Raw genomic sequence first — 46,636 nt, forward strand, 5'->3', positions numbered from 1 at the left:
GAGCAGGTGCTCGGCGGCGGAGCCGTCAACGAGGTCGTACGGGTGGGGACGACCGTGCGACGTACGCCCCATGAACGGTCCGCGTACGTGCGGGAGTTGCTCACGCACTTCGAGCGCCGGGGCTGGGAAGGGGCTCCGACGTACATCGGGTACGACAAGCAGGACCGTGAGGTGTTCGGATACCTGGAGGGGCGCGCGGCCGTCACCCCTCGCGAGCGGGCCGCCGCACGCACGGACGCGGGGCTCGTGCGGGTGGCCCAACTCGTCCGCGCCTTCCACGACCTGACACACGGCACGCCGCTGGCCGGCGACCAGGACGTCGTGTGCCACAACGATCTCGCGCCGAGGAACACCGTCTTCGCGATCGACGGCGCCGACTGGTGGGCGACCGCCTTCGTCGACTGGGACCTGGCCGCACCCGGCGAGCGCGTCCACGACCTCGCCCATGTCTGCTGGCAGTACCTCGACCTGGGGCCGGGCGTCACCGACGTGCTCGAGACGGCCCGGCGGATCGCGCTCGTCCGCGACGCCTACGGGCCGCTCGTCGCGGGCGCGGAGATCGTCGACGTGATCCTTTGGTGGCAGGACCGGTGCCTGGGCGGTATCGAGGCCGGTGCCGTTCGCGGTGAGCCGGCCATGGTGCGGTTGCGGGAACGCGGCGCCGCGGACGAGGTGCGCGGCGCCTACGCCTGGGTGGCGGCACACCGGGCCGAGTTGGAGATCTTCCTGCGCTGACGCTTGTGTGCTCGCACGCGTGGGCGGGTACGGCGTCCGGTCACCCTGCCGCGTCGACCGAGGACGTCAGCCGGCCGTCCGGCTGGAGGGCGACGCGCAGCCCGTTCTGCTCGCCCTGCGCGGCGCGGCCGTCGGCGACGAGGGTGTCGAGCCGTACGCCGTCCGCGAGGAGGTCGGCCTCGTAGTGGTCGGCGGCCAGGCGGTAGAGCTTCGCCGTGGTCCGCCCGTCGGCGAGAGTCGGTGTGCCGACCAGGACGCGGTTGACGACGGCCTCGGGCCGCGGCTTGGCCTCCTCGACCCAGGAGGTGACCTTGCCGTCCGGGTGGAGGGTGATGTGCAGCCGGTTGTTCTGGGCGTGCGCGGCCATGCCCTGGGTGTACAGGGCCCCGTACTGCCCGGCCTCGGCCCAGATCTCCGCCTCGTAGCGGTCCTTGCCGGCCCGGTAGACCTTCGCCCGGCTGACGTCGTCCGCGAGCTTCACCGTCCGCACATGGACGCGCTCGGCCTTGGACTGCCGGCCCTTCCCCTCCGCGGAAGTGCCGGTCGTGCCGGCGGAGGCGTCCACGGCGAAGGCGCCGGTGGCCGAGGCGCCGAGCGCGGCGGTGACAACGGCGGCTACGAGGGCGGTGCGCAGGGGGCGGGGGGCACGCATCAGTGAGTCGTTCCTTCGGTGGGATTCGTTCCGACGACTTCGAAGCTACGGACCGACCGTCAAGGGTTCCCGTACGTCATGTAACAGTCGTTCGGCGTATGTGACGCGAAAGGGAAAAACTGCCCCGATTGACATGCAGGTGTTTACCTGCATAACTTTGAGTGTGCGATCGGAGAGTGGTCCGGGGATGGACAAGGTCTTCAAGGCGCTGGCCGACGAGACACGAAGGCGGCTGCTGGACCGGCTGCGCGAGGACAACGGGCAGACGCTGGGAGAGCTGTGCGCCGGTATCGGCATGGCGCGCCAGTCGGTGACCCAGCACCTGGCCGTCCTGGAGGCCGCCAACCTGGTCGGCACGGTGCGGCGGGGGCGGGAAAAGCTGCACTACCTCAATCCGGTCCCGCTCCACGAGATCCAGGAGCGGTGGATCGACAAGTTCGAGAGCCCCCGCCTGCGGGTGCTCGGGGCTGTGAAACGACGAGCCGAGGAAGCCATGACCGACAAGCCCACCTTTGTGTACGTCACCTACATCGAGAGCACGCCCGAGAAGGTCTGGGACGCGCTCACCGACGCCGACCTGACCGCCGCCTACTGGGGACACAGCAACGTCTCGGACTGGCGGACCGGATCTGACTGGGCCCATGTCCGTACGGACGGTTCGGGCGTCGCCGACGTCGTCGGCACCGTCGTGGCGAGCGAGCGGCCCAACCGTCTGGTCACCACCTGGGCGGCGCCGGACGAGGAGGGGCAGGAGGACAAGTACTCCAGGGTCACCTTCGACATCCAGCGGCACGCCGACATCGTCCGGCTCACCGTGACCCACGAGGACCTGCCGGACGAGAGTGCCCGCGCCGATGTGTCGTCCGGTTGGCCGGCCGTGCTGTCCAACCTCAAGTCGCTGCTGGAGACCGGCCATGTCCTGCCGCAGGAGCCGTGGCTGATGCCGACGCGCTAGGTGTATTGACCCGCGGCGTTGTTCACACGGGTGATGGGTGGCTTGCCGCCGAGTGCGGTGTGGCAGCGGTGGTGGTTGTAGGTGTGCAGGAAGTCTGTCAGGGCTTCGGTGCGTTCGGTGTTGCTGGTGTAGGGCCGGTGGTAGGCCCATTCGTCGAGCAGGGTGCAGTGGAAGCGTTCGACCTTGCCGTTGGTCTGTGGCCGCCAGGGACGCGTCCAGCGCGGGCTGATGCCCAGGTCGTGGCAGGTCTGGCGCCAGGTGTTCTTGGTGTAGGCCCAGGCATTGTCGGTCAGGACCCGCTCGACGGTGACGCCGCGTGCCGCGAACCAGGCGACCGCTCGCTGGAGGAAACGGGCGCAGGTGGCGGCCTTCTCGTCGGGCAGGTCTTCGGTGTAGGCCAGGCGGGAGTGGTCGTCCAGGGCGGTGTGGAGGTAGGCGTATCCGGTGCCGGTCTTGTTGCGGCGGCCGTCGGCGCGGCCGAGGACCTTGTGGCCGCCGCCGTCGGGGATGCGGCCGAGCTTCTTGACGTCGATGTGGACCAGTTCGCCGAGCCGGCTGCGTTCGTAGCGGCGGACGGGTTCGCCGGTGGCCCGGTCGGTGGCGGCCAGGACGGGCAGGCCGTGCCGGACGAGGATGCGGTGGGCGGTGGAGGCGGCGATGCCGCATCGGGCGGCCAGCCGGACGGGGCCGATGTGGTGCTCGCGCCTGAGCCGGACGACCTGTCGTTCCACCGCGGCCGGCGCCTTGCATGGGCTGTGATGAGGGCGGCTGGAGCGGTCGTGCAGGCCCGCTGCTCCGTGCCGGCAGTAGCGGCCTGCCCAGTGGGCCGCAGTGGTGTGGCTGACCTGGAAGCGTTCCGCAGCCCGGCGCAGCGCCAGCCGTCCTCGACGACACACCAGGCCAGACGCAGCCTGCCGGTCGGAGTCAGCGGGGCGTTACGGTGGGACAACGAGGGCCTCCTGGCGATCGGTTGTAGATCTCGCAAGCCACACCGAACCCAGAGGCCCTCGCCCCGTTCAAGGACCACTCAAGGCGTGTCGCCCGTCACCAACGTCCCCGGACAGCACACCTAGTCGGTCGCCGGGGTCAGGGCGGCAGAGGGCCGGCCCGCGGGTGCGGACCGGCCGACGGTCTCCTCTCGGGTGTGCCGCTACGGCCTCGGGGCGCTCTTCGCCGCCGTACCGGCGCACAGCAGCCCCAGGCACACGGCCAGCGCGCCGATGATGATGTTGTTCACGATGACGCCCGCGTCCGGGCTGTCCCCGACGATCCACGGCGCGATGATCATCCAGACACCCATCGCGCAGAAGGCCCAGCTCAGGCCGTACATGCGGTCCGGAGCCCGGGTGAATCCGAGGGCCAGCAGGCCGATCGCGATGCCCACGATCAGGTTGTGGGTCACGAGGGCGGGCTGGCTCGTCGTGTAGTGGAGTATCCAGGGGGATACGGCGCAGTACAGACCGAGCAGGAACACCGGTCCGTCCACAAGCGCCACATCACGACCGCCGAGCATGCGGGCGTAGCGATCCCGCATTTCTGGTGCATCGGGGTGGCTGGTTATGTCACCCCGGGTGGGCGAGACGTTGGCCATGACTCGTCTCCTTTGACTCGCAGGCCTGACCGCGTCTGGTGCGGTGTGCGGTAAGCGCCGCCTAGCCCCATTCTGCGCTTATTTTCTCTTTATGTGTAGAGCTGGGGCAGCTGTGCGCCTGGTGGCGAAACCCGGTCGGTGTTCCTGGAAACACCAGGTCAGCGGCCGGTTGAAGGGGACTCAGGTGGCGCAATGATTCAGCAACACCACTGAGCGTCGCCCGTCGGTATGGTCACCGCATGCCAGCCGAACGAACCCGCGAACACACCGCCCCGCTCGCCGCGGCCCGCCGACGGCGGCTGCGTGCCGACCGGGCGCGGCAGCTCGCGGACCTGCTGCGGCACCTCGTGCTGACCGGGGGGTTTCCCGGGGGCGCCCTGCCCCACGAGGACGTCCTCGCGGCCGAGTACGCGGTGTCACGCAACACCGTCCGGCACGCACTCGACCTGCTGCGCGCCGAGCAGCTCGTCGAGCGGCTGCCCGGCGTCGGCACCGTCGTCGTCGCCGAGAAGTACTCGCACGGGCTCGACCGGCTGATGGGACTCGCGGAAACCCTGCGGGAACACGGCCGGGTCACCAACGAGGTACGCACCATGGGGCCGGTCGCCGCGCCCGCACCCGTGGCCGAGCGACTGCGGCTGCCCACCGGCACCGACGTCCTCTACGTCGAGCGCCTGCGCAAGCTGAACGGGCTGCCGCTCTCCCTCGACCTCACCTATCTGCCGCTGGACATCGGCAGTGAGCTTATCGGCGCCGACCTGGAGAACACCGACGTCTTCCGGCTGCTGGAGCAGATCACCGGGCAGCCGCTCGGACACGCGGAGATCACCCTGGAGGCCGTCAACGCCGACGCGCACTCCGCCACCGTGCTCCAGGCGCCGCGCGGCACCGCCGTGCTGATGCTGGAGCGCCTCACCCACCTGTGCGACGGCAGGCCCGTGGACCTGGAGTTCATCCGGTTCCGTGGGGACCGGATCGCGATGAGCGGGCTGCTGCGCCGCTCCGTATGAGCGCTTCGCATCGCCGCTCGCCCTGACAACGCCCGCGATCCGCGCAGCGTTTCCCTCACCCCGAGCAGTACCTCACTGGAGACAGCCATGCCCTTGGTGCCCCAGCGGGCCGACGTGCCCGTGACCGTCGACGAGTCGAAGTGCATCGACGGCTGCACACTCTGTGTCGACATGTGTCCGCTGGACTCCCTGGCGATCAACCCCGACAGCGGCAAGGCGTACATGCACGTCGACGAGTGCTGGTACTGCGGCCCCTGCGCCGCCCGCTGCCCCACCGGGGCCGTCACGGTCAACATGCCCTACCTGCTGCGGTGAAAGGCCCACTCCCGATGACACGCGAACGCACGACGTCCGCCGCCCTGCTCGCGGCAGCCCTCCTCGGCGCCCTCGTCACCGGCTGCGGCGGCGACACGTCGGCCGGCGACGCCACCCACGTCACCGTGACCGTCGGCTACCAGTCCAAGACCATCAACACCGTCACCGCCGGCACCCTGCTGCGCTCCCTCGGCTACTTCGAGCGCGAACTCGCCGCGCAGGGCGAACGGGACGGCATCTCCTACCAGGTCGAGTGGCAGGACTACGCCACGGGCGCGCCCATCACCGCGCAGATGACCGCCGGGAAGATCGACATCGGGTCGATGGGCGACTTCCCGCTGCTCATCAACGCCGCCCGCGGCAAGCAGCTGAACCGCCCCACCCGGCTCGTCTCGGTCACCGGCTACAACCTGCGCGGCGCCCTCAACACCGTGGTGACCGCCCCGCGGTCGAAGCTGGCCTCGCTGCAGGACCTGAAGGGCAAGAAGGTCTCCACCAGCGTCGGTTCGGCCGCCGACGGAACCCTCGTACGGGCGCTGCGGCAGGCCGGGCTCGACCCGGAGAAGGACATCCGCAAGCTCAACCAGCAGCCGGCCGTGGGTGCTTCGGCACTCCAGGCGGGCAGCGTGGACGCCCTGTCGCAGTTCGTGGCCTGGCCCGGACTGCTCGCCTTCCAGGGCAAGGCCAAGGCCCTCTACGACGGGGCGGAACTCGACCTGCCCACCTTCCACGGAGTCACGGTCCGCCAGGACTTCGCCGAGCAGCGGCCGAAGGTCCTCGACGCCTTCCTCACCGCGCAGACCGAGGCGACGCGCTATCTGAACGACCACCCCGTGCAGGCCGCCGAGAAGGTCGCCGAGGCCACCGGCCTGCCCCCGGAGGCCGTCTACCTCTACAACGGCAGCGGCGGCATCGCCACCTTCGATCCCGCCCTCAAGCCACAGCTCGTCGCCGCGCTGAAGAAGGACGTACCGGTGCTGCGCTCGGCGAAGCTCGTCGGCGACGTGGACGTCGACTCCTTCGTCGACGACGGCCCGATCAAGAGGGTGTACGGCAAGGAGTACGCCGAGCGGCTCGCCGCCACCCCCGAGCCCTCGCGCGCCGAGGTGTGGCTCAAGGGCGAGGAGCGCACCCGCCCCTTCGACTCGCCCACCGCACTGCTGAAGTTCGTCACCGGTCACCAGGGCGAGGTACGCGCCGCCTATGTGCCGGACGCCGGCAACGGCACCCGCTGGTACGCGGACCGGTCCGTCTGGGTCCAGGACGGCGAGGAGTTGCTGCCCTTCGTCACGCCCTCCGCCGCTCGCGCGTACACCCAGGCGCACCCCGGCGCCCGCACCGTCTCCTACGCCACCGCGCTGGAGCAGGCGTCATGACCGCGATGACCGCCCCGCCGAAGAAGGCGTCCGCGGGGCCGCCACCCGCCGCGGGCCCGCGCACCGCAAGGTTCCGGCCGGTGGTACGCGTCCTGTCGCTGCTCGCCGCGCTCGCGCTGTGGCAGCTGCTGACCACGCTCGACGTCCAACTGTGGCTGCGCTTCGACCAGTTCCCGTCCGTCACCGACGTGGCCCGCGAGTTCGGGCAGCGGCTCGGCGACGGCGCGTACTGGCAGGACGTGAGCGACAGTCTGCGCAGGATCGTGACCGGCTTCCTGCTCGCGGCGGCGCTCGGTGTCGCCGCGGGCGTCGCCGTCGGACGCTCCCGCTGGACCGCGGACCTGGTCGGCCCGGTCCTGGAGGTGCTGCGGCCCGTCCCCGCCATCGCACTCGTCCCCGTGGCGATCCTGCTCTTCCCCAGCAACGAACAGGGCATCGTCTTCATCACCTTCACCGCCGCCTTCTTCCCGGTGCTGGTCGCCACCCGGCACGCGGTGCGCGCACTGGCCCCGGTGTGGGAGGAAGCGGTGCTCACCATGGGCGGCGGACGGTGGCGGGTGCTCGTCTCCGTGGTGCTGCCGGGCGCGCTGCCAGGGATCTTCGGCGGGCTGTCGGTCGGGATCGGCGTCTCGTGGATCTGTGTGATCTCGGCGGAGATGATCTCCGGCGAGTACGGCATCGGCTACCGCACCTGGCAGGACTACACCGTCATCGACTACCCGGGTGTCTTCACCGGCATCGTCAGCATCGGCCTGCTGGGCTGGCTGACCTCCACGCTGGTGGAGGTCATCGGACGCAGGCTGACGCACTGGCTGCCGCGGCGCGAGGGGAGTGCCACATCATGAGCACGCAGACACCTGTCGCGACGACCGACGCCCGGACCGGTGCCGCCGCCTCCGGCGCCCGGATCGGCCTCACCGACGCGGAACTCGGACGGCCGGGTGCCGCCGTGCTCCACGGGGTGGACCTCGAAGCGGCCCCCGGCGAGATCCTCACCGTCGTCGGCCCGTCCGGGTGCGGCAAGTCCACCCTGCTGCGGACGCTGGCCGGGCTGCTGCCCGCGCTCGCCGGACAGGTCACCCAGGACGGGCGTCCCGTCACGGGCCCCGGCGCGGACCGGGCCCTCGTCTTCCAGGAGGACGCGCTGCTGCCCTGGCGCACGGCACGCGCGAACGTCGAACTGCCGCTGGTCATCCGAGGGCTGGGCCGCGCCGAGCGCAGGGCCCGGGCGGAGGAGTGGCTGGACCGGGTCGGCCTGGCCGGCCTGGAGCGCCGGCTGCCGCACCGCCTCTCCGGAGGTCAACGGCAACGGGTCCAGCTCGCCCGCGCCCTCGCCGGACAGCCGCGCGCCGTCCTCATGGACGAACCGTTCGGCGCCCTGGACGCCCAGACCCGGGCCGGCATGCAGCAGTTGCTCGTGGACGTGCTGCGGGGCACGGGCGCCACCGTCGTCTTCGTCACCCACGACGTGGACGAGGCGGTGTTCCTCGGCGACCGGGTGGCACTGCTGGCCGACGGCGGGCTCACCGGGATCCGGCAGGTGCCACGGCCCCGCGACCGCACTGCCCACGACGACCCCGCGACGACGGCCCTGCGCCGTCAGGTTCTGGATTCCCTCGGCACCAAGGCGCTCTGACGACATGTCAGTCCGCCCCGATTGGTCATCGCTGAAGAGCTCGGGCGCTCGGATCTGTCGGCGACTGCGGGGCGGTGGGGGCCGTTCGCGCGGTTCCCCGCGTCCCTGAGTCGGCCTCGCGGCCGCCGACCCAGGGGCGGTGGGGACCGCGCGAACGGCCACACACGGCCCGCACCTCTCCGCCACGCCCCAGCCCGCGCCCCCCGCAAGCTCCGAAAGGCCACCCACCATGACTCCCGCGACCCTGACTCAGATACCCGCCCTCGACTCTGCCGAGGAGCTGACCTGCGACGTCCTCGTGATCGGAGGCGGCACCGCCGGCACCATGGCCGCGCTGACCGCCGCCGGGCGCGGTGCGTCCGTGCTGCTGTTGGAGAAGGCGCACGTACGGCACTCCGGAGCACTCGCCATGGGCATGGACGGGGTCAACAACGCCGTCATCCCCGGCCGGGCCGAGCCGGACGACTACGTCGCCGAGATCACCCGCGCAAACGACGGCATCGTCGACCAGTCGACGGTCCGTCAGACGGCCACCCGGGGGTTCGAGATGGTGCGGCGCCTGGAGTCGTACGGGGTGAAGTTCGAGAAGGACGAGCACGGTGAGTACGCCGTCCGCCAGGTGCACCGCTCGGGCTCGTACGTGCTGCCGATGCCCGAGGGCAAGGACGTCAAGAAGGTCCTCTACCGGCAGCTGCGCAGGCGGGAGAACCGCGAGCGGATCCGCATCGAGAACCGGCTGATGCCGGTGCGCGTGCTGACCGCCGACGGCAAGGCGGTCGGCGCCGCGGCCTTCAACACCCGCACCGGAGACTTCGTGACCGTGCGCGCGGGGGCCGTGATCCTCGCGACGGGGGCCTGCGGACGTCTCGGACTGCCCGCGAGCGGCTATCTGTACGGCACGTACGAGAACCCGACCAACGCGGGCGACGGCTATGCGATGGCGTACCACGCGGGCGCCGAGCTCACCGGCATCGAGTGCTTCCAGATCAACCCGCTCATCAAGGACTACAACGGCCCGGCCTGCGCCTATGTCGCGAACCCCTTCGGCGGTTACCAGGTCAACCGGCACGGGCAGCGGTTCGTCGACTCCGACTACTGGTCCGGGCAGATGATGGCGGAGTTCGCCGCCGAGGTCGCCTCCGACCGAGGTCCGGTCTACCTCAAGCTCAGCCACCTGCCCGAGGAGTCGATATCGGCCCTGGAGTCCATCCTGCACTCCACCGAGCGCCCCACCCGCGGCACCTTCCACTCCGGACGCGGCCATGACTACCGCACCCACGACATCGAGATGCACATCTCCGAGATCGGTCTGTGCGGCGGTCACTCCGCCTCGGGGGTACGGGTCGACGACCACGCCCGCACCACCGTGCCCCGGCTGTACGCGGCCGGCGACCTGGCCTGCGTCCCGCACAACTACATGATCGGGGCGTTCGTCTTCGGCGACCTGGCGGGCGAGGACGCCGCCCAGTACACGGCGTACCAGGGCGAGCTGCCGCGCGAACAGCTCGCCGAGGCCCACGAGTTGATCTACCGCCCGCTGCGCAACCCCGACGGACCCGCCCAGCCGCAGGTGGAGTACAAGCTGCGCCGCTTCGTCAACGACTACGTCGCCCCGCCCAAGAGCGGCGCCCGGCTCTCCCTGGCGCTGGAGCACTTCGAGCGGATGCGGGACGAGATCGCCGAGATGGGCGCGCGCACACCGCACGAGCTGATGCGCTGCGCCGAGGTCTCGTTCATCCGGGACTGCGCGGAGATGGCGGCCCGGTCCTCCCTCGCCCGCACCGAGTCCCGCTGGGGCCTCTACCACGAGCGCCTGGACCACCCCCAGCGCGACGACTCGGACTGGCTGCACCACCTGGACCTGCGCAAGCGCCCGTCCGGCGCGATGGAGTTCACTGCACGTCCCGTCGCCCCCTACCTCGTGCCCGTGCCGGAGTTCACCCCCGTCGGCGGCCCCTCGCGCCACCTCGGCGAGGTGGATCCGCTGCCGACGGCCACGGCGGGGCGCCGGGAGGCACCGCCGGCGGCGGCAGGCGCGGAACCGGGCGGGGCCGCCCCGACCGCCGGTGCGACGCACGACGCCTCGGAGTCCAGCCGGGAACGGCTCCTGGAACTGGTCGCGCTCACCGAGGAGCAGCCCGAACTACAGGCGCTGGAGCCCTACTTGAAGGACCCGGACGCCGTCGTACGTCTGGAGGCCGTCAGGGTGCTGACCGAGACGGCCCCACCCGGGGCCGGCCCGGCCCTGGCCACCGCCCTGGCCGACGGCGACGGACACGTACGGGCCGCTGCCGCCTCCTCGCTGCGCGAGCTGGCCGAAGTCCTCCCGGCGGAGCGGGAGTTGCGTGACACGCTGGTAGCCGCCCTGACGGTCGCGGACCCGACCGCCCGCAGCACCGCCCTGGACCTGCTGCGCGCCTTGCGCCTCGGCGACGCCGCCCTGTACGCCGGGCACCTGGCCGCGCCGGACATCGACGTCCGCCTGGCCGCCGTACGTGCCCTGGTCTCGGTGGACGCGGTCGACGCCCTGTCGGCGGCGGCCGCGGACACGGCGCGTGAGGTACGGGTGGCCGTGACGCGCGGGTTCGCGGCCCTGGCCCCGCACATCGACCTGGCACGGTCCCTGGCGCAGGGCGAGGGCGCGTCGGTCGCCCTGTCCGGCCTGATCCTTGATGCCGACGTCCTGGTACGCGCGGCGGCCCTGGAGGCCCTGGGCGTCCTCGGCGTCCCGGCCCCACTCCTCGCCACCGTCACGGCGGCACTCACCGACCCGGCCTGGCAGGTCCGCGCGGGGGCCGCGACCGCCCTCGGCGGCGCCGCGCCGGAGCACGGGGTCCCCGCTCTCGCCGAGTTGCTGGAGGACCCGAACGCCGATGTGCGCAAGGCCGCCGTACTCGCTCTGCTGCGCCATGCCGCACACGACGACGCCCGCACGGCGCTGTCGAGCGCGGTCGACGACGCGGACGCGGACGTCCGGGCGTACGCCGGCCGGGCGGCGCGATGAGCGGAAGCCGCGGAAGCCTCCTCGGCCCCAACACTCTCAAGCCAACTTGGAGTTCGGTTGGTCTGCACCATTGACTGGTACAGACCAAAGCGGTTGAGTATGTCTTCACACCCCCCACCACGGCCGCCCCCACGCCGTGGCCGACCCGGTCGGCGCGTGCGCACAAGGCTCTGCTTCGCCCTGCCCTTGGCCGGGTGCGGCCGTGCTCCGCAAAGGAGTTGACCCTGTGTCGAAGCGCCGCATAGCCGCTCTGATGTCCTCCCTCGCCCTGGCCGGCGCCGCGCTGCTGCTCCAGCCGGCCCCCAGCGCGTCCGCCGCCGGGTTCGTCGTCAGCGAGTCGCAGTTCAACCAGATGTTCCCGAACCGGAACCCCTTCTACACGTACAGCGGCCTCACCGCCGCCCTCAGCGCCTACCCCGGCTTCGCCAACACCGGCAGCGACACGGTGAAGAAGCAGGAGGCGGCCGCCTTCCTCGCCAACGTCAACCACGAGACCGGCGGCCTGGTCCACATCGTCGAGCAGAACACCGCCAACTACCCCCACTACTGCGACCGCAGCCAGCCCTACGGCTGCCCCGCAGGCCAGGACGCCTACTACGGACGCGGCCCCATCCAGCTCAGCTGGAACTTCAACTACAAGGCGGCGGGCGACGCCCTCGGCATCGACCTGCTGGGCAACCCCTGGCGGGTGCAGAACGAGTCGGCCGTCGCCTGGAAGACCGGCCTGTGGTACTGGAACACCCAGAGCGGCCCCGGCACCATGACCCCCCACAACGCCATGGTCAACCAGGCCGGCTTCGGCCAGACCATCCGCTCCATCAACGGCTCCCTGGAATGCGACGGCAAGAACCCGGCGCAGGTGCAGAGCCGCGTCAGCGCCTACCAGCGCTTCACACAGATCCTCGGCGTCTCCCCGGGCGGCAACCTGTACTGCTGACGCCACGCCGGTGTCCGAGGCGTGTGCGACACTCCGCCGATGACCTCCGAAACGATCACCGCGAAGGCCTCGGGCACCTTCACCCTCGGCGACCTGCCCGTGAGCCGCCTCGGCTTCGGCGCGATGCGGCTCACGGGCAGCGCCGCCTTCCACCACGGCACGCCGAGCGACCGGGACCGTTCGATCGCCGTCCTGCGCAAGGCGGTCGATGTGGGCGTCGACCACATCGACACGGCCGCCTTCTACTTCTCCGCCCTGCGTTCCGCCAACGAACTCATCAACACCGCGTTGGCGCCGTACCCCGACGGCCTGGTCATCGCCACCAAGGTCGGCCCCCACCGCGAGTACGACGGCGACTGGGGCACCTCGGCCCGCCCCGACCAACTCCGCGGCCACGTCGAGGAGAACCTGCGCCAGCTCGGCCGCGACCATCTGGACCTCGTGTACCTGCGCCGCATGGGCCAGGACTCGATCGCCGAGCACTTCGGCGCGCTGGCCGAGCTCCGTGCGGCGGGACTCGTCCGCCACCTCGGCATCTCCGGCGTGGAGCCACGTCACCTCGCCGAGGCGCAGGCCATCGCGCCCGTGGCGAGCGTGCAGAACCGGTACGCGCTCGACCGGCCAGACCCCCAGGCCGACGAAATCCTGCGCCGGTGCGGCGAACAGCGGATCGCCTTCGTGCCGTTCTACGCCGTCGCCGGCGACACCGGCGAGCGGGGCGCCACCACCGCCCACGACGACGAGGTCCTGGCCGTTGCCCGGGCGCACGGCGCGAGCCCCGCCCAGGTGCGCATCGCCTGGACCCTGCACCAGGGCCCGCACGTCCTCGCCATCCCCGGCACCGGCAACCCCGACCACCTGGCCGAGAACGTCGCCGCGGGTGCGCTCCGCCTGACCAACGACGAGCTGGTCCGGCTCGACTCGGCGCGACAGCACACCGGTTGAGCCGAACCCATCACCTCGCCGGCCTCGCTCAGCCCGTGTACCCCGTCACCGGATAGTGGTCGGAGAGGTTCGTGTACGTGTAGTCCGTCCCCCAGCTGGACACCGTCCAGGGCGCGCTCTGCTCCTTGACGACCTCGTTCTTCCAGACCGTTGGGCGCACGTGACCCGCGCGGTGCAGGACGTGGTCCAGGTCCTCGCGCGGGTCGTCGGGGTAGCGGTCGAGGGCGATGGAGTTCTCCCGCGTGTCGAACGAGTACGCGTGCCCGGTCCGGGCGTCGGCCCCCACCAGCCCGCCGTCGGCGAGCATCGAGGCGTACTCGGACGTGCGCGAGTCGACGTTCATGTCACCGGCGACCAGGACCTGTTCGCCCGCCGGGATGTTCTTGGCGTCCAGGAAGGCGTCGATCGCACTGAACTGCCGACTGCGCATCGCGGCCGCCTCGCCGGCGGCACAGCCCGGGTCGGTCGACTGCGCGTGCGTGCCGACGACGTGCACCTTCGTGCCGTTGACGTTCAACACCACGTACGCGAAGCCCTTGTTGGACCACCAGTCCGCCCCGCACGCGTCCTTGTAGACCCACTGCTCCTTGCGCAGCACCGGCCACTTGCTGAGCACCACGACCCCGCCGTCCTCGGGCGTCGTCGCCGAGTACGCGCCGCCGGTCGCGTCCCAGCCGCTCCTGCTCCGCCCCACCACCGGCGTCTGGTACGGGTACTCGCTCGCCACCGAGGTCTTCAGCGCGTCCGACGACGCGTTGTCGAACGCCTCCTGCACCACCACGACGTCGTTCCCGCGGAAGAAGGACGCCTTCGCGATCTCCGCGGCCCGGTGGTCCTGGCCCCAGTTCGGGTACAAGGTCCTGCTGAAAAGGAAGACGTTGTACGACAGCACCCGCAGCGGTGGCACCTGCTCAGGGGTCGAGGCGGCCGAGGCAGCGGGCGCCGCGCCCACGAGCCCGGTGGCGGCGAGGGTGAGGGCGAGCACGGCTGCGCCCGGGGTGCGGCGCGGTGGGAAGAGCGTCACTGGATCTCCCTGAGGGTGAGGGGGCTGAGTGGCGCCGCACATCAAACCACCGGCGATTACTCCCAGGTAACTCCCGTGCGTGAAAACAATGTCGGCCGGCGGTACGCCCGGCTTCGGGCCCCGGCTCAGACCACCCACACCCCGTCCCGCAGGAGATACCGGCCGCGCATCTCGTGCTCGCCGTTTCGCGCCTGCACCGCGCGCGGACGCACCCGGAAGAACACGTACGGCCCCGCGTCCGCCCGGGGATCCCAGCCCGTCTTCGCGAGAAACGCCCCGGCCGCCGCGCCCGGCACCTCCTCGGCGGCGTACATCTCCACGTCGCCGTCGACGAGGACGACGTCCAGCGTGTCCCCGAGCGCCAGCCGGGCCCGTCGGCCGTCGCGCAGGTTGCGCCCGGTCGGGGTGGTCGGCCGGGTCGCGAGCCACAGGGACTCGCCGTGCCACACGAACCAGAGCGGGACCAGGCACGGCACCCCGTCCGCGTCGGCCGTGGCCACCCAGACGTCCATCTCCTCCTCCAGACGGACCAGGAGGTCGCGCTTGCGCCGCTCGGGGGTACGGGCCGGTTCGGTGATCTTCATGGGCCGGACGGTAGCGGGGGAGGGGGGCGGTGCGGATCGGGCGCGGGGCCCGTCGGGTTTCGGACCTCGGACCTAGGGCCCTTCTGATGGATCTCCGCGGCGTCACGGAGATCCATCAGAAGGGCCCTAGGTCGCGGGGCGCGGTCGGGTGCCGTTCCGCCGACGACTGGCGTCCGCGAGGTTTTACGTATAACCTCTCCCGTCAATCGCACCTCCCGGAAGGCCCCGATGAGACGCATCGCCCTGGTCACCCTCGTCGTCGACGACTACGACGAGGCGATCCGCTTCTACACCGAGGCCCTCGGATTCCGGCTCGTCGAGGACGCCCCGCGTCCGGACGGCTCCCGCTGGGTCGTCGTAGCGGCCGACGAGCAGGGCACCGCGCTGCTGCTGGCCCGGGCCAAGGGGGACGAGCAGCGTGCCCGGGTCGGCGACCAGACCGGCGGGCGCGTCGGGTTCTTCCTGCACACCGACGACTTCGCCCGCGACCACGCCCGGATGCTCGCCGCGGGCGTGACCTTCCTGGAGGAGCCCCGGCACGAGCCGTACGGCTCGGTCGCCGTCTTCCAGGACCTGTACGGCAACCGCTGGGACCTGCTCCAGCCCGCCGGCTGACCCTCCGCCTCCCGCCCCTCCGAACCACCCCGCCCCAGGCTCGAAGAAAGACCTCGCCATGACTGCTATGCGCGTAGACGCCGATGTGATCCGCCGCCTCCCCAAGGCCGTCCTGCACGACCACCTCGACGGCGGCCTGCGCCCCGCCACCGTGGTCGAGCTCGCGGCCGAGGTCGGCCACACCCTGCCCACCACCGACCCGGACGAGCTCGCCGCCTGGTACTTCGAGGCCGCGAACTCCGGTGACCTGGTCCGCTACATCGCCACCTTCGAGCACACCCTCGCCGTGATGCAGACCCGCGAGGGCCTGCTGCGCACGGCCGAGGAGTACGTCCTCGACCTGGCCGCCGACGGTGTCGTCTACGGCGAGGTGCGGTACGCCCCCGAGCTGAACACCAACGGAGGGCTGAGCCTCGCCGAGGTCGTCGAGACGGTCCAGGAGGGTCTCGCGGCCGGTATGGCGAAGGCCGCGGCCGCCGGTACCCCGGTGCGCGTCGGCACCCTGCTGTGCGGGATGCGGATGTTCGACCGGGTGCGTGAGGCAGCCGACCTCGCCGTGGCCTTCCGGGACGCCGGTGTCGTCGGCTTCGACATAGCCGGTGCCGAGGCCGGCTTCCCCGCCGCCGACCACCTGGCGGCCTTCGAGCACCTGCGTCGCGAGAGCGTGCCGTTCACCATCCACGCCGGTGAGGCCGACGGCCTGTCCAGCATCCACCAGGCGCTGCAGATCTGCGGCGCCCAGCGCATCGGCCACGGCGTGCGCCTCACTGACGACATCGTGGACGGCAAGCTCGGCCGCCTCGCGGGCTGGGTGCGGGACCGCCGTGTCGCGCTGGAGATGTGCCCGACGTCCAACCTCCAGACCGGCGCCGCCACCTCCATCGCCGAGCACCCGATCACCGCGCTGAAGGACCTCGGCTTCCGCGTCACCCTCAACACCGACAACCGTCTGGTGTCGGGGACGACGATGACCCGCGAGATGTCGCTGCTGGTCGAGGAGGCCGGCTGGACGGTCGAGGACCTGCGCACCGTCACCGTGAACGCCCTGAAGAGCGCGTTCATCCCGTTCGACGAGCGCAAGGCCCTCATCGAGGACGTCGTCCTCCCGGGCTACGCGCTCTGAAGCAGCCCGCGCACATAGGCGGCCTGTCCGACGTGCTGGAGATCGTCGGACAGGACGCTGACCAGTCGTACGCCCAGGGTGACCGGTGGATCCCAGCGGTCGTCGACGACGCGCTCCAGATCCTTGGCGGCCACCTCGCGCAGCGCCCCCAGGGTCTGGGCGTGCACGGCGTCGTAGTAGCCGGTCAGCAGGTCGCCGGAGTCGACCCGCACCTTGGCGACCTTCGCGGCGGTGTGGCCGTAGCCGGTGTCGTGCCGGGGCAGGTCCAGGCCGAACGTCTTCTGGAAGTCCTGGGTCAGCCAGACCTGGTCGAGGTCGAAGGCGTCGGCGATGTGGTCGTCCTGGACGCGGGTGAGGTGCCAGACCAGCCAGGCGACGGAGTTGGCGTCGGCGGCGGGCCGGGCGTGCAGGGCGTCGGGGTCGAGGCCCTCGACAGCGGCGTGGACTTCTTCCTGGATGCGGTTGTACCCGTCGATGAGGATGTCCTTGGCATGCATGGCTCCACCATCGCGCAAAGCCGTCCGTCACGCGCCCCTGGGTCGTCCGGCATGTGTTTCCGCGGGGCCTGGGCGGCCTGCCGCGGACGTGTTCGCGGGTGGCGCGGACTTGGTCGACCGCCCGCCCGGCCACGCGTCGGCGGGGGCCGTCCGCCGACGCCCCCATGAGCCGTCCGTCACGCGTCGCCCTCCGTCTCCAGCAGCGCCATCAGCGCCCGGGCCGCCGGGCTCGTGGCCTGCGGGGGCGGCAGCAGGGCTACCGTCTCGTAGACGGACTCGCCGGTGTCCTTCACCGGCAGCGCGGTCAGTGAGCCGCGCTTGTGCCGGAAGTGGCGCGGTACGACGGCGATGCCGAGGTCCTCGTCGACCAGGTCCAGGAGGCTGTGCACGTCGTTGACCTCGAGGGCCACCGTCCGCCGTACGCCCGCCGCCGCGAACACGGCGTCGGTGGTGCGGCGCGGCCCCCAGTCCGGGTGGAAGTCGACGAAGACCTCGCCGCCCAGGTCCTCCGGGGTGACGGCGGCGCCGGCCTCCGCGAGCCGGTGGCTGGGGTGGCACAGGACGGTCATCGGTTCGCCGGTGAGGGGTACGACCCGCAGCTGGTCGGTGTCCTCCTGGGCCGCCCGCACGGCGAAGGCCAGATCGAGGCGCCCGGCCGCGACCTCCTCGGCGAGCGCGCCCGAGCCCGCCTGGCGCAGGCAGATCTCCACGTCCGGATGCTGCCGCCGGAAGGCCGCGAGCAGCCCGGCCACATGCACCCCGGCGATGCACTGCTCGGACCCGAGTGCCAGCATCCCGCGCAGCACGCCCTGCACCGCGGCCACCGCCTCGTGGGCGGCCCGCACCTGCGCCAGGATCCGCTCCGCCTCGCACAGCAGCGCCCGCCCGGCCGGGGTGAGGGTCACCCTGCGGGTCGTCCGCACGAACAGCGGGGTCTGCAACTCCCGTTCAAGGGCCCGGATCGAGGCCGACAGGCCCGACTGGGACACCATGAGCCGCTCGGCCGCCCGGGTGAAGTGCTGGTCCTCGGCGACCGCCACGAAATGCTGGAGATGGCGCAGTTCCATGATTGAGCAGCGTAGCCGCTGAATCCCATCTGATTTACCTGTTGGACCACTGCCCGCAGGTCGCGACAGCATAGACGGCGACTGGAACACCGGCTCCTCGGAGCCGTCCTTTAGTGTGCCAACCCCTCTGGAGTCGCGTTGTACACCGCACACCCCGACCGCTACGCGGGCATGCCCTACCGGCGCACCGGACGCAGCGGCCTCAAGCTTCCCGCGCTGTCCCTCGGCCTGTGGCACAACTTCGGCCCGGCGGACCGCTCGGTCGAGCACCAGCGGGCCATCCTGCGCCGCGCCTTCGACCTGGGCGTCACCCACTTCGACCTGGCCAACAACTACGGTCCGCCGCCCGGCGCCGCCGAGTCGGCGTTCGGCGAGGCGCTGAAGGCGGACTTCGCGCCGTACCGCGACGAGATGATCATCTCGACCAAGGCCGGCTATCTGATGTGGCCCGGCCCGTACGGCGAGTGGGGCTCCCGCAAGTACCTGCTGTCCTCCCTCGACCAGAGCCTGAAGCGGATGGGCCTGGACTACGTCGACATCTTCTACTCGCACCGCCCCGACCCGGACACTCCGCTGGAGGAGACGATGGGCGCCCTGCACTCCGCGGTGCAGCAGGGCAAGGCGCTGTACGTCGGCATCTCCAACTACTCGGCCGAGCAGACCCGCGAGGCCGCCCGCATCCTGGGCGAGCTGGGCACCCCGCTGCTCATCCACCAGCCCGCGTACTCGATGCTGAACCGCCGTCCCGAGGAGGAAGGACTGCTCGACGCCCTGGACGAGCTCCAGGTCGGCTCGATCGTCTTCTCCCCGCTGGCGCAGGGCCAGCTGACCTCGCGCTATCTCGACGGCATCCCGAAGGACTCGCGGGCCGCGAGCGGCAGCCCGTTCCTGAACGCCGACGCGATCACCGAGGAGCTGCTGGGCAAGCTGCGCGCCCTGAACGAGATCGCGGGGTCCCGCGGTCAGACGCTGGCCCAGCTGGCCCTGGCCTGGGTGCTGCGCGGCGGCCGGGTGACCTCGGCGCTCGTCGGCGCGAGCAGCGCGCAGCAGATCGAGGACAGCGTCGCCGCCACCCGCAACCTGGACTTCGACGCGGAGGAACTGGCCCGGATCGACGAGATCCTCAAGGGCTGAGCCGCTCCGTCAGGCGCACGGTCACCGAGTCGCCCTGCTGCTTCCCGATGGCCTTGCGCAGCTCGGCCTTCACGGGAAGCTTGTGGGTGCCGTCCCCGAGGGCCATGAACGAACTCTGGAACGGATGTCCGTCGACCGTGCCCCGGACCTTGACCAGTCCACGGGTGCCGAAGAAGTCGACGGACTCCGGCCAGACGACGTAGGTCCAGCCGCCGTCGCTGGGACTCTTGAGCAGGACGGCGGTGAATTCCGCGTCCACGGGCGTGTTCGTGGTCATGGTGTGCTCCGTTCGCGGCGGTCCTCGGCGGCCCGCACTGGTCCTGGTCTTCACCGGTCGGACCGCCGCGGCGTACGGAACTCATCGCTCACGCCTCGGCGGGCACCCGGTCCAGGAACCCCAGGACGGTCATGATCCGTCCCTCGGCGTCCAGCGTGATCACGTCGGACCCCGCCACCGGCGCCGCGCCGTCGGCCTCCCGCACCAGCTCCCAGGAGAAGCGCGCCGTGTCGTGGTGGCCGTCCACCGATCCGGTCCGCCGGAAGACGAACCCGGGGAATTGCGCCTGCGCCGCCGCGACGACGGCCACGATCCCTTCGTGGCCGCGGACGTCGGCTGGGGGTCCCCCCTCTGGGGGAGGGTCGGTGTAGCCGCCGTGCGGCGCCCACGCGGTGGCGACGGCGTGGGCCAGCGCGCCGGGCTCGCGGGCGTTCCAGGCCTCGAAGTAGCGGGCGACGGCGATGTCGTAGCGGTCGGGGGACGCGGGCATGGGGGATCAGCCTCCAACGAGGTCGTCACTGCTGGTCGGAACCGGGATCCCGCCTCGCGGCGACCCGGTACCGCAACGATGCCCGCCCGCCGCGGAAAGCTCGATTACCCCCGAGGTAATGCCCGGTCACGAACCCGCTTGACGTGTACCCGCCGTATTTCGGCCAGCACCGGATGTGAATATGCCAGGAGAGTGGCCGGAAAGTCGTGGTGACAGTGTTTCAGTAGTGAACATACTCACTACGAGGGTGCCTCACATGGGGCGACGGCGCCCTTACGCACCGCTCATGAGCCGCAGGGAAAGCGAGGTCCGCCGACAGGCGAACACGGCAACACGGGGGAGGTCACGTGCACGACGAGTTCCTGTGCCATGTCACCGCGTACGGCGTCTGCGACGGCCGACGCATCGGAGTACCCCTGGGCACGTACCGGGCGCCCACCCTGGCCCTCGCCCTGTGGTGGTTACGGGACCGGGCCTCCTGGATCGCCGAGCGATTAGACCCGCGACCGGACGCCGAGCACTTCCCGCCGAGTGCGCTCGTCCCGGTCGCCGACAATGTGCCCGACGTACCGGCCGTGCTCCGGACCTGGTGCGGTGACCTCGGCCAACAGGAGCTGGTGGCCGACGAGTTGGCGGCCGGGCGGCTGGTGCGGATCGCCGTGAGCGACGAGACCACCGAGTACGAACTGCTCGCCGAGTCGGTGGACGCCCTGCGGATGCAGCGGACCATCCCCGCCCTGGTCGTCCCCGTCGGCTAGCCCCGAGGGGCGGAACCAGCGCAAGCAGGCGCATATCCGAACAGATCGATAGAATCATGGCATGGCGGAGCGACCGGCCGCACCGACCGCGCCTGTACTCGTCCTGGAGACCGAGTCGGGATCCACCGTGATGACCCCGGGCCGCGACTACCACGTCGGACGCGACCCCCTCAGCGACATCGTCATCGACGACGCCCGCGTCTCCTGGCACCACGCGGTGCTGCGCCCCGACGCCGACCACTGGACCCTCGCCGACGAGAACAGCACCAACGGCACCTACACCGAGGGCCACCGCATCCGCGAGTGGGACGTCGGCCCCGGCACCGTCATCCGCTTCGGCAACCCGTCCGACGGCCCCCGCGCTGTCCTGCTCGACCGCACCCCTCCGGTCGGCTCGGCGGACCGCCCCTCGGCCGTCTCCATGCCGAGCCTCACGGGCACCTTCCGCCGGCCCACCACCGTCCGGCCGCTGCCCGCCCGCGCCGTCCGCATCGGCCGCGCCGCCGACAACGACCTGGTCATCGACGACCTGATCGTCTCCCGCCGCCACGCCGAACTGCGCGCACTGCCCGACGGCACGTACGAGATCGTCGACCTGGGCAGCCACAACGGCACCTACCTCAACGGCAGTTCCGTCACCACCGCCCCGGTCGGTGTCGGAGACATCGTCGGCATCGGCCACTCCGCGTTCTGCCTGGTCGGGGAGGAACTCCAGGAGTACGTCGACACCGGCGAGGTCTCCCTGGAGGTGCAGGACCTGGCGGTCGCCGTCGACCACGGCCGCAAGCTCCTCCTCGACAACGTCTCCTTCCCGGTGGGGGAGAAGTGCCTGCTCGCCGTCGTGGGCCCGAGCGGCGCCGGAAAGTCCACCCTGCTCAACGCCCTCACCGGCCTGCGCCCCGCCGACCACGGCACCGTCCTCTACGACGGCCGTGACCTCTACCACGACTACGCCGAGCTCCGTCAGCGCATCGGCCTGGTCCCGCAGGACGACATCCTGCACGCCCAGCTCACCGTCCGCAGCGCCCTGTCCTACGCCGCCGAGCTGCGCTTCCCCCAGGACACCGCCAAGGCCGAGCGCCTGGCCCGGGTCGACGAGGTCCTAGGGGAGCTGGGTCTGGAGCAGCGCGCCGACCAGCCCGTGCACAGCCTGTCGGGAGGCCAGCGCAAACGCGTCAGCGTCGCCCTGGAGCTGCTGACCAAGCCGTCGCTGCTGTTCCTCGACGAACCGACCTCCGGCCTCGACCCCGGCATGGACCGCTCGGTGATGCACATGCTCCGCGGCCTTGCCGACGACGGCCGCACCGTCATCGTCGTCACCCACAGCGTGCTCAGCCTCGACACCTGCGACCGGCTCCTCGTCCTCGCCCCCGGCGGACGGATCGCCTACTACGGCCCGCCCGAGGAGACCCTGCTCTTCTTCGGCTTCGAGCACTGGCCGGAGGCCTTCGAGGCCTTCGAACGCGACCAGGAACGGGACTGGGCGGGCGACTACCGCGCCTCGATCTACCACCGGCAGTACATCGCCGACGCCACCGCGCAGCCCCGGCAGCCCCGCACCGGCCCGGTGCTCATCACCCGGCCGCCCCGGCCGCGCAGCCGGCGCGCCCAGCTCGGCACCCTGATCCGGCGCTACGCCTCGGCGCTCGGCGCCGACCGCACCTTCCTCGCCATCATGATCGCCCTGCCCTTCGTGATGGGGGCCATGACCCGCGCCCTGGCGGGCGGCAGCCTGACCCGGGACAAGGCGACGAGCGCGCTGTTGATCCTGTGCGTCGGCGGCGTGCTCACCGGCGCCGCGAACGCCGTACGCGAACTCGTCAAGGAACGGGTCATCTACCAGCGCGAGCGCGCCGTCGGCCTGCCCAGATCGGCGTACCTGTTGTCCAAGGTGGTGGTCCTCGGGACGATCACCGTGCTCCAGGCCGTCGTGCTGACCCTGGTCGCGCTCCTCGGCGTCGACCTCCACGCGCCCGGCGGCGAAGGCGTGCTGATGCCGCCCCTTGTCGAGATCACCGTCGCCGTCGCCCTGCTGTCCTTCACGGCGATGATGCTCGGCCTGGTCGTCTCCGCGCTGGTGCGCAAGGAGGAGGTGACCATGCCGCTGCTGGTGCTGCTCGCCATCGTCCAGGTCGTCTTCTGCGGCGCCCTGCTGAAGCTCGACGGCGTCCCCGGCCTGGAGCAGCTGTCCTGGGTGGTGCCCTCCCGGTGGGCGTTCGGCGCGATGGCCGGCACCGTCGACCTGGCCCGGATCACGCCCGGTGACCTGACCGGCGATCCGCTGTTCGAGCACTCGGCGGGGGTGTGGCTGCTCAACGTCGGCATGCTCGTCGTGCTCTCGCTCCTCTTCGGCTACCTCGTCTCCCGGCTGCTGCGCCGGCGCGAACCCGTCGTGATGCGGAAGTAGGCGCGGAGATGACTTCCCCCGGCTTCCGGCCCACCCACGTCGTCCCCCAGCGCGGCCTGCCCGCCTGGGAGGAGCCCGACCCCGCCCGGCCCACCGTGCCCCTGGACGCGTTCCTGCCGGTCCAGCTCGTCGAGCGGCGCGGCGACTGGAGTCATGTCCTGTGCGCCAACGGCTGGTCGGCCTGGGTCGACGGCCGCTTCCTGGTCGCAGTCCCCCAGGACCCGCCCACCGCCGACGGCGGCCCGGTCACCCGTACGGCCGATCCGCGCCCGCTGCTCACCCGCGTCGAGCGGGCCCTGGCCGACTACCGGTCCGCGGTGGAGGACCTGGCGTCCGGCGGCCTGGACGGCGAGTCGTTCCACGCCCGTACGTCGGGGCTGCGGATCGGGGCGGTCGTCGACGGGGAGTCCATGTGGCTGTACGACGCCGAGCAGGCGCGGTGGGAGTACGTGGAGGGCGCCCGGCTGACCACCTACGCCACGGACGACGGCCCCCGCGCCGCCGCCGCCGACCCCGGCCATGCCCCGACCAGGGTCGTGACACCCGATGGCCCGTGACACCAGCCTCTTCTCCGGCCGGCCCTCCGAGCTGATCGGCCGCCAGGTCGCGGGCTACCGCATCGAGCGCGAGATCGGCCGGGGCGGCATGGCGGTGGTCTACCGCGCGAAGGACCTGCGCCTGGAACGCACGGTCGCGCTGAAGCTCCTCGCGCCCGAACTCGCCCGCAACGACACCTTCCGCCGCCGCTTCACCCATGAGTCCAGGGCGGCCGCAGCGATCGACCATCCGCACATCGTGCCCGTCTTCGAGGCCGGTGAGACGGACGGCGTGCTGTACATCGCGATGCGCTACGTCTCCGGCAGCGACCTGCGTCATCTGCTCGACAGCCAGGGTCCGCTGACGCCCGCGACCGCCCTGCGGATCGCCGCGCAGGTCGCCTCGGCCCTCGACGCGGCGCACGAGAACGGCCTGGTCCACCGGGATGTGAAACCCGGCAACATCCTCGTCGCCCGCGGCACCGACAGCGAGCACCCCGAGCACGCCTACCTCACCGACTTCGGCCTGACGAAGAAGTCCCTGTCCCTGACCGGGTTCACCACCGTCGGCCAGTTCGTCGGCACCCTCGACTACGTGGCCCCCGAGCAGATCTCGGGCAAGCCGGTCGACGCGCGCTGCGACGTCTACGGTTTCGCCTGCGTGGTCTACGAGTGCCTGACGGGCCACCCGCCGTTCCGCCGCGACGAGGACATGGCCCTGCTCTGGGCCCACCAGTACGACGACCCGCCACCCGTCACCGAGGCACGCCCCGAACTCGCCCCACCCGTCGACGCCGTCTTCGCCGACGCCCTGGCCAAGAGCCCCGACGACCGGCACGACTCCTGCCTCGCCTTCGTCACCGACCTGCGCGCCGCGGTCACCGGCGGCCCCACGGGCGGCCGCCCCGCGACCGCGGTGGACCACAAGGTCGTACAAGCCCCCGAAGCCCCCGAAGCGCCCGAGAAGAGCCCCCCGAAGCCACCACCACGCTGGGCGGAACCCGTGTTTCGGCGATGACGGCCGAGCCCCTCAGCCTTCCCCGCGCGCCGCGACCTCGCCCCGATGCCGCAGCGGCCGGGCCAGCAGCGCGCCGAGGAAGCCCGTGACCAGCCCCCACAGCAGGGCCAGGCCGATGGCGGACCAGATCTGGGGTGTCAGGAGGAGTTCGCCGGACAGGTCGCCGCCCAGTTCGCCGATGCCGAGCACCGAGAGGCCGTAGTGGGCGGAGGTGCGGACCAGGAGGCAGATCGCCAGGACCGTGAGGGCCAGGGCCACCGCCATGTGCACGGCGTGCTGCCAGGGGCGGATCCGGGCCGGCGAGCGGCGCGCCATGACGAAGGCGGCGGCCAGCAGCAGGACCGCGTCGACGGCGACCAGCAGCCACACCCGGGCGTCGTGCTCGGAGAGGGTGCCCAGGTTCAGCTCGGAGACCTCGCCGCCGCGCAGCACCTCGTCGAGCACATGCGGCATGGGCAGCCCGAACGGCCCGTCCACCCTGCCGTCCCAGGTCGCGCCGAGCCCGATCGTCAGGGCGAGCCACACCAGGTTCGGCAGCCCCAGCAGCATCGCCGCGAACGTCTCGGCCGGATGCCCCCGGGTCGCCGCGACGACCACGCCGATGACCCCACCGAGGGCGACGTACGTGAGCAGCACCGCCACCATGGCGTACGCGGCCGGCCGCACCGACTCCTGGAAGCGCAGCAGCCGGCCCGGCAGCGGGGCCCCGCGCGAGACCAGCAGGGCCAGGAACAGCACGCCCAGCAGCCACAGCAGGCCGAACAGGACGCTCGACACGACGTCCGTGGTGAAGCCGACCTCAGGGGAGATGCCGAACAGGTCGCCGATGTCGGCGAGCACGTCCTGCCCGAGCTCGTCGAGGGAGAGGGAGAAGCTCTGGCGGGCGGCGAAGGACAGCCCCAGCAGCGCGGCCAGCCACAGCACGGCGATCCTGGCGGCCCACCCGGCCAGCTCCCCGGCGCCCGCGACCGCCCGGTGCCGCAGCGGCCGCAGGAAACCGGCAGCCAGGACGAGCGCGCCGGTGAGCGTGACGGACAGCGGGATCACGGTCAGCCCGACGTCGGGATCGGCCAGCACCCCGGCGTCCCCGGACAGCTCGATCGTGCCGCCCACCGCCGTGACCACGGTCGCCGCGACGACCCGGGGGAAGGCGTTGTCGGGGAGGTCGGCCGCGCCCGCCGCCCACAGCCCCAGCGCGGCGACCGCTCCCATCGCGACCAGCCCGGCCAGCACCGTGACGAGGGCCCGCACCCAGCCATGGGCGGCCACGGCCGGACGGGAAGGGGGCAGCTCGCTCACCCTGACCACGCTAAGCAGCGCCCCAGCCGCGCGCCCGCCGAGAGGTCCGTCCGCGTCGGCTTGCGTACGGACGGCCACCGGAGCACAGAATGGGAGAGCTGCCAAAAGGTGACAGAAGTAGCAGAAGCGGCAAGACGAAAGTGGCAGAAGGCATAGGCGTCGCAGGAATTCCGCGCCGGGCATCCCGCACGAATCCTGCGTCGGGAAGAAGGCCTCGTGAGCGTCGAACCTCCGTCGTCCGGCCGTCCCTCAGGACCGCCCTCGGGCCCCCTGTCGGGCCCCTCCCAGCCGCCCTCGGGCCCGCCCGCGCCGCCCCCGTCCGGCAGCGGCGCGGGCGCGCCGAGCCCCGAACCCCACCAGCCCTGGTGGAAGTCCGTACCCCGTATCGCCATCCTCTCCACCGTGGTCGTGGCCGCCGTGGTCCTGGCCGTCGTCCTCTCCCGCGGCGACGGCAGCACCGGCGACAGCGCACAGGGAGAGGTCTTCCTCCAGGCCGCGGGCAGCACCGGCCCCGACCCGTTCACCGAGTCCACGGCCGAGGACAGCTCCGCCCCGCCCGTCACCCCGTCCCCGGCCACCGAGTCGGCCCCCTCGAACGCGGTGATCGGCGTCGACGGCGGCGCACCCGGCCTCTACGGCGGCACCCGCAATGTGGCCAGCTGCGACGTGGAGAAGCAGATCAAGTACCTCCAGCAGGCCCCGGAGAAGAACAGGGCCTTCGCCTCGGTCGCCGGCGTCGAGGACTCCGACGTGCCCTCCTATCTGCGCTCGCTCACCCCCGTTCAGCTCCGCATGGACACCCGCGTCACCAACCACGGCTACCGCGACGGCGCCGCCGACCCCTACCAGGCCGTCCTCCAGACCGGCACCGCGGTCCTCGTGGACGACCACGGCGTGCCCCGCGTGCGCTGTGCCTGCGGCAACCCGCTGACCGAGCCGGTCGCCCGGCAGGGCACCCTCAAGCAGAAGGGCGACTCCTGGCCGGCGTACCGCCCCTCGAACGTCGTGGTGGTCACCCCGGCGACGAAGGTCGTCAAGGAGTTCGTCATCTACGACCACGACCACGACGAGTGGGTCGCCCGCCACCGCGGTGACGACGCCCACAAGGACAAGAAGACCAAGCGTCCCGTGAAGCCCTCCCCGTCGGTGAGCGTGTCGAAGCCCACCTCGCCGAGTTCCCCCGCGTCGATCACCCCGACGACACCGTCGAAGGACGAGACGTCGAAGGACGAGACGACCAAGGACGAGACGACCAAGGACGAGACCACGAAGGACGAGACGACCAAGGACGAGACCACGAAGGACGAGACGACCAAGGACGAGACCACGAAGGACGAACCCACGTCCGAAGAGCCGACGACGGAGCCCGAGTCGCCCGAGACCACCACGTCGTCCCAGGAGCCCCCGGACGAGGAGATGACCACGGAGTCACAGTCGACGTCCGGCAGCATGCCGGAGTCCTCCCCGCCGCTGTGACGTACGGCGCCACCTGCACGGTGACTGCGCGGCTCCGCTCTGGGTACGAGGACTGGTGCAGCAGTGTCCGGCCAGTCCGGCTTCCGAGAGAGAAACGCATGATCGAGCACGTGGACGGGGCAGTGATTCCGACTGGTTTCGACGTGCCCGTGGAACCGCTACGGCGGGCGGCGCACTACAGCGGCGAACCGGGATGCATCGCCGAGGCACGGTCCTTCGCCGCGCTCTTCCTCGGCCGGCTCAGGACCGAGTGGTGCGCCACGATCGCACAGCCCGCCGAGGACAAGGTGCTCCTCGTGGTCAGCGAGTTGGTCACCAACGCCGACCGACACAGCAACGGCCCGTACATCCTGGACCTGGAGGGCACCGACGACGCGGTGACGGTCTGCGTGTACGACAGCAGCTCCGCACTGCCCCGCCGCTACCCGAGGGATCCCGAACGCGTCGGCCGGCACGGCCTGGAGATAGTCCACGCGCTCGCCGCCGAGGTCGCCGTCGAGCGCGTGCCGGTCGGCAAGCTGGTGCGCGCGGTGCTGGCGCTGACCGACGCGTGACGGGCGGGGCGGGAACCGTGATTTCCCCGAGGGCGGAACGCCGATCCCTTCCCCTCGCGTCCCCCGCTCATAGGCTGGGCAGGTGAGCAATCAAGCGCCGAACGAAGCCCGCGTCATCCCGTTGCGCCCACCGGCCGCCCGCCCACCGGCCGCCCACGCGCCGATCACCCCCGTGGCCCCGCCCGCGCCGCCCGCCGCCGCACCGTCGGACCGCGCGGCCAGAGAACCCCTGTGGCGCGACCTCGTCGGCGACGTCCTGCGCCGTGAGCGGCTCGCCCAGGAACGCACCCTCAAGGACGTGGCCGACGCCGCCCGGATCTCCATGCCGTATCTCTCGGAGGTCGAGCGCGGCCGCAAGGAGGCCTCCTCGGAGGTCCTCGCGGCCGCCGCCCACGCCCTCGGACTCGGCCTCGGCGACCTGCTGTCGCTTGCGCAGGGCGAGTTGGTCCGGCTCGCCGGGCGCCAGGTGCCGGGCATCAGCCGCGCCGGCCGCGCCAGGACCGGTTCGTCGTACGACGGGATGTGCCTGGCGGCGTGAGGCCGCGCCGGTGCCTCAGACCCGCGCGAGGCGCCGGCTCACCACCTCGTCGGCCAGACCGTACGCCACCGCCTCCTGGGCGGTGAACACCTTGTCGCGGTCCATGTCCGCGCGCAGCGTCGCGATGTCGTGCCGCGTGTGCCGGGCCAGCACCTCCTCGACCTGGGAGCGGATCCGGACCATCTCCTTGGCCTGGAGGGCGAGATCGGAGACCGTGCCCTGGCGCCCGCCGCTGGCCGGCTGACCGAGCAGCACGCGCGCGTGCTCCAGCACGAACCGTCGCCCCGGATCCCCTCCGGCCAGCAGGACCGCCGCCGTGGACGCCGCCTGGCCCACGCAGAACGTGGAGATCGGCGCCTGCACGTACGTCATGGTGTCGTAGATCGCCATGAGCGAAGTGAACGAGCCGCCGGGGGAGTTGATGTAGATCGCGACCTCGCTCTCCGGCGACGCCGACTCCAGATGGAGCAGTTGCGCGATGACGACGTTGGCGACACCGTCGTCGATCTCCGTGCCGAGGAAGATGATCCGCTCCGACAGCAGCCGGCTGAACACGTCGTAGGACCGCTCGCCCTGCGGGGTGCGCTCGACGACGTTCGGAATCGTGTAGGTCCCCATGTCACAGCCCCATCCGTCGTCGGGAGGAAGCCGGGCGGACGTCCGCGAGGGACTCCACCACCCGGTCCACCATGCCGTACTCCCTGGCCTCCTCGGCCGTGAACCAGCGGTCGCGGTCCCCGTCCCGGGAGATGGTCTCCGGACTCTGGCCGGTGTGCTCCGCGGTGATCCGCTCGATGGTCCGCTTGGTGAACTCCAGGTTGTCCGCCTGGATCTCGATGTCCGCGGTCGTGCCGCCGATGCCCGCCGACGGCTGGTGCATCATGATCCGCGCGTTCGGCAGCGCGTACCGCTTGCCCTCGGCGCCGACGCTCAGCAGGAACTGCCCCATGCTCGCCGCGAAGCCCATGGCGAGCGTCGAGACGTCGTTCGGGATCAGCCGCATCGTGTCGTAGATGGCGAGCCCCGCGTGCACCGAGCCACCGGGGCTGTTGATGTACAGGGCGATGTCGGTGCGCGGGTCCTCCGCGGACAGGATCAGCAACTGGGCGCAGACCCGGTTCGCGGAGACCTCGTCGACCTGCGTGCCCAGCAGGACGATGCGCTGGGCCAGCAACTGGGACGCGAGCTGGTCGTCGAAGCGGGTGGGCGCGGTGTCGCCCTCCTCCGCACGCGGAGCGAGCGTGGTCGGTGGTGTCATCGGTTCTCCTCGTCGTGGCGGGGTTGCCGTCGACTCCACTCTTGACCGCGGACGCCGCCGAAAGGCTGTTTCTCTGCCCGTGGCAGATTCGCCATGGGCAGAGCGATGAGTTCCGGCGCGAGGATCGGTCGACAGAGGTGACAGCGTCCCGCTCGCCCAGGAGGTACTCATGGCATCCGACGGTTTCACCACGTGTCTCTGGTTCGACGGCCAGGCGGAGGAGGCCGCGCATTTCTACGTCTCGATCTTCAAGAACTCCAGCGTCGGCAAGGTGGCGCGCTACCCCGAGGGCGCCATGCAGCCCGCCGGCAGCGTGATGACCGTCGAGTTCACCGCCAACGGCCACCGGTTCCTCGGACTCAACGGCGGCCCCCAGTTCAAGTTCACCGAGGCGACCTCCTTCATGATCTTCTGCGAGAACCAGGAGGAGATCGACTACTACTGGGCCAAGCTCACCGAGAACGGCGGCGAGCCCGGCCCGTGCGGCTGGCTCAAGGACCGGTTCGGCGTCTCCTGGCAGGTCGTCCCCGACCGGCTCGACGCGATGGTCACCGACCCGGACCCGGAGAAGGCGGCCCGGGTGACCAAGGCGTTCATGGCGATGCACAAGTTCGACATCGCCGCCCTGGACAAGGCCTACGCGGGCGAGTGACCCGTGCCCTACGGGTTCCCGCGGATCGCTCGGGTGATCTCCAGGGCGATCCGCAGGATCCCGGGGGAGCGGACCGGGCAGGGCTTCGGCGTGGACGTCGTGGGCGCCAGACAGAAGTGCAGGTAGTCGTCGTCGCGGTGCAGGGCGGTACGGTCGCGGCCCGGCTGGGTGCAGTACCCGTCGTGGGCGCGCTCGTACGCCGTGCACGGCAGGTCCCGCACCCAGGAGTAGCGCGCCCCGGCCGCACTCACCGCCCGGCCCGCGTCGGCGACCAGGTCGCCCGAGGCGGCGGCCCGCTTCTCGTAGAGCGCGTTCACGCGCCGCACCCGGTCGGGAGTGATCGGGTCCGGGCCCTGGAGCACCCAGACGATCCGGGTGTCACCGGCCGCGGCGATCTGGTCGGCGAGCCGCTCCATGTCCGCCGCGTACCGCGCGAAGTACTTCTCGGGCGAGGCGTCGTGGGTGATCCCGTCCATGCACGGCGTGTAGCCCCACGCGTTGCCCCAGAACTGGAGCACCACGAAGTCCGGCCGCAGCCGGCGCACCAGGGTGGCCGCCTTGTCAGCGACCGGCACGAGGGACCGCTCGCCCGTGCCCTCCAGGTAGTCGCACAGGGTGGTGCCCGAGTACGGGGCGCTGGTGTACGTCGCCCGCAGGTCGCGGCGCAGCTCCTGGCCGAGCACCTTCTGCGCCTCCATGGCGAGCGAGTCGCCCAGGTACAGCACGCTGGGCGCCTTCGCGGGGGCGCTCGTACGGGCGCCCGTCCCCGGTGAGGCCGGCGCCCGCTGGTGTGTGGTGGCCCCCGCCCGCGGCACCTCCGGGGGCGGCGCGGCCTCAGGCCCCGACGCCGGGTCCCCGCACGCGCCGAGCAGGACGGCGGCCAGCAGCGCTCCCACTCCCACGATCCACGGCCTGCGCATACGGCGACTCCCGCCCCGGGCACCGGAAAACGGTTCCCCAGGCAAGCACAGCCGCGACCGAGGGGGAAGACCCGCGTCGGCCACACAAGACCGCGGCCGACGCGGGCCCGTCCGTCGCTCAGACGCGGTCCGCCGCGATCAGCAGATACTGGAAGCTGCCGTTGCGGTACGCGTTCAGGAACGTCTCCTCGATGCCCGTCACCAGGTGGTCGGCCTCGCTGCGCAACTCCCAGTAGGGGATGGTCGCTTCGGTGAGGTCCTCCACATGGACCGGGACGAGCCGGTTGCGGGCCATGGCGCGGAAGTACTCCGAGCGCGGGTGGATGTCGCAGATGTAGTGCGCGTTGATGAGGGACACCTCGCGGGAGGCCTGCCCGTAGGTGTCGTTGTAGCAGCCGGTGATCGTCACATAGCGGCCGCCGCGGCGCAGCAGCCGGGCGTGCTCGGCGAACAGCAGGTCGAGCTCGACGTACATCGTCGACTCGTTGTTCCAGGACGCCGCGTACGCTCCGGTCTGCAGCCCGGTGTCCAGCATGTTGCGATGGTGGTAGCGCACGCGGCCGTCGATGCCCCGCTTGCGGGCCTGCGCGTTGGCGAACGCGGCCTGCTTCTCCGAGATGGTCACGCCGTCGGCGTGGCAGCCGTACCGCAGATGGGCCGTGACGCTGCCGCCGCCGCGCCCGCAGCCGGCGTCGAAGACGCGGTCGGCGGGGGAGAGCGGGCCGAGATGGTCGGCGAGGAGCTCGGCCTGGGCGTGCTCCAGCCGGTGCAGTTCGGTGGTGATGCGCTCCCGCCGCAGCTCGGGGTCGGGTTCGTCGAGCACGGTCCGGTCGGCGGCGCCGATGCCGTAGTGATGGTGGTAGAGATCGTCGAGCTTGCCGAGTTCGAGGTTGACCGGGTTCTCCTCGGCGTTCCAGTAGTCCGCGACACGGGTCTGGTACGTCGACTGGGTCGGCACCTGGACCGCCTTGGTGCCGGCTTCGGGGGCGATGGTCAACTGGGACTCCTCGTTCTGGTACGTGTGACGCTCTGTCATTCGATCGCGCTTTACCAGTAGTTGGGCAGGTGGTAGCGGTGGCTGTTGGTGGCGTGCCACTCGTGGTTGCCGGCCACCCAGTCGGACAGGCCACGGACATAGCGCTCGACGAGCGGTGAGGTGGCCGACAGCACGGCCGACTCCTCCTCGAACGCCTCCATGATCCGGTTGTGGATCTCGACGGCCCTCAGATACGCCGCCTTGAGACCGCAGCGCTCGTTGCGGGCGATGACCTGCGGCAGGTTCAGATGGTCGGGGTCGCTCGCGAGTTCCTTGGTGAAGGAGTAGAGGTCGTTGACGATCGTGGTGGCGTTGCAGGCGAGCGCCGTGACCCGCTGGATCTCGGGCCGGGCGTACACCGGCTCGGGCAGCTCGTAGCCGTCCACGGCGTCCACGATCGACAGACAGGGCCGGAAGTTGTTGAACTGCCGCATCACCAGGTACTCCCAGACCCGCGGGAGATACCGGGTCTCCATCCAGGCGGCCTCCGCGAGATAGCCCAGATGCAGCCGGGCGATGTCGTGGACGAAACGGTCGGTCTGGCTGGGCGTGGCGAAGGCCGCGTAGTCCTGGAGGGCGAAGTGGTACGAACGCAGCGGCCCGTCGGCCCGTACGCCCTCCCGCCACTCCTCCTCCAGCTCGGGGATCCCGTGGAACGGGTCGAGCGCCGACTGGGCCAGGATCAGCGGACCCCCGAGGCCTCGCCGCGAACCGCCGCGCCCCTCGTCCTCCTCGCAGTAGCAGGAGTCGACGACGTTCTCGGCGAGCAGCAACTCGCCGGCGACCGTCAGCCGCTCCAGATCCAGTGCCTGAGGATGCTGCAGCACCACGGCCCGCCCGAACTGGAACCCCGAGAAGTCGCCCTGCCACGCCTCGGGGAACAGATCGAGGCGCCGGGCCCAGTCCTCCAGCCTGCGGTCGATCTCCGCGGCCTTCTCGGGGTCGGCGGGCGCGACCTGCCGGTACCGCAGGCCGGGGATCGCCCCGCCGCGCCGCGGGGTACGGAGCGTGCTCGCGATGTTCGGCGGTCCCGGCATGCTGAAGCCGGCGGAGGACGTGCTCATCGGGTGCTCCACGCGGTCACTCGGCCGTCCGGCCGATCTGGGCGTTCTCCAGGATCCCGACCGCGTCGGGGACGAGGATCGCCATCGAGTAGTAGGCGGTGACGAGGTAGCGGATGATCGAGTTGGTGTCGATGCCCATGAACCGCACGTTCAGGCCCGGCTGGTACTCCTCCGGGATCCCCGTCTGGTACAGCCCGATGGCGCCCTGGTCGCCCTCGCCGGTGCGCAGCGCGATGATGCTGCTGGTGTGCTGCGGACTGATCGGGATCTTGTTGCACGGGAAGATCGGGACACCGCGCCAGGCGGGGATCTCGTGCCCGTCGACGTTCGCGGTGCCGGGCACCAGACCGCGCCGGTTGCACTGCCGGAAGAACGCCGCGATGGCTTTCGGATGGGCGATGAACAGCTTGGTCTTGCGGCGCATGGAGAGCAGTTCGTCCATGTCGTCCGGGGTCGGCGGCCCCGTGAAGGTCGGGATGCGCTGCCCGTAGTCGGCGTTGTGCAGCAGCCCGAACTCCCGGTTGTTGACCAGTTCCCACTCCTGGCGTTCGCGGATCTCCTCGACGATCAGACGGAGCTGTTGCTCGGTCTGGTTCATCGGGTCGTTGAAGAGGTCCGCGACCCTGGTGTGGACCCGCAGCACGGTCTGGGTGAGGGACAACTCGTACTCGCGCGGCGCGAGTTCGTAGTCGACGTAGCCCCCGTTGATGGTCGGCTCACCGACATGGCCCGCCTGGACCGGGACGTCGGCCTCGCCCTTGCGGTTCATGGGCAGGCTCTGGCGTTCGGCGTAAGCCTCCAGGTGCGCCGCCAGGGACGGCACCCGGTCGGTGAACTCCGTGACCACGGCCCAGGGGAGGGCCAGAAGCACGCCCGCCGTCTCGGCCCGCACCGAGCTGAGCCACAGCGGGTCCCGCTGGCCGATGCCCTCGTCGCCGAGCTGGTCGCCGTCGGTGACGACCCCGAGGATCTCCTCCTCGCCGTACTTGCCCGAGGCGAAGCGCGTGAACCGGCCGTGGACGACGAGGTAGGCCTCCGTGACCGGCTGCCCGGCCTCGACGAGGATCTGGCCGGCCCGGACCTCGCGCACCCGGAACCGGGTCGCGATCTCCTTCAGGACGTCGATGTCGGAGTAGCCGCGCAGCACCGGCAGCTCGGTGAGCGTCTGCGGGATGACCTTGATGTCGTAGGCGCCGTTCTGTTCGAACTGCACCCGGCCACGGCCCACGCGCAGCTGGAGGCGCCGGTTGACCCGGTAGGTGCCGCCCTTGACGTCCACCCACGGCAGCATCTTGAGCAGCCACCGCGAGGAGATGGCCTGCATCTGCGGTTCGGACTTGGTGGTCGTCGTGAGCTGGCGTGCCGCGTGGGTGCTGAGACTGGTGAGTTGTCCGTCGGCTGAAGGGGCCGGGTCCTCGGCTGCGGGTCCGGTGACGCTCTCGGGTACGGACACGTATCTCTCCCTGGAGGGTGATCAGGAGTGAGCAGAGTGATCGGTGACGACGAGTGGACTGGCGGGTGATGACGACGACCTCTGGGCGCGTGACGAGATGTGCCTCGTGGCACGGGTGAGCCGTACGCGCCGCAGGGACAAGCCAAACAGCGCAGGTGGTGGGCCCGGTACGGCGCGAAGGGGGCGGTTTGATCACCTGGGTGGTGCAAACACTCCCTGGAGGCAGAGGGCACACGCGCCCGTGCCCGCACGCCGGTCGCTTTCGCCTCGACGTGCGGGCGCGAGGGGCGCGCGCGGGTCTCAGGACAGGTCGTTCACCAGCACGGCGGCCCCGTCGAAACGCCCTGCAGCGAGATCCCGCAGCGCCTCGTCCGCCCGCGACATCGGATAGGTGTGCGTCGTGGCGTGTACGGCGTGTTCGGCGGCGAGCGCCAGGAACTCCCGGCCGTCTTCGCGGGTGTTGGAGGTGACACTGCGCAGCTGCTTCTCGTAGAAGAGCTCGCTCTCGTAGCGCAGCGCGGGGACGTCGGTGAGGTGGATGCCCGCGACCGCCAGCGTCCCGCCCCGGTCGAGGGCCCGCAGGGCCGGCGGGACCAGCTCGCCGGCCGGCGCGAACAGGATCGCGCTGTCCAGTGGCTCCGGCGGCGTCTCGTCCGGGCCGCGGGCCGAGGCGGCGCCCAGTGCGAGCGCGAGCCGCCGCGCGGCCGCCCCGCGTGTGACGACGTGCACGGTGGCGCCCTCGGCGATCGCCACCTGCGCACACAGATGAGCGCTGCCCCCGAAGCCGTACAGCCCGAGCCGCCCGCCCGGCGGCAGCGCCGACCGCCGCAGCGCGCGATGCCCGATGATCCCGGCGCACAGCAGCGGCGCGCACGACACGTCGTCCAGCTCCTCGGGCAGCCGGTAGGCGAACGCGGCCGGCACGGTCGTGAACTCCGCGTACCCCCCCGTCGGCGTCCCATCCGGTGTACGCCGAGGCCGGGCACAGGTTCTCCGCGCCGCGCGCGCAGTGGCCGCAGGACCCGTCGGTCCGCCGTAGCCAGGCCACCCCGACCCGCTCCCCGCCGTGGAAGCCGTGCACCGCCGCCCCGCACCCAGCGACCACGCCGACGACCTCGTGCCCGGGCGTCACCCCGGCCCGGCGCACCGGCAGATCACCCTCGGTGACATGCAGATCCGTACGGCACACCCCGCACGTCCGCACCCGCACCAGCAGCTCGTCGTCCCCCGGCACCGGAACCGGCTTCTCCACCAGCCGCAGCGACCCCGCCCCGAGCGGCCCCGGCTCGACCACCGACCACGCGCGCATCGTCCCGTCCGCCATGCCGAGTCCCGTCCGCCGACCGGTCGCGTCCACCACCAGTCTGGAACGGAACCGGGCATTCGGCGCGCGCCCCTTCTCCCCGGTGACTAGCGTAAGAATCCGGACAACCCACCGAGCCGGGAGAGGGCGGCAGCCATGGCCGTGAAACCTGAGGGAACCCCCGTCTGGGCCGACGCGATGTTCACCGACCTCGAGGGCGCCAAGAGCTTCTACGGCGACGTCCTCGGCTGGACGTTCGGCGAGGAGTCGTCGGAGTACGGCAACTACACGCAGGCCTACGCGGGCGGCAAGGCGGCGGCCGCGGTCGTCCCGCCGATGCCCGGCCAGGAGGGCCAGTCGCAGTGGTGCCTCTACTTCGCCTCCCCCGACGCCGCCGCCACCGCCGCCACGATCCGGGACAACGGTGGCGAGATCCTGATGGAGCCGATGGCGGTCGGTGACTTCGGCACCATGTGCCTGGCCCGCGACCCCGGTGGCGTCGTCTTCGGGGTGTGGCAGGCCGGTACCCACGAGGGCTTCGACGCGGACGTGCGGGAACCAGGTGCCTTCTGCTGGGCGGAGATCTTCACCCGCGCCCCGGAGAAGTCCGACACCTTCTTCCCCGCCGTCTTCGGCTACGGGCAGCGGCAGATGCAGGACGACGCGATCGACTTCCGGCTCTACACCCTCGGCGGCGAGACCATGGCCCTGGGCCGGATGAGGATGACCGACGACTTCCCGCCCGAGGTCCCGCCCTACATCAACGTCTACTTCAACGTCCCCGACTGCGACGACGCGGTCGCCAAGGCCACCAAGCTCGGCGCCGTCCTGCGCTTCGGCCCGATGAGCAGCCCGTTCGGCCGGTTCGCCGCGCTGAGCGACCCCCAGGGCGCGAACTTCTCGGTGATCGACACCAACACCACCGAGGGCGACATGCCCGAGCTCACCGACGTCTCCTGACCGACTCCGCGGCCGGGCGCCCGGCCCGCCCATGGCATGATCGGCACATGCTTGAACGTGTTGTGGCCGCGTGCGACGGGGCTTCGAAGGGAAACCCCGGGCCCGCGGCCTGGGCCTGGGTCATCGCCGACGAGACGGAGGCCCCGGCACGTTGGGAGGCGGGACCGCTCGGCAAGGCCACCAACAACGTCGCGGAACTCACCGCGCTGGAGCGCCTGCTCGCGGCGACCGACCCCGGCGTTCCGCTGGAGATCCGCATGGACTCGCAGTACGCCATGAAGGCCGTCACCACCTGGTTGCCCGGCTGGAAGCGCAACGGCTGGAAGACGTCGGCCGGCAAGCCGGTCGCCAACCAGGACCTGGTCGTACGCATCGACGAACTGCTCGCCGGCCGCACCGTCGAGTTCCGCTACGTCCCCGCCCACCAGGTCGACGGCGACCCGCTCAACGACTTCGCCGACCGCGCCGCCAGCCAGGCCGCCGTCGTGCAGGAGCCCGCGGGCAGCGGCCTCGGCTCTCCGGAGCCGCCGCCCTCCCCGGACACCCCGTCGGCCAAGGCCCCGCGCCGCAAGGCGGCGGCGCCCCGGAAGAACGGCAGCTCCTCGCGCACCATCAAGGCCAAGTTCCCCGGCCGCTGCGTCTGCGGGCGCGGCTACGCGGCGGGCGAGCCCATCGCCAAGAACCCCCAGGGCTGGGGCCACCCGGAGTGCCGTACCGCGGAGTCCTGACGCCGGGCCCGCCGAGCCCTACGGGGCTCAGGCCGCGTCGAACGTGTAGTGCGCGGTGTGGTCCAGCAGGTCGGCCGGGCGCACGTCGTTCCAGGGCTTCATCGTGTCGTTGATGTCGATCACGTTCGGTGTCCCGGCGGTCGGCACATAGCCCGAGCCGGGGTGCCGGCGCTGCCAGTCCGCCCACAGCTTGTCGATGTAGGCGTGGTGCAGCCAGAACACCGGGTCGTTCGGCGACACGCCGGTCGCCATCTGTCCGCCGACCCAGACGTGCACCCGGTTGTGCAGATTGACGCCGCGCCAGCCTTCGAGGTGGTTGCGGAAGCCGTCGGACCCGCTGTTCCAGGGCGCCATGTCGTACACCGGCATGGCGAGCACGGACTCCACCTCGGCCCGGGTCGGCAACTCCCGTACGGCGGTGCCGAGCGAGCGGCGCAGGAACGTACGGCCGTCGACCCGTACGTTGATCGGCCAGTTGCCGGCCGACGCCGCGAACGGCCCGTCCGTCACCTGCCCGTCGCGGCTGCGCCCGGTGCCGCCGAGGAAGTCGGGCGCCCACAGCGAGGACCGTATGGAGCGGTCGGTGCTCCAGTCCCAGTACGGCAGCGCCACCGAGGCGTCCACCTCCTGCAGGGCGTGCTCGAACTCCAACAGGAATCTGCGGTGCCAGGGCAGGAAGGACGGTGAACGGTGGCCGACGCGCTCCCCGTTGTCGGTGTCACCGACGATGAAGGCGTTGTGCGTGGTGACGAACGCGTCGTAGCGGCCGCTGCGCTTCAGCTCCAGGAGGGCGGCGACGAATCGGCGCTTCTCGTCGGCGGTGAGCAGGGCCTGGTTCTTGCGGACGGTCATGGTAGAGCGTGCTCCAAGGTGCGGGTGCGGAAGGTCAGTTGGCGGGGAAGGGCAGCAACTCGGCGCCCTGCAGCTCGTCCACGGCGGCACGGGCCGCGGCGCGCGGGGTGGGGACCGGGTCGTAGTGGCTGACGACGCTGATCCAGCTGCCGTCGGCGTTGCGCATCACATGCAGCTCCACCCCGTCGACGAACACCGCGTATCCGCCGCCGTGCTGGTGGTGGCCGCCCCCGGAGGACGGCCTGCCCTGTATCCGGCGGCCCTTGTAGACCTCGTCGAAGGACGGCAGGGCGTGGTGGTCGGATCCGGCGGCGGACGCGGTGAGGGCGGTGACCGCCGGGACACCGGCGGCGGTGGCGAGGACGGCCGCGGCGGTGAGCGCGTGGCGACGGCTGAGTTCCGGCATGCGGACCTCCTGGGTTCGTTCGGTTGACGACTCCGCATGCCTATCGGGCCTGATGAGAGTGGGTGAAATCGGCCGGGAGTGGTTGGCTCCGATCCGGACAAGTGCCTACATGTCGTGCAGACTTGAACCAAGATGATCTTGCCGTGCGGGGCCCTCGCGGATGCCGGAACGGGGAATTCCTTCCCCTGGGGATCGCGATTTAGGTGGTCCTTCGCGGGCGGGCGGGGTGCGAGTGGTCTGTCTCACCGGTCGAAACTGGCGCGATCCCGAATGTCGTGGCCAAGGGCCGTCGCCTTGCTACCCTGCGGGGTGATATGACCGTTTTAGACCATTTCTAGGGGTGCGCGTGAAGGTCGCCTGCGTCGGTGGCGGGCCCGCCGGCCTGTATCTCTCGATCCTGCTGAAGCTGCGGGACCCGTCCCACGACATCACCGTCTACGAACGCAGCCCGGAGGGCTCCACCTACGGCTGGGGCGTCACGTACTGGCGCGGACTGCTCGACAAACTGTGCGAACACGACCCCGTGTCCGCCCGCGTCATCGAGGACAGCTCGGTCCGCTGGAGCGAGGGCGTCGCCCACGTCCGGGGCCGCACGACCCGCAGACCCGGCGACGCCGGGTACGGCATCGGCCGCCACCGGCTGCTGGAGATCCTCGCCGAACGCGCCCGCGCTCTGGACGTACGGCTGAGGTTCGAGCAGGAGATTACGCCGGGCAACCTGCCCGCCGCCGACCTGGTCGTGGCGAGCGACGGCGTCCACAGCGCCCTGCGCACCCGCCACGCCCACCACTTCGGCACGGAGAGCAGGGCCGGCCGCAACCACTACATCTGGCTCGGCACCAGCAAGAACTTCGAGGCCTTCACCTTCTCCTTCGTCGAGTCCGGCCACGGCTGGATCTGGTGCTACGGCTATGGCTTCGGCCCCGACGCCGGCACCTTCGTCGTCGAGTGCGCCCCCGAGACCTGGACCGGCCTCGGCTTCGACACCGCGTCCGAGGCCGAGGCCCTGGCCGTGCTGGAGAAGATCTTCGCCGGTGTCCTCGACGGCCACCCCCTCATGGGCCGCGCCGGCGCCGACGGCAAGGCTCAGTGGCAGACCTTCCGCACCCTGACCAACCGCACCTGGTACCGCGACAACCTCGTCCTGCTGGGCGACGCCGCCCACACCACCCACTACTCCATCGGCGCCGGCACCACCCTCGCCGTGGAGGACGCCGCCGCCCTCGCCACAGCGCTGCACGAGCACGCCGCCCTCCCGCAGGCCCTCGCCAGCTACCAACAGCGGCGTCAGCAGGAGCTGTTGGCCGTCCAGAGCGCGGCCCACTACAGCGCCCGCTGGTACGAGGACCTGCAGCGCTACATCCATCTGCCTCCGCAGCAGATGTTCGCCCTGCTCGGCCAGCGCCACTCGCCCCTGCTGCCCTACGTCCCGCCGCAGCTGTACTACCGGCTCGACCGGGCGGCCGGACAGTCACTGGCCTGGCGCCGCCTCAAGCAGTGGATCGGAGTGAGGGTCGCCCGCACCGTGCACGCCAGGACCCTGGCCTCCCGCGAGTGACCGGACCTCACCGGAACAACCGGTCGAGGAAGGCGTTGCCGAACACCCCGTGCGGGTCGAGCCGGTCCAGGGCCGCGGAAGCCTCGCCCCACGCCTCCGCCCCGAAGGCACCGGGCACGACCGCGCCCAGCACTTCGCCGTCGCTCCAGGGGGCGTCCCGGGTGTAGGCCCAGCCCTTCGACCACTCGACCCGCGTCATGGCGTACTCGCCGTCGAAGGTGCGCAGCAGGAACCGCTCGATCTGGCTGAGGAACGCCTCCGCGTGCGGTGTGCCGGGCAGTGTCAGGATGTTCAGCCACACCGCGGTGTCCCACTCGGGACGGTCACCGCGCGGCGCGAGCGCCGACAGCAGCGGCGTCCGCGCCCCGGCCACGCCGGCGTCCGCCGGATCGTCGAGCCCCGTCACCCGGATCTCCACCGACCCGTTGACCGGGAACTGCCCCCGCTCGGCGTACGCCGAGAGCCGTTCCCGGTAGAAGGCGGTGAACTCGGCGACCACACGCTGCACCTGGTCCCTGCCGGTCAGTACCGCGTAGCCGTTCGTGGCGATCCGCAGCGTCGTCGGCCGCAGGTACAGCAGTGTGTTCTTGGACGGGCCCCAGATGTCCGCCGACAGCGTCGCCACCAGACCCAGCGCGGCCACGTCGTACTGCGCGTTGCCCAGCACCGGCGCCAGATACCAGGCCCCGTCCGACACCATCCGCCCGGCCAGGTCCGCGACCGGCGTCGGGACTCTGTCGGAGAACGGGTAGTTGTACGGCGTCCGCACCTCCCGCGCGGTCAGCGGCCGGGTCGGGGAGACGCTCCACACCTTCAGCCACGGGAACTCGGTGAAGGCGAACCAGATCGCCTCGACGCGCCCGGCCCGGTCGAGGAAGCTCGCGAGGGTGCGTCCTTCGGCGCCGGGCGCGGCGAAGAGCTCGCCGGCCGGGATGTCCGTACGGCTGACGCACCGCAGGTCGCTGTTTGCGCCGGCCCGCAGCACCACTTCGGTGACTAGGGCGCGGCCCAGATGGGTGAGCAGGGCGGCGCAGTCCGCCTCGTCACGGTCGTACGTCCGCAGCACGTACGCGCCGGCGGTCTCGTCCCAGACGACGGCCGTCAGCGACAGCACGAGATTGCTCAACGAGCCGTACGTGTGCCCGGGCAGCCGCTGCTCGCCCCGGGCCGGTACGGCGCTGCCGTGCGCGTCGATCGCCAGGGCGCCGCCGAGCGTGAGGTTGCCGGGCGCGGGTGCGGCGGTGACGCCGAGGCCGTGCTCCTCCAGATAGGTGAGCAGGGCCTCCAGGGTGACGCCGGTGCCGGCGCGCACCGAGGTGGGCGACTCCAGGGACAGTCCGGTGAGACGGGAGGCGGTGTCGACGAGGAGGACCGGCGCGTCCGACGCCGTGCCCGGCGTGATCGTCAGCGGTGACCAGCCGTGCGACGAACCCCGCGCGCGGACTCTCCTGCCCTGCCGCCACGCCCAGTTGACGACGTCGACCACCTGATCCGGGCCGTCCGGAGCGCAGGCCCACAGCCCGTCGGCGGTGATCTCGCCGACCCAGTTGCGGTATGCCGAGCGGTACAGCGCCACGTCCGACGGGAAGTCCGGCAACTCCTGGGCGGCGACGGCCGTATCCGCCGGGAGAAGAGTCGGTGCGGCCGCCAGCGCGGCGGCGCGGAGGAAGCCCCTGCGGCTGAAGTCGTCGTTCACGGGCTCACGCTAGGGACCGGCTTGACACCCGCCGCGGGCCTGTCGATCCGATTCACCCTTGTGGGTGATGGATTCACAGGTAACGGCGTGGAGGGGGCCGTTCCGCGCAGGTCGACGACCAATGACACACTGGCGCCATGGACGAGCGTGTAATCGGTAGGTCGGGTCAGCGGGCATCCGTCGTCGGTCTGGGGACGTGGCAGCTGGGCGCCGACTGGGGAGACGTCGACGACAAGGAAGCCCTCGCGGTGCTGGACGCGGCCGTCGAGTCGGGGGTGACCTTCTTCGACACGGCCGACGTGTACGGCGACGGGCGCAGCGAGCAGACCATCGCCGCCTTCCTGCGCGCCAGGCCCGAGCTGGACGTCTTCGTGGCGACCAAGATGGGCCGCCGCGTCGACCAGATCCCCGAGAACTACGTTCTCGACAACTTCCGCTCCTGGAACGACCGTTCGCGCCGCAACCTCGGCGTGGACCGTCTCGACCTGGTCCAGCTGCACTGCCCGCCGACGCCCGTCTACTCCACGGACGAGGTGTTCGACGCCCTGGACACCCTGGTCGCGGAGGAGCGCATCGCCCACTACGGCGTCAGCGTCGAGACCTGCGAGGAGGCGCTGACCGCGATCGCCCGGCCGGGCGTGGCCAGCGTGCAGATCATCCTCAACCCGTTCCGCATGAAGCCGCTGCGGGAGGTGCTGCCCGCCGCCGAGAAGGCGGGAGTCGGCATCATCGCCCGCGTGCCGCTGGCCTCCGGCCTGCTGTCCGGCAAGTACACCAAGGACACCGTCTTCCCCGCGAACGACCACCGCACCTACAACCGGCACGGCGAGTCCTTCGACCAGGGCGAGACCTTCTCCGGCGTCGACTACGAGTCGGGCGTCGAGTCGGCCGTCGAGTTCGCCGCCCTCGCCCCCGAGGGCTTCACCCCCGCCCAGCTGGCGCTGCGCTGGATCATCCAGCAGCCCGGCGTGACCACCGTGATCCCCGGCGCCCGCTCGCCCGAGCAGGCCCGCGCCAACGCGGCCGCCGCCGCGCTGCCGGAGCTGTCCGCGGAGACGCTGGCCGAGGTCCGCGACCTCTACGACCGGCGGATCAAGGACCAGGTGGAGGGCCGCTGGTAGCCGCGTGGGCTCCGGTAGCGGCACGCCGCTGCTCCCGGAGCCCCCTCGTTTGAGCGTTCAAGGTCGGGGTTACCCGTCCCGCATGACGGAGAACGCAAGACGGACCGGCCGCGACGAGAGCGAGGACGAGCGGGCCGACCGCATGTGGGGTGAGCTCCTCCAAGAGGTCCGCGTGGCCCAGATGGGCGTTCAGATCCTGTTCGGCTTCCTGCTCACGGTCGTGTTCACCCCTAAGTACGCCACCCTGGGCGATACGGACCAGACGATCTACATCGTGACGGTCGTCCTGGGTGCCACAGCCACCGGAGCCATGATCGGCCCGGTCTCCCTGCACCGTCTGGTGTCCGGGCGGCGCATCAAGCCGCAGGCCGTGAGGTGGGCCTCCCGGCTCACCTTCGTCGGACTGATCCTGCTCCTCGCCACCACCGCGTCCTCGCTCCTGCTGATCCTCCGGGTCGCCACCCACGACGGCTACGTCCCCTGGCTCGTCACCGGCGTGGTCGTCTGGTACCTGCTGTGCTGGTTCGTCCTGCCGATGTGGACGCGCCGCCGCTACACGGAGTGAGCGACGGCGCGAAACGAGACGTGAGCGGTGTTACTGCTCTGGCACCGCGCCTCCCTGCGCTCCGCGCAGCGCCGTGATGCAGGTGGAGATGGCCTGCTGGAGCTCCTCCAGCCGCTGCACCATGTCGTCCTCGACGAACTCCTGCACATCGTCGAAGGTCAGCTCCTCGAAGACCTTCGTCGCCTTCTGCAGGCTGCTGTAGAACTTCGTCCGCCGCTCCCGCACCCGCAGTTCGGGGTCGGCCTCCACGGTCTCGGCGACGAGGGTCTTCATGGTGTCGTAGGCCTCGGTGGCCCACTCGCCCGTGTCCTCGTCGTCCTCCAGCTCCTCGATGAGGGACAGATGCCGCTCGGCCTCCTGGCGCACGTCGACCGGGGCGTCGAGGGTCTGCCCGGCCGGGGTCTTGATCTGGCCGGACTCGGCGATCTGCCGGACGTAGCCGATCCGGTCGGCCGCGCGGCTCTCCGTGGCGACGGCCTTCTTCAGGTCATCGGTGCGTACGACGTCCCGCGCCAACTCGGCCTGGAGGTCCGGGTCCTCGCGGACCCGGTCCAGCAGCGCCTGGCGGGCCGCGCGGGCGGTCGAGGGGTCGGCGAGGATCGCGGCCCGCAGCGCCGTCGGGTTCTCGGCGACCTCCAGGGCCTTCGTCGGGCGGATGCCCTCGGCCTCGGCGGCCTCGGAGATGGCGGTGCCCCGCTCGGACGTCGCGCTGTTGCGGGAGACGTAGTAGCCGAGCCACACGTCGGCGTCGGGCAGCTCCACCTCCTGGCCCGGGGCGAGCGCCTCGAAGTGCGGGACGAGACCGTCGTCGGCGGCCCGGTCCCAGGCCTTGTAGTAGCGCATCACACGGTCGGGGGAGCAGCCGGCGAGCTCGGCGAACTCCTTCGCCGACACCTTCGGCGTCTCGCCCGCGCCCTGCCCACCGGGCCGCACGCTGCGCGCCACCATCAGGCCGAAGGCCCACCCTCCGGTCCGGGCGTAGACCCCGAACTCGCGGGCGTCACGGGCGACGAGGTCGGACAGCGGGGCCTGGGGCGAGGGGGACGTCTCGGGCGGGACGAACGCCAGTGTCACGGAAGACTCTCCTGTGGGGGCTGCGCGGACGGCGCGGACGGCGGAAGTGCAACCGGCAGCTTATGGCACCCACGCGGTCAGCCGAGCGCGTCCCGCAGCGCCGGGAGCAGCGTCTTCTCCGCCCAGTCGAGGTACGGCAGCTGGGTGTCGCCGCCGATCTGCACCAGGGCGATCTCGGTGAAGCCCGCCTCGGCGTACGGGCGCACGGCCTCGACGAAGGCGTCCGGGTCGTCGCCGCACGGGATCGAGTCGGCGACGTCGTCCGGGGTGACGAACTGGGTCGCCGCCTCGAAGGAATCAGGGTGCGGCAGCTCCGCGTTGACCTTCCAGCCGCCGGCGAACCAGCGGAACTGTGAGTGGGCGCGCGCGATCGCGGTGTCCCGGTCGGGGTCGAAGCAGACCGGCAACTGCCCCACGCGCGGCTTGCCCTCGCCGCCGTGCCGGTCGAACGCCGCCAGCAGCTCGGCCTTGGGCTCCGTGGCGATCACCAGGTCGCCGAGCCTGCCCGCGAGCTCGCACGACTGGTCCCCGGAGACGGCGATGCCGATGGGCGGCGGCTGGTCCGGGAGGTCCCACAGCCGGGCCGACTCCACGTCGAAGTGCGGGCCGCGACGGTTCACATGGCCGCCCTCGAACAGGGCGCGGATGATCTCCACCGCCTCTTCCAGCATCTCGTGCCGCACGTCCACGGACGGCCAACCACCGCCCACCACATGCTCGTTGAGGTTCTCGCCCGAGCCGAGCCCCAGCCGGAACCGGCCCTCCGACAGCAGTTGCAGCGTGGCCGCCTTCTGCGCGACCACGGCGGGGTGGTAGCGGAACGTCGGACACGTCACATAGGTCATCAGCGGAATCCGCGAGGTGGCCTGGGCGGCGGCGCCCAGCACACTCCACGCGTACGGCGAGTGACCCTGCGAACGCAGCCACGGAAAGTAGTGGTCCGAGGTCACGGAGAAGTCGAAGCCCGCCTCCTCGGCGCGGACCAGGTGGTCCACCAGCTCACGGGGGCCGGCCTGCTCGGTCATCATCGTGTATCCGATCTGCACCATGGGGGCCGAGTCCCCGGACACGGGTGGGTGAAAACGGTACGCAGCGGACGGGAACCCGCAGGACCCCCCACCACAGCCTCGGCCGTGGCCCCGGGCCCCCGTCCCCGGCCCAGGCCCCTCGCCTCCGGCTCTTGGCCCTGGCCTCCGGCCCCCGGCCCCGCCCCCCGAGCCGTGGGCCGTGGGCTGCGGAAAGCCCGTCGGTCCCTGCCCGGGGCTCAGGAGAGGATGTCGGGGCCCTGGTCTCCGTCCCTGGCTTCTGGCCTCCGTCTCCTGGCCCATGGCCTCGGGCCCGGCCTCGGGCCCGGCCTCGGGCCCGGCCTCGGGCCCGGCCTCGGGCCCGGCCTCGGGCCCGGCCTCGGGCCCGGCCTCGGGCCCGGTCTCGGGCCCG

Annotated in this window: 47 protein-coding genes and 2 pseudogenes (1 of these 49 running past the window's edge); 26 read left to right on the forward strand and 23 right to left on the reverse strand. The window is 71.4% G+C overall.

Annotation, left to right across the window (positions count from 1 at the left end; all coding sequences use genetic code 11):
* Nucleotides 1-735: the 3' portion of a phosphotransferase gene (locus ACFZBP_RS38320; protein ID WP_391420510.1), read on the forward strand. The gene continues 6 nt to the left of window position 1, outside the view; the window shows 735 of its 741 coding nt (coding positions 7-741); the start codon falls outside the window, past its left edge; the stop codon is at nt 733-735.
* A 40-nt stretch (nt 736-775) separates the two neighbouring features.
* Here the strand turns inward: ACFZBP_RS38320 and ACFZBP_RS38325 are convergent, their stop codons facing one another.
* Nucleotides 776-1,387: a hypothetical protein gene (locus tag ACFZBP_RS38325; RefSeq protein WP_383452575.1), complete on the reverse strand. Its 612-nt coding sequence runs from the start codon at nt 1,385-1,387 to the stop codon at nt 776-778.
* Nucleotides 1,388-1,574: 187 nt separating this feature from the next.
* Between ACFZBP_RS38325 and ACFZBP_RS38330 the strand changes: the two genes are divergently transcribed.
* Nucleotides 1,575-2,342, forward strand: a complete 768-nt coding sequence (locus tag ACFZBP_RS38330; protein ID WP_383452577.1) for an ArsR/SmtB family transcription factor — start codon at nt 1,575-1,577, stop codon at nt 2,340-2,342.
* Here the strand turns inward: ACFZBP_RS38330 and ACFZBP_RS38335 are convergent.
* Both ACFZBP_RS38335 and ACFZBP_RS38340 read right to left on the reverse strand, forming a co-directional pair.
* Nucleotides 2,339-3,291: pseudogene (locus ACFZBP_RS38335) on the reverse strand (IS481 family transposase). The gene ACFZBP_RS38330 and the pseudogene ACFZBP_RS38335 sit on opposite strands and share 4 nt — an antisense overlap.
* Nucleotides 3,292-3,492: 201 nt before the next feature.
* Nucleotides 3,493-3,933 (reverse strand): SPW repeat protein, encoded by a 441-nt coding sequence (locus ACFZBP_RS38340; RefSeq protein ID WP_383452579.1) that lies wholly within the window; start codon nt 3,931-3,933, stop codon nt 3,493-3,495.
* Nucleotides 3,934-4,172: 239 nt separating this feature from the next.
* On the opposite strand from ACFZBP_RS38340, the gene ACFZBP_RS38345 reads away from it, so the two are divergent.
* The 8 genes from ACFZBP_RS38345 to ACFZBP_RS38380 all read left to right on the forward strand — a co-directional run bounded on the left by ACFZBP_RS38345 (nt 4,173) and on the right by ACFZBP_RS38380 (nt 13,156).
* Nucleotides 4,173-4,943 carry a GntR family transcriptional regulator gene (locus tag ACFZBP_RS38345; RefSeq protein ID WP_383452581.1) on the forward strand — a complete coding sequence of 257 codons (771 nt, stop codon included), beginning with the start codon at nt 4,173-4,175 and terminating at the stop codon, nt 4,941-4,943.
* An 87-nt stretch (nt 4,944-5,030) separates the two neighbouring features.
* The gene (locus ACFZBP_RS38350) at nt 5,031-5,258 is read left to right on the forward strand and encodes a ferredoxin family protein (protein WP_031480193.1); all 228 of its coding nucleotides are present in this window, start codon (nt 5,031-5,033) and stop codon (nt 5,256-5,258) included.
* A gap of 14 nt (nt 5,259-5,272) precedes the next feature.
* Nucleotides 5,273-6,634: an ABC transporter substrate-binding protein gene (locus ACFZBP_RS38355; protein WP_391420514.1), complete on the forward strand. Its 1,362-nt coding sequence runs from the start codon at nt 5,273-5,275 to the stop codon at nt 6,632-6,634.
* Between the two features lie 5 nt (nt 6,635-6,639).
* The gene (locus ACFZBP_RS38360; RefSeq protein WP_383452955.1) at nt 6,640-7,479 is read left to right on the forward strand and encodes an ABC transporter permease; all 840 of its coding nucleotides are present in this window, start codon (nt 6,640-6,642) and stop codon (nt 7,477-7,479) included.
* Complete coding sequence (locus ACFZBP_RS38365) at nt 7,476-8,270, forward strand: ATP-binding cassette domain-containing protein (protein ID WP_391420516.1); 795 nt, start codon at nt 7,476-7,478, stop codon at nt 8,268-8,270. Before ACFZBP_RS38360 ends, ACFZBP_RS38365 begins: the two co-directional genes overlap by 4 nt.
* 229 nt (nt 8,271-8,499) lie before the next feature.
* Nucleotides 8,500-11,274, forward strand: coding sequence for a fumarate reductase/succinate dehydrogenase flavoprotein subunit (locus ACFZBP_RS38370; RefSeq protein WP_391420518.1), 2,775 nt, complete (start codon nt 8,500-8,502; stop codon nt 11,272-11,274).
* A gap of 253 nt (nt 11,275-11,527) precedes the next feature.
* Nucleotides 11,528-12,211, forward strand: a complete 684-nt coding sequence (locus ACFZBP_RS38375; RefSeq protein ID WP_391420643.1) for a glycoside hydrolase family 19 protein — start codon at nt 11,528-11,530, stop codon at nt 12,209-12,211.
* A 39-nt stretch (nt 12,212-12,250) separates the two neighbouring features.
* On the forward strand, nt 12,251-13,156 hold the full coding sequence (locus tag ACFZBP_RS38380) for an aldo/keto reductase (protein WP_391420520.1): 906 nt from the start codon (nt 12,251-12,253) through the stop codon (nt 13,154-13,156).
* A 28-nt stretch (nt 13,157-13,184) separates the two neighbouring features.
* Here the strand turns inward: ACFZBP_RS38380 and sph are convergent, their stop codons facing one another.
* Together sph and ACFZBP_RS38390 are read right to left on the reverse strand one after the other, a co-directional pair.
* Nucleotides 13,185-14,222 (reverse strand): sphingomyelin phosphodiesterase, encoded by a 1,038-nt coding sequence (sph, locus tag ACFZBP_RS38385; RefSeq protein ID WP_391420522.1) that lies wholly within the window; start codon nt 14,220-14,222, stop codon nt 13,185-13,187.
* An 83-nt stretch (nt 14,223-14,305) separates the two neighbouring features.
* Complete coding sequence (locus ACFZBP_RS38390) at nt 14,306-14,764, reverse strand: pyridoxamine 5'-phosphate oxidase family protein (RefSeq protein WP_391420524.1); 459 nt, start codon at nt 14,762-14,764, stop codon at nt 14,306-14,308.
* A 228-nt stretch (nt 14,765-14,992) separates the two neighbouring features.
* On the opposite strand from ACFZBP_RS38390, the gene ACFZBP_RS38395 reads away from it, so the two are divergent.
* A complete protein-coding gene (locus ACFZBP_RS38395; RefSeq protein WP_391420525.1) occupies nt 14,993-15,379 on the forward strand; it encodes a VOC family protein in 387 nt (128 codons plus the stop codon).
* A gap of 58 nt (nt 15,380-15,437) precedes the next feature.
* Nucleotides 15,438-16,502, forward strand: a complete 1,065-nt coding sequence (locus ACFZBP_RS38400; protein WP_391420527.1) for an adenosine deaminase — start codon at nt 15,438-15,440, stop codon at nt 16,500-16,502.
* Here ACFZBP_RS38400 and ACFZBP_RS38405 read toward each other — a convergent pair.
* Entirely contained in the window at nt 16,490-16,999 is a 510-nt protein-coding gene (locus tag ACFZBP_RS38405; RefSeq protein ID WP_383452602.1) for a DUF664 domain-containing protein, read from the reverse strand. The genes ACFZBP_RS38400 and ACFZBP_RS38405 overlap by 13 nt on opposite strands.
* Nucleotides 17,000-17,175: 176 nt before the next feature.
* The gene (locus ACFZBP_RS38410; RefSeq protein WP_391420530.1) at nt 17,176-18,066 is read right to left on the reverse strand and encodes a LysR substrate-binding domain-containing protein; all 891 of its coding nucleotides are present in this window, start codon (nt 18,064-18,066) and stop codon (nt 17,176-17,178) included.
* Nucleotides 18,067-18,204: 138 nt separating this feature from the next.
* Here ACFZBP_RS38410 and mgrA point away from each other — a divergent pair, with 138 nt between their 5' ends.
* Nucleotides 18,205-19,200: an L-glyceraldehyde 3-phosphate reductase gene (gene mgrA / locus ACFZBP_RS38415; protein WP_391420532.1), complete on the forward strand. Its 996-nt coding sequence runs from the start codon at nt 18,205-18,207 to the stop codon at nt 19,198-19,200.
* Here mgrA and ACFZBP_RS38420 read toward each other — a convergent pair.
* A complete protein-coding gene (locus ACFZBP_RS38420) occupies nt 19,190-19,477 on the reverse strand; it encodes a DUF1905 domain-containing protein (protein WP_391420534.1) in 288 nt (95 codons plus the stop codon). The genes mgrA and ACFZBP_RS38420 overlap by 11 nt on opposite strands.
* An 88-nt stretch (nt 19,478-19,565) precedes the next feature.
* Entirely contained in the window at nt 19,566-19,967 is a 402-nt protein-coding gene (locus tag ACFZBP_RS38425; protein WP_391420536.1) for a nuclear transport factor 2 family protein, read from the reverse strand.
* 347 nt (nt 19,968-20,314) lie between these two features.
* Between ACFZBP_RS38425 and ACFZBP_RS38430 the strand changes: the two genes are divergently transcribed.
* The 4 genes from ACFZBP_RS38430 (at nt 20,315) to ACFZBP_RS38445 (ending at nt 24,686) form a co-directional block, all read left to right on the forward strand.
* The gene (locus ACFZBP_RS38430) at nt 20,315-20,725 is read left to right on the forward strand and encodes a hypothetical protein (RefSeq protein ID WP_391420538.1); all 411 of its coding nucleotides are present in this window, start codon (nt 20,315-20,317) and stop codon (nt 20,723-20,725) included.
* A 61-nt stretch (nt 20,726-20,786) separates the two neighbouring features.
* The gene (locus ACFZBP_RS38435; protein WP_391420541.1) at nt 20,787-23,132 is read left to right on the forward strand and encodes an FHA domain-containing protein; all 2,346 of its coding nucleotides are present in this window, start codon (nt 20,787-20,789) and stop codon (nt 23,130-23,132) included.
* Nucleotides 23,133-23,140: 8 nt separating this feature from the next.
* Nucleotides 23,141-23,689, forward strand: a complete 549-nt coding sequence (locus ACFZBP_RS38440; protein WP_383452618.1) for a hypothetical protein — start codon at nt 23,141-23,143, stop codon at nt 23,687-23,689.
* Nucleotides 23,679-24,686, forward strand: coding sequence for a serine/threonine-protein kinase (locus ACFZBP_RS38445; RefSeq protein WP_383452620.1), 1,008 nt, complete (start codon nt 23,679-23,681; stop codon nt 24,684-24,686). Before ACFZBP_RS38440 ends, ACFZBP_RS38445 begins: the two co-directional genes overlap by 11 nt.
* A 12-nt stretch (nt 24,687-24,698) precedes the next feature.
* Here the strand turns inward: ACFZBP_RS38445 and ACFZBP_RS38450 are convergent, their stop codons facing one another.
* Nucleotides 24,699-25,985: a streptophobe family protein gene (locus ACFZBP_RS38450; RefSeq protein WP_391420546.1), complete on the reverse strand. Its 1,287-nt coding sequence runs from the start codon at nt 25,983-25,985 to the stop codon at nt 24,699-24,701.
* Between the two features lie 216 nt (nt 25,986-26,201).
* On the opposite strand from ACFZBP_RS38450, the gene ACFZBP_RS38455 reads away from it, so the two are divergent.
* From ACFZBP_RS38455 to ACFZBP_RS38465, 3 genes are all read left to right on the forward strand, one after another.
* Nucleotides 26,202-27,461, forward strand: a complete 1,260-nt coding sequence (locus ACFZBP_RS38455; RefSeq protein WP_391420548.1) for a DUF6777 domain-containing protein — start codon at nt 26,202-26,204, stop codon at nt 27,459-27,461.
* Between the two features lie 98 nt (nt 27,462-27,559).
* Nucleotides 27,560-28,015, forward strand: coding sequence for an ATP-binding protein (locus ACFZBP_RS38460; protein ID WP_383452626.1), 456 nt, complete (start codon nt 27,560-27,562; stop codon nt 28,013-28,015).
* A gap of 82 nt (nt 28,016-28,097) precedes the next feature.
* Nucleotides 28,098-28,553: a helix-turn-helix domain-containing protein gene (locus tag ACFZBP_RS38465; RefSeq protein WP_391420551.1), complete on the forward strand. Its 456-nt coding sequence runs from the start codon at nt 28,098-28,100 to the stop codon at nt 28,551-28,553.
* A 15-nt stretch (nt 28,554-28,568) separates the two neighbouring features.
* On the opposite strand, the gene ACFZBP_RS38470 is transcribed toward ACFZBP_RS38465, so the two are convergent.
* A complete protein-coding gene (locus ACFZBP_RS38470) occupies nt 28,569-29,171 on the reverse strand; it encodes a ClpP family protease (protein ID WP_383452630.1) in 603 nt (200 codons plus the stop codon).
* A 1-nt stretch (nt 29,172) separates the two neighbouring features.
* A complete protein-coding gene (locus ACFZBP_RS38475; RefSeq protein ID WP_383452633.1) occupies nt 29,173-29,811 on the reverse strand; it encodes an ATP-dependent Clp protease proteolytic subunit in 639 nt (212 codons plus the stop codon).
* Between the two features lie 169 nt (nt 29,812-29,980).
* Between ACFZBP_RS38475 and ACFZBP_RS38480 the strand changes: the two genes are divergently transcribed.
* Nucleotides 29,981-30,463: a VOC family protein gene (locus tag ACFZBP_RS38480; RefSeq protein ID WP_383452635.1), complete on the forward strand. Its 483-nt coding sequence runs from the start codon at nt 29,981-29,983 to the stop codon at nt 30,461-30,463.
* 8 nt (nt 30,464-30,471) lie between these two features.
* Here ACFZBP_RS38480 and ACFZBP_RS38485 read toward each other — a convergent pair whose 3' ends face one another.
* The 6 genes and pseudogenes from ACFZBP_RS38485 to ACFZBP_RS38510 all read right to left on the reverse strand — a co-directional run.
* Complete coding sequence (locus ACFZBP_RS38485) at nt 30,472-31,383, reverse strand: SGNH/GDSL hydrolase family protein (protein ID WP_391420554.1); 912 nt, start codon at nt 31,381-31,383, stop codon at nt 30,472-30,474.
* A 118-nt stretch (nt 31,384-31,501) separates the two neighbouring features.
* The gene (locus tag ACFZBP_RS38490; protein ID WP_391420646.1) at nt 31,502-32,380 is read right to left on the reverse strand and encodes a geranyl diphosphate 2-C-methyltransferase; all 879 of its coding nucleotides are present in this window, start codon (nt 32,378-32,380) and stop codon (nt 31,502-31,504) included.
* Nucleotides 32,381-32,430: 50 nt separating this feature from the next.
* Nucleotides 32,431-33,483, reverse strand: a complete 1,053-nt coding sequence (locus tag ACFZBP_RS38495) for a family 2 encapsulin nanocompartment cargo protein terpene cyclase (RefSeq protein WP_383452638.1) — start codon at nt 33,481-33,483, stop codon at nt 32,431-32,433.
* 16 nt (nt 33,484-33,499) lie between these two features.
* On the reverse strand, nt 33,500-34,936 hold the full coding sequence (locus tag ACFZBP_RS38500; protein ID WP_383452640.1) for a family 2B encapsulin nanocompartment shell protein: 1,437 nt from the start codon (nt 34,934-34,936) through the stop codon (nt 33,500-33,502).
* Nucleotides 34,937-35,236: 300 nt separating this feature from the next.
* Nucleotides 35,237-36,034 (reverse strand): zinc-binding alcohol dehydrogenase family protein, encoded by a 798-nt coding sequence (locus ACFZBP_RS38505; RefSeq protein WP_391420648.1) that lies wholly within the window; start codon nt 36,032-36,034, stop codon nt 35,237-35,239.
* Nucleotides 35,937-36,260, reverse strand: a pseudogene (locus ACFZBP_RS38510) (alcohol dehydrogenase catalytic domain-containing protein); the annotation flags it as partial. The pseudogene ACFZBP_RS38510 and the gene ACFZBP_RS38505, both read right to left, overlap by 98 nt.
* A 135-nt stretch (nt 36,261-36,395) precedes the next feature.
* Between ACFZBP_RS38510 and ACFZBP_RS38515 the strand changes: the two are divergent.
* Complete coding sequence (locus ACFZBP_RS38515) at nt 36,396-37,199, forward strand: VOC family protein (RefSeq protein WP_383452643.1); 804 nt, start codon at nt 36,396-36,398, stop codon at nt 37,197-37,199.
* Nucleotides 37,200-37,246: 47 nt separating this feature from the next.
* Entirely contained in the window at nt 37,247-37,927 is a 681-nt protein-coding gene (locus ACFZBP_RS38520) for an RNase H family protein (RefSeq protein ID WP_391420559.1), read from the forward strand.
* A gap of 27 nt (nt 37,928-37,954) precedes the next feature.
* Here ACFZBP_RS38520 and ACFZBP_RS38525 read toward each other — a convergent pair whose 3' ends face one another.
* On the reverse strand, nt 37,955-38,779 hold the full coding sequence (locus ACFZBP_RS38525) for a tyrosinase family protein (protein WP_383452647.1): 825 nt from the start codon (nt 38,777-38,779) through the stop codon (nt 37,955-37,957).
* Between the two features lie 34 nt (nt 38,780-38,813).
* Nucleotides 38,814-39,185: a tyrosinase family oxidase copper chaperone gene (locus ACFZBP_RS38530; protein ID WP_391420562.1), complete on the reverse strand. Its 372-nt coding sequence runs from the start codon at nt 39,183-39,185 to the stop codon at nt 38,814-38,816.
* A 346-nt stretch (nt 39,186-39,531) separates the two neighbouring features.
* Between ACFZBP_RS38530 and ACFZBP_RS38535 the strand changes: the two genes are divergently transcribed.
* Nucleotides 39,532-40,743: an FAD-dependent monooxygenase gene (locus ACFZBP_RS38535; RefSeq protein WP_391420651.1), complete on the forward strand. Its 1,212-nt coding sequence runs from the start codon at nt 39,532-39,534 to the stop codon at nt 40,741-40,743.
* 7 nt (nt 40,744-40,750) lie between these two features.
* Here ACFZBP_RS38535 and ACFZBP_RS38540 read toward each other — a convergent pair whose 3' ends face one another.
* Nucleotides 40,751-42,439 (reverse strand): cholesterol oxidase substrate-binding domain-containing protein, encoded by a 1,689-nt coding sequence (locus ACFZBP_RS38540; protein ID WP_391420565.1) that lies wholly within the window; start codon nt 42,437-42,439, stop codon nt 40,751-40,753.
* A gap of 137 nt (nt 42,440-42,576) precedes the next feature.
* Between ACFZBP_RS38540 and ACFZBP_RS38545 the strand changes: the two genes are divergently transcribed.
* Nucleotides 42,577-43,560: an aldo/keto reductase gene (locus tag ACFZBP_RS38545; RefSeq protein ID WP_391420567.1), complete on the forward strand. Its 984-nt coding sequence runs from the start codon at nt 42,577-42,579 to the stop codon at nt 43,558-43,560.
* Between the two features lie 82 nt (nt 43,561-43,642).
* A complete protein-coding gene (locus ACFZBP_RS38550; protein ID WP_383452657.1) occupies nt 43,643-44,125 on the forward strand; it encodes a DUF6328 family protein in 483 nt (160 codons plus the stop codon).
* A gap of 30 nt (nt 44,126-44,155) precedes the next feature.
* On the opposite strand, the gene ACFZBP_RS38555 is transcribed toward ACFZBP_RS38550, so the two are convergent.
* A complete protein-coding gene (locus tag ACFZBP_RS38555; protein ID WP_391420570.1) occupies nt 44,156-45,199 on the reverse strand; it encodes a hypothetical protein in 1,044 nt (347 codons plus the stop codon).
* A gap of 77 nt (nt 45,200-45,276) precedes the next feature.
* The gene (locus ACFZBP_RS38560; protein WP_383452662.1) at nt 45,277-46,248 is read right to left on the reverse strand and encodes an LLM class F420-dependent oxidoreductase; all 972 of its coding nucleotides are present in this window, start codon (nt 46,246-46,248) and stop codon (nt 45,277-45,279) included.
* Nucleotides 46,249-46,636: the final 388 nt, after the last annotated feature.

Source organism: Streptomyces sp. NPDC008086 (genome assembly GCF_042957325.1).
In the GTDB taxonomy this organism is placed as follows: domain Bacteria; phylum Actinomycetota; class Actinomycetes; order Streptomycetales; family Streptomycetaceae; genus Streptomyces.

Coding starts and splice junctions, on each gene's coding strand:
- ACFZBP_RS38515 (WP_383452643.1), top strand. CDS start 36,396: ATGGCCGTGAAACCTGAGGGAACCCCCGTCTGGGCCGACGCGATGTTC.
- ACFZBP_RS38485 (WP_391420554.1), bottom strand. CDS start 31,383: ATGCGCAGGCCGTGGATCGTGGGAGTGGGAGCGCTGCTGGCCGCCGTC.
- ACFZBP_RS38495 (WP_383452638.1), bottom strand. CDS start 33,483: ATGAGCACGTCCTCCGCCGGCTTCAGCATGCCGGGACCGCCGAACATC.
- ACFZBP_RS38480 (WP_383452635.1), top strand. CDS start 29,981: ATGGCATCCGACGGTTTCACCACGTGTCTCTGGTTCGACGGCCAGGCG.
- ACFZBP_RS38445 (WP_383452620.1), top strand. CDS start 23,679: ATGGCCCGTGACACCAGCCTCTTCTCCGGCCGGCCCTCCGAGCTGATC.
- ACFZBP_RS38325 (WP_383452575.1), bottom strand. CDS start 1,387: ATGCGTGCCCCCCGCCCCCTGCGCACCGCCCTCGTAGCCGCCGTTGTC.
- ACFZBP_RS38370 (WP_391420518.1), top strand. CDS start 8,500: ATGACTCCCGCGACCCTGACTCAGATACCCGCCCTCGACTCTGCCGAG.
- ACFZBP_RS38340 (WP_383452579.1), bottom strand. CDS start 3,933: ATGGCCAACGTCTCGCCCACCCGGGGTGACATAACCAGCCACCCCGAT.
- ACFZBP_RS38440 (WP_383452618.1), top strand. CDS start 23,141: ATGACTTCCCCCGGCTTCCGGCCCACCCACGTCGTCCCCCAGCGCGGC.
- ACFZBP_RS38375 (WP_391420643.1), top strand. CDS start 11,528: ATGTCCTCCCTCGCCCTGGCCGGCGCCGCGCTGCTGCTCCAGCCGGCC.
- ACFZBP_RS38350 (WP_031480193.1), top strand. CDS start 5,031: ATGCCCTTGGTGCCCCAGCGGGCCGACGTGCCCGTGACCGTCGACGAG.
- sph (WP_391420522.1), bottom strand. CDS start 14,222: ATGTGCGGCGCCACTCAGCCCCCTCACCCTCAGGGAGATCCAGTGACG.
- ACFZBP_RS38530 (WP_391420562.1), bottom strand. CDS start 39,185: ATGCCGGAACTCAGCCGTCGCCACGCGCTCACCGCCGCGGCCGTCCTC.
- ACFZBP_RS38475 (WP_383452633.1), bottom strand. CDS start 29,811: ATGACACCACCGACCACGCTCGCTCCGCGTGCGGAGGAGGGCGACACC.
- ACFZBP_RS38405 (WP_383452602.1), bottom strand. CDS start 16,999: ATGCATGCCAAGGACATCCTCATCGACGGGTACAACCGCATCCAGGAA.
- ACFZBP_RS38560 (WP_383452662.1), bottom strand. CDS start 46,248: ATGGTGCAGATCGGATACACGATGATGACCGAGCAGGCCGGCCCCCGT.
- ACFZBP_RS38380 (WP_391420520.1), top strand. CDS start 12,251: ATGACCTCCGAAACGATCACCGCGAAGGCCTCGGGCACCTTCACCCTC.
- ACFZBP_RS38355 (WP_391420514.1), top strand. CDS start 5,273: ATGACACGCGAACGCACGACGTCCGCCGCCCTGCTCGCGGCAGCCCTC.
- ACFZBP_RS38395 (WP_391420525.1), top strand. CDS start 14,993: ATGAGACGCATCGCCCTGGTCACCCTCGTCGTCGACGACTACGACGAG.
- ACFZBP_RS38400 (WP_391420527.1), top strand. CDS start 15,438: ATGACTGCTATGCGCGTAGACGCCGATGTGATCCGCCGCCTCCCCAAG.
- ACFZBP_RS38435 (WP_391420541.1), top strand. CDS start 20,787: ATGGCGGAGCGACCGGCCGCACCGACCGCGCCTGTACTCGTCCTGGAG.
- ACFZBP_RS38360 (WP_383452955.1), top strand. CDS start 6,640: ATGACCGCCCCGCCGAAGAAGGCGTCCGCGGGGCCGCCACCCGCCGCG.
- ACFZBP_RS38460 (WP_383452626.1), top strand. CDS start 27,560: ATGATCGAGCACGTGGACGGGGCAGTGATTCCGACTGGTTTCGACGTG.
- ACFZBP_RS38390 (WP_391420524.1), bottom strand. CDS start 14,764: ATGAAGATCACCGAACCGGCCCGTACCCCCGAGCGGCGCAAGCGCGAC.
- ACFZBP_RS38330 (WP_383452577.1), top strand. CDS start 1,575: ATGGACAAGGTCTTCAAGGCGCTGGCCGACGAGACACGAAGGCGGCTG.
- ACFZBP_RS38525 (WP_383452647.1), bottom strand. CDS start 38,779: ATGACCGTCCGCAAGAACCAGGCCCTGCTCACCGCCGACGAGAAGCGC.
- ACFZBP_RS38410 (WP_391420530.1), bottom strand. CDS start 18,066: ATGGAACTGCGCCATCTCCAGCATTTCGTGGCGGTCGCCGAGGACCAG.
- ACFZBP_RS38365 (WP_391420516.1), top strand. CDS start 7,476: ATGAGCACGCAGACACCTGTCGCGACGACCGACGCCCGGACCGGTGCC.
- ACFZBP_RS38420 (WP_391420534.1), bottom strand. CDS start 19,477: ATGACCACGAACACGCCCGTGGACGCGGAATTCACCGCCGTCCTGCTC.
- ACFZBP_RS38425 (WP_391420536.1), bottom strand. CDS start 19,967: ATGCCCGCGTCCCCCGACCGCTACGACATCGCCGTCGCCCGCTACTTC.
- ACFZBP_RS38550 (WP_383452657.1), top strand. CDS start 43,643: ATGACGGAGAACGCAAGACGGACCGGCCGCGACGAGAGCGAGGACGAG.
- ACFZBP_RS38345 (WP_383452581.1), top strand. CDS start 4,173: ATGCCAGCCGAACGAACCCGCGAACACACCGCCCCGCTCGCCGCGGCC.
- ACFZBP_RS38470 (WP_383452630.1), bottom strand. CDS start 29,171: ATGGGGACCTACACGATTCCGAACGTCGTCGAGCGCACCCCGCAGGGC.
- ACFZBP_RS38545 (WP_391420567.1), top strand. CDS start 42,577: ATGGACGAGCGTGTAATCGGTAGGTCGGGTCAGCGGGCATCCGTCGTC.
- ACFZBP_RS38520 (WP_391420559.1), top strand. CDS start 37,247: ATGCTTGAACGTGTTGTGGCCGCGTGCGACGGGGCTTCGAAGGGAAAC.